The sequence below is a fragment of the Pediococcus inopinatus genome, assembly GCF_002982135.1.
Taxonomy (GTDB): domain Bacteria; phylum Bacillota; class Bacilli; order Lactobacillales; family Lactobacillaceae; genus Pediococcus; species Pediococcus inopinatus.
In genome coordinates, this window is the sequence record NZ_CP019981.1 from 402,731 (window position 1) to 460,401 (window position 57,671).

Here is a 57,671-nt window from a genome sequence, read left to right on the forward strand (position 1 = left end):
ATATAGTAAGGGGTTCCATTGTTATCAGACGCTAAGTATGTTTCTGGTACCCATCCTTGATCAATTCGGAACCAAGTCACACCATTTATTTCTTGCTGCCCTTGAATAGTTATGGCAGTACCATAAGATAAGTATTCTCCAGTCGGCGTAGTACCAGCTGAATCAGTCCAAATAGTGATTGCGGCATCTTTTAAGTTTGCAACTACCGTTTTGGTTGTGGCTGTTGCCGTGGGTGTAACCGTAGTTTCCTGAGCCATTTTTAAATATGTTTCTGGTACCCATTGATTTTCTGCTAATTGATACCAGTTTACTTTGTTAACACTTTTTTTAACATCAAGGGTAACTTTTGAATTAGGAGCTAAATAACTAATTGGCTTACTAGAATAGCTTGGACTACTCCAAACTGTAGTAGCACCGATTTGATAGGAAACTGTAGCTTGAGTTGTAGCTGCCTCAGCTGGTTTTCCTGTGAAAAGTACAATACCAGTTAATGATAGTGCTGTAACTAAAATAGGTGTATTTTTTTTCATTAATTTCAACTTTATGTCCTCCAATTATGCAATATACTTCATTTAAACAATTTAATGTGTAATAAATATGGAGAAATATACAAAAAAGGAGTGCTTGAGATAAGCACTCAAAATTGAATTATTTGATGTCAACTACGCCGATAAATTCAACATCACTTATTGCGGTTAAATAAAAACTATCGGTTGATTCTAACACAGCAACTTGACCGCTTTGAATAGTATATTCCTGATCTGGTGTGGTTAACTTTACCTTTCCTTTCAAAGGAATAAGAACTATATTTCCAGGTACTGGATGAAATTCGCCATTATTTGTCACGGTATTTTTCTTTAATTTACGATGACCAATCCGTCTTGGACCACTTTCATAAAGATGTTCATGAACTTCATTGTCATGACTGCCAGTTAATATTTGCATATAATACCTCCAAGCTAATTGACTTTTTTACGTGGTTTTTCAGTGTTGCTGGAATCTTGTTGGGTATGATTTCCGCAGCCATTCATACTACCAGAATTCCCATGCATCATACCTTTATGCATAAATAGCATCATGAGTGGATGTGCTAAAAGAATAAGAGCTATTAGAATCCATTGTGACATAACTTCACTTCCTTTCGTTTTTGATTCTAGAATAAGTATAAAATAGAAGTGTGTCATTTCTATGTTGCAGTGGGTTTATTCATAATTAAAATCTAGAGCGCAAACCGATATTACTGAACACCGCAAGAGAATAAAAACGAACACGAATTTTATCACCAATATCAGGCATTACGCAAGTATATTTATTCAACATGAGCAGAAGAAGACGATAAACTCGATGCTAAGTAATCATGACAACTAAAGACTGTAAATATAAAATAAATTAATTGTTATTTAAAGCATATTATGTATTCACGGCATTCATTTGGACGCCGTGGTTTTTACTATAAACCAGACTTAATTGTCCAGTTTGAACCTGCTTTTTCTAAAATAAGAGAGTACTGTGAATATTGGGTCATATCGGTTTCACTATCGAGGAACTTGACGGTCGCGTCAACTCGAATGTTGTCGCCTTGACGATGGAAGGTGGGATTGACCAGTTCCGCAAAACGGTAGTCTTTATTTAGTGGTTTTGTCCCTCCATCGACATAATATTTCAGTTCATTGGTGGTGCCGCTAGGATAAAGGGTGAAGAAAGTCGTTAGAAATTTAGTGATGCTACTGGTGGTTTCGGCATCAATTGAACTATCTGTTTGAAGCTGTTTTTCTGTTGCTTTGGCCTTAGACGGAGCTGCCGCAATCGTTGGATTAGTCACAATCACCATGTCACCATCTTTATTTTTCATAACATTCAATGAGTAGGTGGACTCGATTGCTTTTGCGGCGTCTTCTTTTTGACTGTTTTTGATCTGCTGATTAACGGTGAATAAGACTTCATTGACTTGATTCTTTTTAGCCTCAACTTTCCAAATTCGAATATCAGACACAGTGGAAGTTGTCGGAATATCTGAACGCAAAGCATCGGCATTCAGGGTCACCAATCCATTTAACATAAATTTACTAAGATCTTTTTGTCGGTTTTCTAATTTTTCCTGGTTAGGTTCCCATGTGTAATAGACTTTGGCAAAGTCGGTGATGAATGCTTCAATCGCGTTGGTATCAGTCAACTTAACTTTCACTACTTCACGTTCATGGACTGTGTGTTTATTGATGGCAGTGAAATTCTTGTACACGCCAAAACTCACACTAGCGATCAAGATCAACCAACAGAACCAAGTAGTTTTTCGCCGGATGCCAACGCGAGGTTGTTTTAACTTGCGGGTTTTTTTTTCTTTCATCGGTTTTGGTTGGCGCTTTGGTGGTCGTTGTCGTTTGACTTTTTTACGCGGCCGCTTGGGACGGGCTTTCTTATGTGAAGCGATCTGATGCTTGGCTGGACGTTCGTTGTATTCATACTGTAGATCGTGTTCACTTTCTCGATCATAGGATGACCGTGGTTCACGTTGTTGTTCAAAGTCGTGGGGTGGGTAACGCTCATCGCGATAATCATCTGGTGGTCGGCGATAGTTGCGTTCGTCCCGTTCCTGTATTCGCTGCGGTGGTCGATCCTCATAATCTTCATGATACTGTGGTCGCGGGCGTTCCGCATAGCGATGATCACGGGGATCTTCGTAGTCGTCGTACTCATAGTCGTAGTCTTCATAATCTTGACGGGCCATGGATTGTTCCTCCTTGTGGATCAGATTTACCATTTAAGTTTAGTGGCGAGATTAGCTACACTATTTTGTTGCAAGATGGCAAGGTGATTATTTTTTTGATAGTTGTGGTCCAGTTCATAACACTGATAAAATTTGGGATAGTCATTGCGAAAGCGGTCAAATAACTGGCGTAGACGGACTTGGGTGTAGCCGCGATAGTCTAGTTCACTATAAAGATCGTATTTGTCATCGTTGGTGAAAAATTCTTCGGCAAGGTGTAGTTCTCGATCTAAAATGTATTGGCGGTCTTCCTCACGAAACTTAGTATTGCCTAACCACTCTTTGACGTTTTGTTCATGTTCTAAAGCTAAACGGAACTCACGACGTTTACCAAATTCAAATTGCGGCAGTTCGGCGACAAAGTAATCAATCGCTTTGACTAGATCATTAACATTCGGTTCATGTTGTTCAAAAAACTTGATGCGTTCCCATTCGGCTGAAGCGTGATCGAGTTGTTTGTTACGTAATAAGCGATTATCGCCGTAATTCAAATCAATCCGACTTTCAACCAAAGTATGATCAATAGCGTTAGTTAACAGGTCCATCCAGTGGTCGTAGCTATAGCCGTTCTCACTTAAGGTCATGGATAATCACCTCATTTCTTGATGCGACCAGCACCAACAAGGTGTGCTTGCCAGTAGGCGGTATTTAAGTTAGCGTAGCCAAGGGGATCGCCAGCATTATACATGCGCATATTACCGACATAGATGCCAACGTGGGTAATGTAATCTGAAGTTGCGTAAGTGCCTTTGAAAAATACTAAGTCACCGGCCTTGGAGTTTTTGATACTGATATGTTGGGTCACATTATATTGCGCTTGGGCGGTACGCGGGAGCTTAATACCAGCCTTGGCGTAAGCCCAACTGGTTAACCCAGAACAATCAAAACCTGTGGTTGGCGTTGAGCCGCCAAAAACATAGGGCGTGCCTTGGTATTTAAGTGCTTCGGTCATTATGGCTTTGACCGTTTTATCACTGAAGTTAGCCACAGTCGGGCTAAGATATTGGCTGACTAAACTTACATAGAACATATTGCCATAAGCGTAGCGCCAACCTTCATCAGAAACTGGATTGGTGTAAGTGACTTTTTTGCCGCCGGCCTTTTCTTTAGCGAAATCACTGGCTATTTGTAGCGAATATTTCTTACCATGCGTAGCCACATAATTAATAAAAGCGCCACCGAAGTTGTAACTTTGAATAGCTGTATTTAAATCAGTTTTGGTTGTTTTCATGGATTTGATTAAACTAGCAAAGTATTTCACGCCTTGTTTGATCGAAGCATCCGGCGATAAACTACTGGGAGCTTGGCCCAGTGATTCACTAGACTGCATGACATCGCTACCTTTACCGCCAGATTCAACTTGCATAATCGCGAGAATCACGGTTACTTGATCAGGAATACCAAACTCCTTGCAATATTTTTCAACGGTACTTTTGTACTTGAGTACTTCTGCGGAAAGGTTCATCGAATCAACCACTAACTCAGTAGAATCGCTACTATCATCGTCATCAGCTGTCATTGCCACTGAAAAGAACAACAAGCTAATGAGTATGATCGGCAAAACGGCTAGGCCTAACCATTTCTTATTCATCATGTTTTTGCCTTGGCTTGACCAGCAATTTACGGTGCATGGTTGTTTTATTGACAACGAGATTCAGTGGCTTGTCAGTTGTCGGTTTGAATTGCCGTTTCTCACCAGTTTTGGGTGCAGTCGTGAATGATTGTTTGGGCCGTGATGTTGGCTTTTCTATTGGTGTTTTAGTATGTGGTAGTTTAGTGGTACTGGGATCGCGTGGCTTTGGTTGCGTGACTGGAGAAACTGCCGACTTTTTCTTGATCGGATCAGAATTAGACGGTTGCCGTGGATTCTTTGGCGGATCAACCACTAATTTACGCCGTTGCATTTCTTCCCGACGTTTTTTAGCGGCCAGTTCGCGTTCTGATTGATTATCTTGACGCTGATTTTTCAACCCATTTTTGAAATCACCAATACCTTTTTTAGCCGTTTCTTTACCTTGATGTAACCCATATTTTGTATTGGTTGGCAGATCCTTTAACTGTTCTTTGGTGTATTTCGCAGTTGCGGCCATTTTCTTTTTGGTATCTAATGCAGCACCCACTTTTTTACCAGCACGGGTCATCTTGCTAGTGGTGGCATCGCGTTTATTGGGCTGTGGTCGTTTTGAATTAGCATCAGTACCAGTTTCAGTCTGCGGCTGTGGACGTGGTTTTAAACCGCGTGCGAGCATACCACCCATTGCGGCGTTGCCCATGACCTGCCGGATCAAACGGCTACTACTGCGGCGCAAGCGACTAGCACCAGCTTGGGAGTCAGAACTTTTAAGCTGCATCATGCCCATTAAATCGCCGAGCTTCATCCAGATGCCGGCAAAGATGACGATTTGGAGAAAGGCGACCAGAAAGAATGGGGTGGTGGTCGATAGCCCATAGATCATGGTGGAAAGGCAGAACGTCAATGTTAGGACAATAGTGACGCCAGCACGCATCATGATCGTATTGAATAGCCGCAAAACAGCCGTTTTCATTAAGCCGTTAAATCCTGGGATCATGGCTAAGAGACAACTGATCGGTAAGAAAATGGCGTAAATAATAAAGAGGATTTGACTAAATAACATCATCGCTGTGAGAAAGAAGACAAAAATGGTGATTGCGATATCGAAGATACACACAAAGGTGGTCACACCTAAACGTTGAATCGTTTTGACCGCTGATAGATTGTCGTTTTCTTTATCTTCAATTTCAGCCTTGACGATCTCTGTTCGATCTTTACCTTTGTTCTTGAACGGATCAGTTTTGACCAGTTTGTTGACGCGATCCTCGCCAACCTCCTTGAGATTAGAATCGCCAAACTGTAATAACGTCCACGGCTGTTTGACTTGAATGTTGAATAACGTTTCACGAATCGCATCAACCCCGTTTTTTGAGGTGGACTGTTTATTTTGCATGATCATTTTAGAACCAGTGTTTAAAGCTGAGGTACTCATATCGGCGGAAAATTGGTTGATCTTGCCAATATAGTCGGGTGAGTAGGCAATGAAGCTTGCCGACAGAATAAAAATCACGATAAAATTGGCTACCGCTGAGATGGCTTTGGAGGATTCACGTTTGATCAGGCCAGTATAGGCGACATACACGCCAAGCACTAATATCAGCAACAAAAGCATACCGGGATAAAAGCCGTCAGCGCTAAAGCCGTTTTTAGAAACCCCGGCGAGTAGTTGCATGTTTTTACCAATGGCATCGGTGGTATCTTTGATGAAATCTAGTGAGTAAGCTTGTTGAATCAGGTAACCCGTGGCGTAGGAGAGGTAGACGGAGATCAGCCACAGAAAATTGGTGATAGCATAAATAGCGTACATGACCGACTTGCCAATGCCGTCACCCCAGTTCCATGGCAACCAATCCCATGATGAATCGACGAAATAATCTAGTTGATAGTTATTGACTGGATATTTGGAAAATTCGTGTTTATTATTGACGGTTTCATCGACTAGGCCTGCTGCGTGGACACTTTGGAGAGAAGTAGCACTCACTAGCACCACGACTAGCACAAAGCCGATCAGTAATAAAAGTCGTTTTTTACGTACCGACATTTACTCACCTCCAGTTATCTGCGCTGGTGGGCGAGTGTCGAAGGCCTTGTATAGATGTTCAAAGATATAATCAAAGTGTAGGACACCGACGTGGCCCCAAATATCTTGAAATAAGCATTCACCATTATCCAGTGAACGTAGGCGGTGTTGATTACTTTCATCTTCGGCATCAAGCCCAAAGAAAGTGAGGGTGTTTTTGATTTCATTAATATCGGTCGAACGAAAGGCAAATTTCATACCGATATTATTTTTCATCTTTTCGTCTAGAAGATCATTAGCGTTTTGCGTGACTAGATAAACCCCAGCATTCATTGAACGGCCTTCACGGATCAACTTCATAGAAAGAGCTTTACCTTGCGCTACATTCAAAAATGCCCAAGCTTCATCGAGATCGACAATTTTAAATTGCGAACGATCGGCATGGATAAAGTCGATGGCGAAAGTCGAGATGATCATCAACATGGCGACGGATAACATTTCCGCGGTGATGTATTCATCTTGCGTTTTGTCCGCATCAGGCAGGACCAAATCGGCAATTTGAATGATATTGATTTTGCGGTCCAAGGCGATCGAACGGCGAGTGGAGCCATCTGAAAAGAGTAAGGCGGCAAAATCATAATCGGTGAACGATTCAATATGATCAGCGATATTGTTGGCAATCGGGGTCCCTTCGCGGCGCAGTTCAGTGATCACTTTCAATAATCCGGGTTGCGGATCAAGGGTGACGTTGCGAATCGCTTTACGTAAAGTCGGAAACCGTTCGGCATCACGACTAGAGATTCCCGTTAAAAAGGTGAGTGTATCGACCGCCAGACTTTCAGAATCTTTTGGATTACTGAGAATGATATAAGGATCAAGTAAACCGCGATTCGCTTCTTCGCTGGTCAGGTTAACGATGTTAATATCGTCTTGCATGAAGTCTAAATTTTTCGCCCAATCAGTTCGTTCCGATTTTGGATCAAGTATCAAAGCTTGTGCGCCATAGAGTACGGCGTAGTAAACGAGTAAGTTATTAGAAAATGATTTACCACCGCCAAGTGAACCAAGGAAAGCGGCCGAAAGAGCATTGGTCACTGTTCCCTTTAAGCCTTGCGCGGCTAAGTCAGGTTTGATGAAAACATTGCGGCCGGTATCCACGTTGTAGCCCACATAAATTCCTTCGCGTTCTCCTAAAGCTTGAGTAGCACCAAAGCCTAATGAGGCAATGAAATCACTAGTCACGTATTGAATGTAGTCATTCATGTAGCGCTTTGAAGCGGGCATGAACTCGCTGTGTAGCCCCAGCATATCGCCGAACGGGCGAACCAATTTAATATTCAATGAATCATAGAAATCGAGGACTTGATCAGCGCGCTTTTTCATTTCATCGTAGCTTTTTCCACTGACGCGAATGACATAGGAAATTTTGTACATCGCGTCTTTAGTTTGATCAAGCTCAGCCTCCAAGTCGTCAACGGAATCAAGGGCATCGGCGACACCGCGAGTGGTTTCGTTATTAGATTCATAGGCGTGGTTATCTAAATCTTTCAATTCTTTCTTTTTGTTACGCACCTTAGTTAGTGCCTTTTTGTTAGTCACAATTTCCACATTCAGTGAGGTATCAATGGGAAAATCGAATTGTTGTTGCTGGAAGTAGAAAATCTCACTACCGGGAAAATCTAATTCACCAACAATATCGGATAAGGCCATATAGGTGACATAGGATTCGGTGAAACCGTGGGTGATGATCAAGTAACGCTGCTTTTGTTCAATCAACGAACGCGTTGGCTTGATCAAGTCATATTTTTTGATTACCGTATCTTGTTCATTTTTTTGTCGTGGCAGGTGGTATTGGTAGTCTTCATAATCTTGCCCTGACATACCGTAAAGATGTTCTAACAAGTAACCAAAGTCATCTTTAATCAACGGTCGAATTTTAAACCGGCGACTGACTTTATCGGCAAGGAAGCGGGCGACTTTACGAAAACGATCAACTTCGCTGTTGTTCATGACCATGAAGTCACCGGTGTATTTTTCATTGAATTCATGAAGAAAATCCTGAATGCCAAGCATGATATCATGCCAAACGCCTTTAGCGGATAACTCGCGGTCGTTTAACAGCAGTTTAAAACCAATAAAAAAACGATAATCAACTTGATTATCGCCAATATTGTCGATCAACGCGGCGGCTTGACCGTCAATATGCGTATCGGCAATACTTTTTAAATTTCCTTTGACCGTGGCTTTGGAACGGCGCATCGTGTCTTTGATACTGGATTCGGTGGCAAGTTGTAAGAGATGCAGTTTACCGTCACGGTTTTGTGAGATCAACTGACGGAAATTTTCGTGGACTTCCGCTTTTTGATCAGGTGAGAGAAAAGAGTAATTATAGGGGACGAGTTCGTAATAGGCGAAGCATTCGCCATCACGATTAAACACTAAATTGTCTTCGATATATTTTATGGGAAACTTCACTGGTTGAACCTCCTTACGTGGGTGATGTGGTCAAGGGCATGGGCTTTAACGGGTTTGACTGGCCGTCCGGAAAACGTGATCTTCTGGGCGGTAAAATAAGTGATCACCGAGCGAAGAAAACCTAGTGGCCGTTTGTTATCAAAAGTCTTTTGACTCATGAACCAAGTAATGGCTGCTGGAATACCGAGATGTTTTAGGAACGCGCCATCAATAAAACTTAGTGGTGGTACATCGCCCAGCAACATGACCAAAAATAGCGCAACGATGAACCAAGTCATTTGCGTGAACGTGACGGGGAATGGTAGATTAACATCATTGATCGCGTAGAGCACTTTTTCCACTGACCAAATGCTGGTGTAACTACGAATCTTTTTCATAAGTGACCTCCTTTCATTGGGGTAAAGAGGACTGATCCATTTGCTAGACCAGTCCCCGGGAAGAATCTTAGTTTGCGTATTCATAAATAGCGCTGTTGGTAACCAAGTAATTACCTTCAATTTCTATATCGCGACCCAGTGCTTCAAAGTCGAGGTAAGCGATGACTTGATCTGGAAGGTCACCGAAAATTGCACCAGATTCCACAGCATCTTGAGCTAGCTCGGCCATATCTGAAACACCCTTATAGATAACGATATCCTCAGCGTTTTCAGCTAGTTCTTCAATATCACGGAACCATTCGCCAATCAAGGCACTAACGTCAGCACCAAAATCATATTCTTCAAGCCGTTCTAAAGCAGCATACTTACGATTGATCTCGTCTATTGAATCAAAGCGATCAATTTCAAAAGGTGCTTCGTAATCATGGATCGCGTACTCTTCACTGTCATTTTTCAATTCCAGCTGTTCGGCAATGGCATCAGGGTATAACGGTGGGGTGAACCATTTACCTGTGGTCTTGCCTTGATTGTAATAACCTAAGTTGACGATAAAAACGCGTACCGTTTCCATTTAGCTACCTCTTTTCTTGCAGTAATTAGGCACCAACAACACGATTGAATAAGTTCAATAGCACATCTTTAACGCCGGCGGTATTAAATACCAGCCCCACAGCGATCAATGCAATGATCAGAAAGCCGATCAGTTTAGAAAATTCACGTTTAAAGCCTAAGAAAACACCGATCACGGCAATTGCCATCAGCACTAAAGACTGGGCATTGCTGGTGAACCAGTTGAAGAGATTTTGTCCGAAGTTCATTTATTATCAATTCCTTTCTAAATTTACCAAAGTGAGGTTTGTGACGAGTGATGTTGCTTGATCCGAGCTAAAGATTTTTGATAATAATTTGAATCAAGTTCGTAACCAACCTAGTGTCGGTCAGTATTAATACAGGCGATGGCGGTTGTGGCGGAACCCATGCAATTATTTAAAACAACTTGTCCGGGTAACGTGTAGGTGTTGATCAGGTATTCAAACAGTGCTACTGGCTTCTGGTTGGGTGCCAAATATTTTTATCAGCTTTGAACCGTAAAATATCATTCGGATAGTTTTGATTTTCTTGAACATATTGTTCTGGCGCTGCCCATGGGTGTACTTGGTTACCAAAGCCTTTAGTTTGCGCATTAGTGATGGTTTTGTTCATGGGTATCAGGCCTTGTGGGTAATAGAACATGGTATTATCAGAATTAGCCACTGGCGCTTTTGAAAATACAAGCACTTCTTCATACCGTGACATGGGTCGATGATGTGCGTTAATAAAATTAGTGACATTACTTTTGACCCAGCCCCACTTGTAACGAAATAGTTCAGGTTGAGAGTTGTAGAGCTGGAAGCTAAAGCGTTGATTGCCAGTCAGAACAATTGCGTCATTAGGTTTGATCAAACGTAAATAGTGCGGCCAAAGTTGGTCAAATGGAATGATTGAATCCCAAGTATTAGCAGTTGTGCCGTAGGGTAGATCACAAAGAATCATATCAATTGATTCATCAGGTAGGTGGCCCATGCCAATTAGACAGTCCTGGTTGTAAATGATATCGAGTAAAATATTAGTTACACCGCCGGTAAATTATTTCAGTACTTGCTCCTTTTAAATTGCATTATTTTTGTCAGGGTATAACGCGACCATTCAGTAGTAGTTGTTAATCTAAAAACGCTGATTTAATAGGGATAAGCCAGTTTTGGCACTGACACTAAATAAGAAATTCAGATATTCATCGTTGTAACAGGGTTTACCGTAAACGTTAAGCATTGGCGTTGGCCGATGAATTGAAAAACGCCAATCAAAGTAATCGACCGGTGTGGAGAAGTACTGGGTCATTTCGGGAAGTTGTAGATAGTTTGTATCTTCCACCAGACCGATAATTTGACCATGATAGTCATAAGCATTAAAGACCCAATCCTTATGCTCAGTGATCAAGGTTGCTAGGGGACTATTCATGCTGATCTCGATTGTTTGTTTGATATTGACCGTAAAGCGGAATACGATATTGGACGCTAATGGCGGTTATTTTTTTGAGTAAACATTTATCGTTTAACGGTATACCGTGAACATCTAATAAAGGTGACGGCCAATACAAACGAAAACGCCAAGCAATATAATTAGCAGGTTTGACAAATTCGGTGAGCTCAAAGAGTTGTAATAAATTAGTGTGCTCGATCACGCCAACAATATGGTTACGATAGCGATAAACATTTAACACATATTCTTTTTGGTCAGTAGATAGACTGACAAGGGGTAAGTTGGTATTCAATCAGTTTCCTCCTTTGTGAAATAATCACCGATCACGTTATCTTTAGTGACGGTGTGTTGTTCAAGTAGTTTTAGATGTTTCTGCTGGAGTTCAGCACTTTTGATCATGGTCATCGTTTGATTGTTACCTTCATAGCCATCAATTTTTAGCAGTACTTTTAACATTGGAGCGACTTGCTTTTTGATCCAACCGCGGGTTTTGCGTAGGTCGAATGGTTCAGGTTTTAGTGTAAGCCGCAAGGGCTGCCGTCCCTTACCACAAAAGGCCGCCCAAGTTTGATTAGTCGGCCAATTGGAGCGTTCTTCACCTTTACCAGGGTCTACGAAGCGAACATAACGGGTGATAATACCAAAAGCAGTACGTTCAACATTGCGATAACTGAGTAAATCTTCAATCGCAACGGTAGCCCGATCATTTTTCAATCGAATTTCAAAACGATTCTTGATGCTAGTATCTGCGAATTCTTCACCATAGCGAAAAATTTGTTCAGCAGACTTTTCATAAATACAAAAGTAGATATCACTTTTCATGGACCCGATATAGAGCGTGGCGCCTTCACCGTTGATGCCATCATCAGTCATAGCACCGGAGTTCAAGCCTTGAAAGCGGCGCATAACGGAGACACATTCATTGTGTTGACATTTAACAATTAATTCTGGAATATTTAACATGCCAACACGATCATTGACGGCTAAGTCAATTCTTTTAAAGATGGCCTTAGCTTCGTAACATTTGCGGAAGAAATCAAACCACGTTTGGTTATGAGCTAGTAAAATACCTTCAAATTCACGGCAGCCTTGTCCTTTCAATTCGAGTAGAACACCTAACTTGTCGTTTGTCGGGGCAATCATGACCTGAATGTTGGAGAAGGTGTAGTGTGCTTCATAACCGTAGAAACCCCAGTCATCAAAGAGCATGTAATCTTTATTCAAATAAAGAAAATTCTGTAGTACCCAATCTACGTCATGTGTGGGGAAACGAATCCGGACATAGTCGATATTAAGATCCAATTCCGTTTCGTTGATCCAGTTATCAAGGGTCAAATCAATTTCTTCCTGTAGGGAAACACTGGCGTTTTGTTTGCCTGATTCCACGCGTTGTAAATGTTGGCGCGTAATACCAATTTTTTCGGCTAACTGAGCTTGAGTAAGTTCCAGCGCTTTGCGCTTAGCCTTAACGTTATCAGCCCATGTCATTGATCCACTTCCTTTTTTAGGCAAAATAAAAAGCAACTTTTTTAGGTCAAAGTTGCTTTTGCAAGATCGTATTTAATTGTTGATATAATCACGGTTGATACATGTTTTTGCGACGTCGAATTGTCTATTTCTACCCCCCTGTTAGATACTGGGAGTTGAGCGACCGGCTAGCGCCGGCCGCAGCCCGCTCGCGCTTTTTGCGTTGCCGCGCGGCGGGCATAGCCTTTGTAAGTGATTGTTGAAGGCCCTTATAGGTGTATAATAATGGTTAACTATATAATGATTTAATTAGGAGTGATTGAGGTGGCGAAAAGTGTTCAAAATGATGTTAAAACAGAAAAAAGCGAATCATCACATCAAGTATTTAAAATTATTCAGGGTGGCCTTGGAAGACCGTCGACACCAGTAACTTTTGATGGTTTGAAAGAGTATCTTCAACCTAAATTATCAGCAGACATTAATATCAATTTTTTAATAGGTTCTGGTTCTTCGAAACCAGCTATTGATTTAATGAGTACCACTTTTGATAATTATAAGATAGAGAATAAATCAAACGATGAAATAACTGAATTAATTCAGCGCTATGAAAAAGAATGTGGAGAAGATAATAAAAATGACATTGAAAAGTTCTTATCTTGGTTAGGCAGTAGGATACTTGGCTTATCAAAAGATGAGTTAAAAAATGAGAAAGAAGTACAAAAAAATTTAATCGACGCATTAGTCAGCTCAATCACACAAGGATTTAATTCGGCAGTAGATAAAAACAGTGAAAGACTAAAAGAAGAAAATCGCAAGTCTCAGAATCCACAACGGGACGCTTCCGATGTTGTTCAGAACTATGAACAGTTTATCCGAAGAGTTGCAAAGTTACGAGAGAGAAGTAACTCTCAAGTTGATACGGTAAATCTATTCACAACAAATTATGACTTGTTTATTGAATATGCATTAGATCAGTTGGATTATTTGTACACAGATGGATTTCGACCAAAACTCCGGCCAGAGTTTAATATTGCAGAATTCAACCATCGACCGGTGGATATTGCCCATCGTTTTAAGGATCGATGGTCTGTTGTTAAGCCCTTTTTCCGTGTTTACAAGTTACATGGGTCAATTAATTGGGAAAAGGATAACGCTCATATCTTAAAAACAACAAATTGGAACACTAAAACTAGTAGCGGGAAAAAATTGCCAGAAGTCATTGCGCCCACATCTTCCAAATATGCCGACAGTCAGGGAGCACCATATAGCGATTTATTTAGAGAATTGTCTGTCCAATTATTAAATCCAAATTCACTCTTAATTATTAACGGCTTTGGTTTTGGAGATGAGCATATTAATGAATTACTTAAACAGGCTTTGAGTCGATCAGATTTCGAAATGATTGCCTTTGTCAATGATCAAGAGGACAATACACAGAAATTCATGAACTATGTGGGTAGTAATGCTAAGGCAACGTTTGTAACAAATAACGATGGTAATCAATATGGACATTACTTTTCAACTCTAGTTGATTTACTGGCATTCAAGGATCCGTTTGAATTACCAGATGATGAAGATTCAGAGGGTGATAAAGATGACAAATGAATGGCCAGTGGGAACAGTTGAATTTGTTACAAATAACTATATAGAATTCACGGCAACTGGGTCAGATTTGGAGACTAGGCTGACAGATGGTAACTTGCAAAGTATCAGGGGAATTAATGATTTTGTATATTGTAAAGCTAGATGGGACACTATCGTTTTATATCGTATTACTAGGGCAAGAAGGGTCGGTTATGAAAAAAGCGTTGATACAGGATATGCCGATACTAGAGAGTCAGTGATTTTTTCTGCTGAACCAATGGGCGTTTTGCAAAACAGCAAATTTATTGCAGGATCTTCATTTTTTCCAATGATTGATGACACTGTTTTTGAAATGAGCGACAGCTTGTTAAAGATTATTTTTTCAAGTGCAGGCGATCATTTGGTAAGTCTTGGGTCCGTTAGTAATTACAATAACGTTTCACCAAAACTTGATTTATCTGCGCTTTTAACCTCACATATTGCCATACTTGGTAATACAGGTTCAGGTAAATCTACTACGTTAAGAGCATTCATTGATAGACTAAATGGTGTAAGTGAAAGACTGACTTCACTTGCTAAGTTCTTTATTTTTGACGTACATGGTGATTACAGCGAATTGAGTTTTGCTAAACATATCGATGTTAAAGCACACCATTTACCATTAGCAAAACTTAAGACTCAAGATTGGGAGGCTGCATTACTGCCAAGTGAAAAGACTCAACGTCCCATATTAAATCGTGCGCTTCAAGTGGCACGTGTAAATCAAAATGGAAAAAAATTGATATATGCAATTCTAGCGAAAATGGCGGTCGCGGATATTACTCAAGAATCTTTTGTATTTTTAAAAAGATCAGTTTCAAAATGGTTTAATAAAATTATAGATAAAACTGATATAGACTCTCAACAATTGTTAGAGCAGTGGATACAGAAATATTCTGAAATAAAAAATGAAAAACAACTTTTAAATAAATTCGATGAAATACTTGCGAGTGCATCACCTGAAGTCAGATCGATTAATGATGTAATACATTATTATTCAGATAGTAGCACGACATTAGATGATCTAGAAGAGTCATTTGAAATAGTTTTTGGCGAAGAAGAGGTCCAAGGAAACAGGCGATCAAGAATAAATTCCGAAACAATGATGGCACGGTTTAGAAGCCTGAAATCAAGATATGGCGGAACAGACGGGCTGTTAAATATCGATCACGGAGATACATTGACTTTGAAGAAAACACTGTCAAGTAAAAAATCTGACAAGGAAAATGATGAAATTAGCAACTCTAAATTTTTTGTTCTTGATTTAACTGGTTTTGATGATGATGCACTTCGTCTTGTATCTAATTATTTGGCAAGGTCGGTATTTGATTTCAATTTATGCTTTGATAGAACAAAACGAAATGAAATGCCATTTAATTATCTATATCTTGATGAAGCACATAGATACGTGAAACTTAGCGATAACACCGGAGAATCTACTATTTTTGAACAGATTGCCCGTGAAGGAAGAAAGTTTAATATATACTTGTGTGTCATTAGTCAAATACCAAGTGAGCTCTCAAAAATTGTTTTATCACAAACGGGTGCATTTTTTATTCACAGAATACAGAATGCGGCTGACTTAGATTTTATTCGAAAAAACGTTCCATCTGCAACAGATGCACTAGTTAATAGATTACCCAGTCTTCCGGCAGGAACAACATTACTGTCAGGAAATGCATTTAAAATTCCGTTCGAATTAAAAGTAGATGCAGGTGATTACGGCAAGGCATCCTCCTCCTTATCGCCAATCATAAAAGAATAAATATCAATGATCGATTGAACATTTTGCATGGGGGGACCTTCTTTAGCTTTATTATTGTGGGCTAGCTAGGTTGATGCGATGCTTGATAGGCATGACCGATTGCTTCGATAAAGTCGTAATGCTTTGGAACCAATGGTGTGTAAAATTCGCTAATGACACTTAAACCGGTATCAACATAGCCACGGCCCTTGATTGGTTTTAGAAAGAAGTCCTTATTGGTTTGACCATACATCATGGTGTAGCCAATCTCTGACATGCGACCAAGTGCAACACGAAACATAAACTGATCACGAATGCCATCACCAAGGTATTTAGCATCTGGGTGCTGGCAAGCTAAAATCAAAAAGAAACCTGATTGACGGCCAAGCAGGGCAATTTGTTTAAGCTTATTAATGGCAGTCATGGCATCACGACCAATCATATCCATAAAGGCAACGTATTCGTCAAAAATCAAAAAATGGGCAGGTAAACCAAGTGCGGAGTAGTTTTGACCAGTTTGGTAACCGTCCATTTTTTTCATTTCCATGTTGCGTTGGCGCATTTCATCATAGAAGCGGCTCAGTGCAGCCAACATATCATCCGGATCATAATAAACATCAGGAAGCACTTCCTCTAGGTCAGCTAAATCGGCATTTTTAGGATCGAGAATAGTCAGTTTGGCATTGGTTTTACTCAAGGCTTCAATCAAAGTTAGAATGAAATACGTTTTACCACCACCGGTACCGCCAGCAATTAGCATATGTGGTAAAGCATTGTATTCCCAATAGACGCTTTCCATTAATTTGATGGCGCCGTCTTTACAGACAACTTGATCAATTGAAAGCCGATGAGCGATTGTGTCATAGAGTAACGTATATTCAACATAGGAATCATGCAGAATTTTATCGACCATTTCGCAATAAAGTCCAGATTCTAATTTTGGTTCAAGGTGGAGTAACTGTTCCTGGTATGATGACATCATGATTTCAACTTGAACATGAATTAAGCCATCTTTTAAACGATAATAGACGCGGGGAAAGTGAGCAATTCGTTCCTTGGTTTTACCTGTATCTAAATCTTTGAAGAAACCACCTGATTGTTGCGTATTCTTTTCGTACCAGTTGTTAGTCATAAACATCCTGGCGATCTTTTGGCGATGGACTAATTTGCGATAATAATCAGGAAACTTGTACATGACTAAAAACACAACAAGAATTAAGCAAAATAATGTTGCGGCTAAGCTAATGATCAGTCCTTGATACGACCAAGGCAGTTGTCGAATCAGCGGCCATGAAATAGTCTTAATATTAATATGACTGAGCACCGGCCAGTAAAGCAGAATGATCGGTGGAAACCAAAGTAGTAGGGCTGAGCCTAAAATAGTCTGCAAGATTAAGTTTTGATCACGCGGATGAATTTTAGTTCCGCGATATTGAAAGAGTTCGCGCAATTTTTTCACCTACCTTTTGTTGATTGAATCAGGCACCATCAGTCATACCCAGATAGGTCATGATGGCACCTTCATCTGACTGTGCGGTGCTAAAAGTGAATTCCTTTGCGACACCATCTTTGGTCATTTCAGGTAAAGCGGTCAAACCAAAGTTGGAATCGGGACACTCGATAGCAATAGTTCGTGCTGTTTCTAATTTATCTTCGGCGTTGCTAGGTGTGCCGTCCTTAATGACAGCGACAAAGTCATCCATAAAGCCGATTTCGTTAAAGACTGTCAGTACTTTCATAAATAACCTCCGTCCATAATAAAAGGCCAAGACTTTTTGCCTTGACTTAAAGAGTATTGATATTAAGTTTTGTAATTATTAGGCTTACTTATTGACAGTAAAATTCCATTACCTCAAGCAAGGTACTGTTTGGGTATAATTCGTCCTTGACTTCAGTTAAATTTTTGAGTCTACCTGTATCAGGTGAACTTGTCAGATATCGCTTAAGCACATCATTTTTGATGTAGGGTTGAATTTGTTTTGATTTCCAAATATCTAATAAGGTTCGTTCTATAGAATAAACTTGAACCGTGCCACCATTTTCGGTTTGGCCGGTTTTGATACCGAATAAATAGCGCCTTTTTCGATAGATAGCGCGCCTTAATATGGTACTTTTTCAATGATGCAGCGCTTGGATGATATCCTTTGGGAAAGGTCAGATCGTAATGAAGCGGCATTTCATCAGTCAAATTATGAATGATCAAAGCACTGACTAACGAGAAAACACCACGCGAGAACTTCTGACTGATCAAGCTAAATTCATCGAGTAAGTAGCCCGGGAAAATATAGATACCACGATCAATTTTTTCAATGGTACCCTCGATCGATAACTCATGAATTTTATCTTTAGATAGGCCATATTGTTGAGCAGTTTTGTAAATGAATGTTGGGTAGTCATGTTCCAGTTGGGCTAAAGTATCCATTTGTTATTAAGAACCACTTTATATACTATAATTTATTGTATTCATAGTATATAGGTCAGGTAAGTGATTCGCAACTCTCAATATGACTTTACTATATTTCGGCTTGATTTATTAATACCTACCAGTAGTTGGTAGGAGACCGAATTTTCTGTTTCATGAAGTTATTTCTTTTCATTAGTTGGCTTTTCCTGAATTTTGTTGTGGTTGACTGGGATAAGATCGTCAGCTTTAAGATACCATGCAACTGACATGCCAGCACCAAACTCATAAGAAGCAACAGTATCGATCACTGGGTTCACCATTTCAACTAGCTGATTATAATCAAACTTCTTTTCACCAGCCGTTGCCGGAATCGAAACTTGAATCATTTTTCCCTTCTCAAAGCTCTTTAAATCAAAAGTACGTTCAGAAATCTCAGTGGTCTGATTACCTTCATCATCGTTGATAAAACGTTCACGACGCATTGCCGAGAATTTTAAGGCTCCAAATGTTTTGATTGAATCGAGTGCAATACCTTTTGCTAAGCGCATATTAATTCCTACCTTCCCTATTTGGCTAAATCTTTTTTGACGATATCATCGGCGTAGCATTCGTATTTGACGAATGACTGATTTTCCACACGATAGCCAACGGCAATTACGCGCGGATTAACTAAATCAATCGGTGAATCTTGTTTGATACTGGCTTTCACTCCGGCAGCGGCTGGTAGAATGATTTCAATGTTATCAGCCTTTTGGATATCTGAAAAAACGCTAAATCTTCGTGATGCAACGCGGCCATTATTGTTACGAGATGGTTCACGAATTTCTTCGATCATTTTGCCAAATTCAAGCCGACCAAATGTTTCGCGTACTTTGGGGATAATGTAATCTAATTCCATGGGGAATTCCTCGCTTTCGAATTTTGCGTATTTTAAAAGCCAGACTCACTTTTGAGTTCTGACTTATAGTGGTTGTAGTATTCAATTATTTGTTGAAGTAGATATTGATAGAGTTCAGTGGATAGAGGATAAACGACACGTTCTTGAGCAGTTTCAGGAAATTTGAGAAATAGATGCCGAGTACCATGAATCAATTTGACGTTTTTAATGATTACTGCATGATTGAGTACAATGGCACCAGTTATTAAAACATTTGGTTCCTTTGAGAGATACATATTAATAGAAGAAACAAAAATCATTCGTCATCTTCTCCATCATCGTATTCGTACCGATCACGCTTACGCTGACCTGATACACGGCCTAAAATAAAGGCGAGAATGATCAAGATAATTCCACCAGCGATACTTAGCCATTGATTACGTTCTTCACCAGTTTGTGGTAGGTGAATTAGTGACGTATCGACCGCTTCATCTTTCATTTGTGCTTTGACGATTTCACCATCTTTAGTGATCTCAAAATCGACAGGTGTTTCATTGATCTTGTAACCTTTTGGTGCGTCATACTCCACAAATTGGTATTTGCCAGCAGGCAGGTTGGCAAAACTGAAGATACCCTTGTCGTTGGTTCGACCGGATACGACGGTTTTGCCATCTTGATCGAGAACTTTAATACCAGTGTTTGGCAGGACTTTACCATCGCTGACATCAGTCTTGGTTAATTCACCAGTACCTTTGATTAAACTATTTTGTAGTGTAAAACTAATTGATAGCGATTCAGAAGTGGTCTTAGTCTCGGTTGTTGCTTTTTCAACTGCTTGATTTTTATCCTGACTAATTAATTGACCTTTAGCATTGTAGGCAGTGATGCCCGCTTTGGTTGAAACAATTTTAGTTAAGTCCTTAGTCAAAACAAGATTGGTTGCGGAAGGGGTCTTTTCCCGTAAATAGAAGGTGCCAACCGGTACGTTTTTAAAGGCACCAATTGATTTGTTATCAATCGTAGCGGTCTGAATAACTTTCTTGTCCTTATCCAGTAATTCAAACACTGCACCTTTGGCGTTGCCATCAAAAGTGAATTGATAACCTTTATCTTCAACTAACTTGGCGGTTTCATTAATTTTATTAAAGGTAAATTCGTTGAAGTGTAATTTATTTAGAATTGGGGCGTCCTTATCATCATTGATCGTGAAACTTTTAGTAGCTGTGTTGTCAGTTGCCTTAAATTCAAAATCATAAGTTTGGTCATCAAGCTGGTAAGCTTTACTGGCATCCAGTTCTTGTACATAGTAGCTACCTTCAGGCAATTGAATGTCAGCAAAGGTTGCTTTACCATCTTTGACGGTTGCAGTTGCGACTAAGGCTTTTGTTGGAACCTTGATGTCACCATTGGTGTAGCCAGCTTTACTGAACAGGCCGAAAACTTGACCATTAGCGGCCTTGTTTTCAATCGTGGGTTTGTTCTTGTCCCAACTCTTGATTTGTTCAGCTTGCTTGTTAACCACCACGTTTAATTTCTGAAAATCGTTAGTCGCTTTGAGAGAAGTTGAGGTGACTTCAACATTTTGACCATCGTATTTTAATTCAAAATCAATCGGTTTGGTATTAAGAATGAAGCCATTTGGTGCAGCAACTTCTTTAACTGAATATTTACCGAGATAAAGTTGTGGGGTTTTGATTTGTCCGTTAGCGTCAGTCGTAACAGCGGCGACAACGTCACCTTTTTTGGCATGAACAGTACCATCAGCGGTGGTGATATTTTCACGGGCAGTAAATTCAAACTTGGCGCCGGCCAGTGGGGTGTAATCATAGTTAAAACCATATTGTTCACCGTACTTAGTTGACTGTTTAGTCACCTCAACCGGCGTGGCACCAGTCTTATTCAAAGTGACAATACCTTTTTGTGATTTATCCGTGAACTTGACGGTCACAATACCATTACTATCTTTGCCAGTGATCGAAAATTTAGCCGGGTCTTTGGCAAGGACATAGCCTAATGGTGCTTGTGTCTCAATCAATTCATATTGACCGTAGGGAAGGGCTTCAGTTGTGATCAAGTAGCCCTCTTCATTAGTCATAAAAGTATCAGTTGTCCCGTCATGATTGAGATTAGGCATGGAAACATATTTACCAGTTTGTAATGATTTGATTTTAAAACCGGCGTTAGCTCGTGGAATTGTTTTACCAGATTCGACATCAGCTTTGACCACTTTCAAACGTTCTTCTAATACATTATTAACGACTGAATAATGATGGGTCTCGTTTTGTTGATGAATCGTGACTTTGAATGGATCGGCGGTTTTATAGCCTTCTGGTGTTTTTGTTTCCGTCACGGTATAAGTGTCATAAGGAAGATCAGTAAATTTGAGATAACCTTCTTTATCGGTTGTACCCGTTGTGACGACTTTATTCGTTGTGTTACTAGTGACTGTAAACTCAACATTAGCCAGTGGATTAGACTTATTTTCTTTACCAGTTAAATGGCTAGAAAGTGCGGTGTGCCAATCATAGTTACCAATCTTGATTAAGTCGAAGCCACCAGTAATGACTTGTTCTTTAACGGTTGTTGATACGGTGGCTGTTTTCGCATTTTGTCCAGCGTAGGCCAGTTTGAATGCATGTTTTTCTGTATCTTTAATGTAGCCAGTTGGCGCTGTTTTTTCGATCCAGTAGTAGTCGTCCAACTTTAAATTGGCGACACTCGCTTGATTATTTTTAATCGTAACGGTATCAATTAGTTCATCATTTGAAGTTCGATGCAATTCATAAATGGCACCATCAAGTGAAGCCGCGCCTTGGGGTGTTTTACCAGTTTTAGCATCTTCCTTGATCAAAGTGGCTGTGCCGAATTGTTCATCATCGGTCGCTTTAACCGAGGTAGCAGTGACCGCAACATTTTGACCAGCATATTTCAATTCAAATGGTACTTTCTCGTTGTTAAGGATATAACCGGCCGGAGCTTTTTCTTCAACGGCGTAGTAGTTACCGAGTTTTAGATTTTGTAGCGCACCCTTACCAGTACTATCGGTAGTGATCGTTCCAACTTTTTTACCATCGATTGAATAGATGCCATACATGGCGCCATTTAATGAATAGTATTTGTTAAACATATTGGTGCCAAATTGGCGGCCAATCTTAGTCAGGTTGACGTTACCGAGCTGCTCCTTATTACCGAGAACAACTTCGATTGTTTGATTAGGTGCGATCGTAGCGGTTTTGATTTCACCTTTATTGACGTAACCATTGGGTGCCGTTACTTCAGAGACTTTGACTTGTGTACCGGCCTTGATGTCGTTTAAAGCGGCGTAACCATCAGCGCCAGTAGTGACTTCTTTGATTTGTCCGCCGTACTCAAATTTAAGTTTTGCTCCGGGTAAGGCTTTATTGGTATCTGCGTCCACTTTCTTAGCTTTCAAATTACCATTGAGATTGACTTTAACGTTTAGATCAAAGTTATTTCCATTTGGCAGTTTAAAATAAGCAATTTTCTGTTGATTACCTTTACCATAAAGCAGGGAAGTACCAATATTAGCTGCTTTGGCCTTAGCAAAGGAAACCTTACCGGATTCTTTGGAGTTAGCTGTGGCAGTCAAAGTCAATTTATTGCCAGATTTTGTGATGTTCAAATTAGCGGTATTAGCAGTTTGTTCAATATATGAAGCCAAAGTACCGTTAGTGTCGGTTAAAGTGATTGAATCACCAACGTTTAAGGTAATATTTTGACCATTGAACGATGGCTTGGTATTGAACGCTGCAACTTTTGTCATCACAGTTGCTTTTTTATTTTGATAATCTGGATAGTCGGTAGTTAACAGTTCATTACCTAAGGCTTCCCAGATCATAATTTGTGCTAGACCATAATTGGCGTCAGTTGGGTTTTGTTGATAAGCAAAATAGGCAATTTCGGCTAGTTTGTCTTTCTCGGCCGCCGAATAATCAGTTGGTGTCCAACCAGAACCGGAGTTTTCAATATCGATCCCATGCTCGACACAGAAAGTGATTTGTCCATCAACGACTTTTTTATAAATACCGGTGTCGGTCCAATGGAGACCATTCAGTAGACTGAGATGCCAAGTTGATACCCAGTCACCAACTTTGATATTGGTCATGTCAGCAGCAAAAGCACTTGTGATTGGGGCCATAAAAATTGAAGTGAACAAGGTCAGCAAAGTTAACCAGACAGAAACTTTACGGGTTGCTGTTTGCAAGTAGATTACCTCCATCTTGATCAAATGGATTGCCAGTAGTGAAAAATATAGAACTAAAAATGGGTGCAAAAAAGGTAGACCAATATATAAATCGGACTACCCGTAACTGTGGTTTTGAAGTTTAGATTTCTCAATACTGCTGGCACTAAAATGGCACATCGCATTTGATTTTTTAGTTTTTTATTGCTATTAGTTGTTTGGAAAAACGCCTAAAACACGCTGATTCATCCTGATGCTGTTAAGGTGAAGTATAGAGTGGGAATAAAACCTATTTAAATATATTTGTAAATTTTAAAACGCCTTGCAAGAAAAATTGCAAAGCGTTTTTTATTTTGTTATTAAAATTATTTGTTTTACTCAACATGCAAATTCAATAAAATTGATCCAGCTACAATTAAAATTATGCCAAGGACAATAGTTAAATTAATTTGTTCATGCCAAATCAGTACAGAAAGTACCGTCGTGGCGACAATCCCGACACCTGCCCATAAGGCATAAGCGATGCTTAGATTAATTGTTTTCATCGCAATTGATAGAAAGTAAAAACACAATGCATAGGCAACTAGAGAGCCAATCGAAAAGCCAATTCTTGTAAATCCATTTGAAGCTTTCAATAAATTGGTACCTAAAAGTTCACCGGCAACCACAATGCTTAAATATAAATATCCCATTATTAATCCTCCAGTTTAAAATTATCACTAAATAAATTTACTGATTAACCTGGATTTTCCACTTAGTTTCCCATGCGCATGCATAGCGTAATATATCGTCTTTTCTCATAATTTCATTGTAGTATCTCAAAAATAAAAAAGTCAATCTAATTGGAACCAGATTATTGACTAGCGATTATTAGATAGACGTGAATTTAATTTGCGGAATATTTGATAGTGAAAATTAGGAAGAGGATGCTGGAGCGCGTAAAATGAAGTTGTTGAAGGAGGCCACAGCATGAAACAAGTGAATTTTAAAGGTGTTAACTTGCCAGCGATCGGCATTGGAACCTGGCACATGGGGGATAATCTCAAAACCTATGCGCAAGAAAAAGCAACAATTCTGTATGGGTTAAATCATGGCGCCACCGTTATCGATACTGCCGAAATGTATGGTGAAGGAAATGCCGAAACCTTAGTCGGCGATGTGTTGCAAGAATTTGATCGACAAAAGGTTTTTCTGATTAGTAAATTTTATCCACAAAATGCGACTAAAGAGCGTATGAAACAAGCGTTAAACAATAGTCTAAAGCGGCTAAAGACTGACTATCTTGACTTATATTTACTTCATTGGCGAGGTTCAGTGCCTTTGTCAGAAACTGTTGCTGGGGTGATTGACCTGCAAAAAGAAGGAAAGATTCGTCACTGGGGTGTTTCCAATTTTGATACAGCGGATTTGGAAGAGCTTTATGGCTTACCACAAGGAGATCAAGTTTTTGCTAATGAGGATCTATATAATCTTGCCAATCGGGGGATTGAATATGATTTATTGCCATGGCAGCGTAGTCGTCAATTGCCACTAATTGCTTATGCGCCAATTGATCAAGGCGATTCTCGTGGGCAAAAGCTTACCCAAAATTCTGTTGTTCAAAAAATTGCAGATGTTCATCAGGTCACACCAATGCAGATTTTATTAGCATGGACAATTCAATCTGAGGATGTCATGGCTATTCCACAGACGAGTAGTATTGAACACATGAAACAAAATATTGAGGCTGGAGAAATTATATTATCTGATTCAGAAATGCAACAAATTGATTTACAATTTCCGGGCCCAGATTCCAAACAACCTCTGCAAATGATCTGATTTTTTAGGATATCAAGGCCTAAATTGAAAAGTTGATAAGCCTTTATTGAATAAAGCATTTCATCACAATTGGGTAAAAATCTAATTATGATGAAATTTTTTTTGTCCTTATTGGGATGTAAAAATGTTCCATTAACGGCAATGAAAACGTTTTACTGGCTATCCTGCAAAAACGATCTATACTTTAAATCAAAATGGATATTGTTGATTGTTGGGGTAAAGGAGGAGATTTAAATGTTTGATTGGGAAGTTAGGGAACAAGCAGAATATAGTCGCAACTCTCAGATTAGTTTTGTGAAATTAACGAAACGAAGTTATTTGACGGCAAGTGGTACCGCGCTAAAACGAACAGAAGATCCAATTTTTTTAGCAAAGGCTGATGCGGTAGTTAAATTAGCAAAATTTATTAGTGAGGGGGCTACCGCTGGAATTATGATTCCGGGTTTTAAAGAGTATCGACCTTATCCAGTTCAGGCAGTTTGGCGCGGAGATGAATTCAAGATTTGGCTCAAGCAACCGTTATTTATTGATGAAAGTATCTATAAGAAGGCTGTGAGTCAAGTTGAATTGGCCGAAGCAGTTAATTTTGAGCAATTAGCGGAAGGCGTTGAAATTCAAACTATCACGACTGGTTTTGTCACCCAAAAAGTAATCGATCAATTACAACAAGCTGTCACGAAGGCAGGGTATCAGGTGACGGATTCAACCAGTCACCGCGAATTATATTTGGATGGGTTGCCAGTGAGTGACGATAAACAAATTTTGGTGAGAATGGCGATAACTACCACTGGAAAACAGCCGTCATTTGCTGCTGTGAATTAAAAGTCCTGAAAACAAAAATGAGGTGATCGTCATGAAAATGTCAGTTGTCGTACCCACATACAATTTAGGCTCATACGTAAAGGGACTATTAGCAAATTTGGCAAAACAAACAGTGGATTTTGAACTATGGTTGGTTGATGATGGATCAACTGATGAAACAGTAATACGGCTTAATAGGTTTGTTGAAGGAAATCCCAATTTTCATGTTGTCCAGTTAGAACATCAGGGAGTTTCAGTGGCCAGAAATTATGGTTTGCGGCATGCTACGGGGGATGGTATTGTCTTTATTGACGGCGACGATTTGATCGCGTCTAATTTCGTTGAGATCCTAGAACAGGGATTAGATCAAGGTGCAGTTATGGCCGTCGTTGGTTACGAGTGGTATCGCCGTCCCGCTGTCCAAACTGATTCTTTTGTTGAACTGGATCAAAAATCAATGTTTGATCAGGTTTCCCATCATGGGACAGAAGTTGGCGGTTATGTTTGGAACAAGGCATTTCGAACATCTGCGATTAAGGCTGCAAATTTAACTTTCGATGAGTCTTTGCATTTGGCGGAAGATTATTTGTTCACAGCGACTTTTGTGGCTCACACGCCTGGAAAGTATGTCTATTTGTCACGGGTGTTGTACACAAAACGCAATCGCCCCGATAGTACGCTTCACAAGGCTAATCGGCAAGATAGAAATGAAGAGAATCACGTGTTCGATCAAATTTATAGTCTCCAAAAATTTATTGAATGACAAGTAAATATTTAAAAAGATCTGCCGATTAAAGGCAGATCTTTTTTGCTATCACAGAATATCTAAACAAATCATTCAACTGTAAGAAGGAATATTTTTGAAAATATAATCAAGCGGTATCTGAAACGATTGCTAATCATTGAAGTTTTGAATGAAAAATCTGAATTTACCTTAAATTATTCTTAAATCAAACTATCTTGTTTTCTGATCAGGGATAAATTTTAAAATATCACCTGGCTGACACTCGAGAACTTCACAAATTTTTTCCAAAGTAGAAAAGCGAATTGCCCTGGCCTTGCCAGTTTTTAATATTGAAATATTAGCCATTGTGATACCAATATCATTGGCTAATTGCGTTAGGGTGATTTTTTTTTGTGCCATGACGACATCTAATTCGATTTGAATTGCCATTTTGGGGCCTCCTTAGACCGTTAAATCATGGTCAGTTTGCAAATTGAGGGCACTTTCGAACAATTCTTCAATAATTTGTGAAAAAATATAGATCGCAAATGGTACACAGATTATTGCGAATCCCAGCAAGATAACCCCAGGAGCATCATCGGAATTGGCAATGGTGACAAAAAATGGCATAGAGAAGAGAAAACTAATACTGACGAAGCCAATATTGCGACGCACCTTTCGAATAAGGGTCACAGAGGCTTGCGAAAAGGACTGATAGTTAACAATTAAATGTAAGATTTGGTGGAGAAAATACATGATCTGGGTGCCAAAAATAACCGTTCCAAAAACTGCAATTCCTAGCAGGCTAATGACCATTGGGTGTTCAAGTTGTTTGGACGAAAAGAGTTGCACAAGATATAAAAAGCCCACTAACCATAAAAAGCCAGTAATAAATAATAGTGCTAAGTTTAAGAATACGCGTCGAAATTTCAAGATGCTCACCTCGTTATTTGATAAACTAAGAATATCACTTGTATTTATCGATAAACGATAAATAATTATTGCTTAATAAAATTTTAATTACTAAGTTAATGCATTAAGCAATTTGGCGGGTTTAACCATCAATACGATAGATTTTCTCGATTACATCATCGTTGGTTACGATATAGAGTCCGTTTTCTTCAGACCATTCTACATAAACCAATTCGCTGATATTTTTAAAACCGTGTTGTTGCAGACTAGCTTTGAGCCACGATGTGCTTAGTTGATGCGTTTTTAAAACCTCTTCTTGCAGATGTCCTTGATCAATGAGCATGACTGATAATACTTTGTCTTCTTCTGATTGAACGGCTAAACTAATTTGTCCCGCATTTTCCAAAACAATATGTTTAGCGTTTTGAAGCGAAAAACATTGGTTTTGTCGGGCAAGCTGACGTAACTGTTCCATTTCGATTTTATTACGGTTAATTTCTTTTAAATTTAAAACACCGTCCTTAATGAGAACGGAGGGTTCACCTTTTAGCCAACGATTAATTTTTTCGTTTTTCTGAACAACTTTTTCGATAAAATAAATCAAGCTACCCCATAGGATAATTCCCACCAATAAGTGGCCAATATTTATCTTTGGGTCGTAAATTGATTCTTCTAAAATGCCGCCCAAGACCAAGGTATAGATGAGGTCAAACGGAGTGATATCCGAGAGTGATTTTTTCCTAAGAGACGGACAACTAGTAATAATCCGATTAAGCCAAAAATTAATTTAAGTGCAATTAGTCCTATCATTTTGGTTATCTCCTTTGGGTGGATTTGATACAAGCATGTATTGTAAGCGAGTTATAGATACTATAGTTTCAGTATAAAGGAGATTGACGTAAGTAAGCAACCATAATGAAGATGTAGATCAAAATGAATTTAGCGGTAAAAAAGAGCATTGATTTTCACCAATGCCCAGAATAGAAACTCTAATTTTTTGTGTGAATTACTTTTCTTCATACATATATTCACGTGTCATTGGTAATCCTTCGCCACTTGGAGACTTCGTCAATAAGAACTGCATGACGTCAATATTGCCGGATTCAAACGAAGCGGCAGCCGCTTGGAGATAAAGATCCCACATGCGACAGAAACGTTCGTCAAACATTTCCCGGACCTGATCACGAACGTCATTAAAATTATGATCCCAAATTTCAAGCGTTTTTTGATAGTGGCGGCGGAGTGGTTCCAAATCTTCAATCTGTAAATTAGCTTCAATCATGTAATCAAGATTTTTAGAAACGCTCGGGATGTAGCCACCTGGGAAAATGTATTTGGTTAACCAGGGTTCAACACCGGGGCCATTATGCTGCCCAGTAATTCCGTGAATTAGCGCATGAGCATTCGGTTTGAGCAGTTCGTTAACTTTTTTAAAGTAGCCAGGTAAGTTGTCTTTACCAACGTGTTCAAACATCCCTACACTGGTAATGTAATCGTACTGAACTTTAATCTTGCGATAGTCTTCTAATTGAACATCGACTAAATCTTCAAGACCTCGTTTTTTAATCTGATCTTTTGTGTAATCGTATTGTTCCTGGCTCAATGTGACACCAGTGGCATGGAGGCCATATTCCTCAGCAGCAATGTAGAGCAGAGTACCCCAACCAGAACCGATATCAAGCAAGGTCTTACCACGGTTTGGTTTTAGTTTATTCAAAATATGATGAATCTTGTTTAGCTGGGCCTGTTCCAAGGTATCATCATCGTGTTCAAAATAGGCACATGAGTAAGTCAACGTTGGATCGAGCCACAGTTTATAAAAATCGTTACCAATATCGTAGTGGCTTTGGATATCTTTGGTATTCTCTTTTTCAGAGTGGCCTTGTTTAGGCACAAACTTCAAGAAACTCTTATCATGCATGAAACTAGTTGTTGAACGGTAAGCTGACGCCACAACCTGTTGGATCGAGCCTTTGATATCGATGTCGCCATCCATGTAAGCTTCACCAAGAGTCAAAGTTGCGTGTTTGGCAATTTCCGTCATGGAAAGCTCCTTGTTGATATCGATTTCCGCTTTAGGGGTGCCTTCACCATAGGTCTCAGACTTACCATCCCAATATTTAACTGTTACAGGAAAATCAAACGCATGACTTAATAATTTTTTGTAATTGGGCAAAATAGTCAGTAGATTTAATTAATCTTTCGTTTTGGATTCAAAATACCCATTGGATCAAAGAGATGTTTAACCGCATGTTGGATTTCATCGACATCAAAACCCAATTCGGCGTTGGTCCACTGATTTTTCAGCATTCCCACGGCATGTTCACCTGAAATTGTGCCTCCAAGTGCTAATGTTTTTTTCAATAACAAACGGGTGGCTTCGATTATTTTGGCAGGTGGATTGGGTTCATCTTTAGACCATAACAAACTAGGGTGGATATTTCCGTCACCAGCATATCCCGCGGTATAAATGTTAACGTCTAAATCGTCGCCAACTTTGGAAATGTAATCTATCATTTCAGCGAGTTTGGACAATGGAACGGCCATATCTTCCATGATATGGTTACTGTTAATAAAAATGGCCGGCAACATATCTTGGCGCAACTTTAATAATTCTGCTGATTTTTGTGGATCAGTTGTAACTTCAATGTTGGTCGCGTTGTCGTTTAACAGGACTCTTTTAGCAATATCCAAACTTTGCTGTCCGCCAGCATCTAATTTGAAGATCAACATGGCAGAAGTGCCATTGGTGTAATGCTTATTTTCAAACTTATCCAGGGCAACAACGGTTTTGCTATCTAAAGCTTCAAGCATAACAGGGGCAATTCCTGACATGCGTAAATCCCTAACGGCCACGGAGAGTTCAACCATATTTTTGAAAAACGCAATGCCCGTAACGGGTTCACCAACTGGGATGGGCAATAAACGGACTGTGATTTCGGTCACAATTCCCAAAGTGCCTTCAGAGCCAACAAACAGTTGGGTTAAATCGTAGCCAAACGCCTGTTTATAGGTTTGACCACCAAGGGTTAATTCACGACCATCGGCTAAAATTACTTTTAGGCCTAATACTGAATCTTTAGTAGCGACATATTTCACAGTGCTCATCCCACCAGCATTTGTGGCGACATTACCACCAATCGTTGAAATTGGGCGGGAAGCTGGGTCCGGCGCATAAAACAGACCTTGTTTCCGAGCAGCTCTATCCAAATCACCATTTATAACACCCGGTTCAACGACTGCAATGCCGTCATCGGGGCTGATTTTCTTAATGTGATTTAATTTTGCGGTTGATAAGATGATCCCACCATCGATGCCATCCGATCCAATTACAGTGGATGTGTCACCACTTTGGGGAATCACAGGGAGATGAAATTTGCGGGCAGTTTTTAAAACACCTTTGATATCGTCAGTGTCGCTTACTGCAACGTAGGCTAATAATTGGCCTTCCATCGTATTAGTGGCGCGACCGTTAGCTGCATGTTGCTGACTAACTGCGTCTTGGACATGAATTTCGGCATGTGGGGCTTGGCTTTTTAAAAAATCTAACATTTCTTCTTTGGTATATTCATAGAATACTAACATATTGACACTCCTTCAAAAACTGATTTTGTGCTTGATTGTCAATCACATGATCAGTTTACCTCTTTTTTTAAGTATCAGTTAACCGTCCACTGGCCGATAACCAGACAACAATGGATATTTCTTGACTTGAAGTATACTTCAAGGAGTAGAATTACTGTAAAAGAACGGAGGCTATTAAATGGCAAAAATTATGATTATTGGTGCTTATGGTAAAATGGCGCAGTTACTGACAGAAAAGCTTTTAAATGAGACAAATGATGAACTAATTTTATTTTTACGAAATGCACAGCGGTTAAATAAATATGCAGACAATCCACGTGTTGAATTGGTGGATGGCGATGTATTAGATACCGATCAATTAGCTGATGCGATGCAAGAGGCTGAGATTATTTACTCAAACCTGGGCGGAGTTGATTTGGCTGATCAGATTCAAAGCGTGCTTAACGCTATGAAACTAGCGCAAAAAGAACGTTTTGTTTATATTAGCTCGCTGGGTGCTCATCATGAAGTGCCAGGAAAATATGGCGAATGGAATGAACAAGCCATTGGGGCGTATTTACCCGGTTTTCGAAAAGCGGCGCAGTTAGTGAGTGAGTCAGGCCTTAAATATACTGAAATTCGGCCTGCTTGGTTGACGGATAAAGACGAAGTAGCTTATGAAACAACTCAAGTGGATGAGCCTTTTAAAGGGACGGAAGTTTCACGAAAAAGTGTGGCTGATTTTGCCTTTCAAGTAGTTACCCAACCACAAACACATGTTAATGAAAGTGTCGGCTTAAATAAACCTGATACGGATGGGGATAAACCTAGTTGGATCTGAAATTTAGATAGGAGATTTTAAAATGCCAAATAAAGATATGCAATATACTAAATTAGGAAATACGGATATTGAGGTGTCTAAGATTTGTATTGGCGCGATGAGCTTCGGCAAACCGGGCACGATGCACGACTGGTCACTCGATTATGAGGACAGTGAAAAGGTCATTAAACATGCTTTGAGTCTGGGGATTAACTTTTTTGATACTGCTAATACTTATTCAAAAGGGACAAGTGAAGAATACTTAGGCCGCGCTTTAAAGTCTGATAACGTGCCCCGCGACCAAGTTGTTTTAGCGTCCAAGGTCTATTTTAATCCGGGTCGGCTTTCTAAAGAGGCCATTAATCGTGAAATTGAGGGTTCTTTAAAACGGCTGGGCACAGATTATCTAGATTTATACATTATTCATCGTTTTGACTATGACACACCAATCGAAGAAACAATGTCGGCTCTAAATGAGTTGGTTAAATCCGGTAAAGTGCGGGCAATTGGAGCTTCAGCAATGTATGGATATCAATTTCATAATATGCAACAGGTTGCTAAAGACCATGGTTGGGCACAATTTCAAACCATGGAAAATCACTACAATCTTTTGTATCGTGAAGATGAACGGGAATTAATTCCAATTTGCAAACAAATGGGCGTTTCATTAATGCCGTACAGTCCATTGGCAGCCGGACATTTGAGTCATCGACAGTGGCAAGTAAATACATTACGTAGTCAAACTGATCGCGTAGCCATGGGCAAATATGACCGAGCTGAATCAGAAGATTTGGGAATTGTTGAGCGAGTTGATGAACTAGCTAAGAAGTATAATGTTTCAATGAGCCAAATCGCTCTAGCCTGGCAGTGGGCAAAAGGTGTCATGGCACCAATCGTGGGTTCAACCAAGGTTAGTCATTTGGATGAGGCTGTTGAAGCGTTGAGTGTGAAACTCACAGATGAAGATGTGCATTACCTGGAAGAATTGTATGTGCCACATGAAATTGTGGGGGCGATTAGTCATAACCCAGCTCAGGGAACAGTATTAATTGATGAGAAGAAATAAAGTAAAGATTAATCTTAAACAGATAATATAGTTTCCCAAAGGCTTTCTTAATTGAAAAGCCTTTTTTTGTAGAAATGAAGGCGAAATTTTGACGCCGGAGAGAAACTAGTTAAGATTTGAATTTGATTAAAGAGAGATTATATTTTACTATATAAATATTGTTCTAATGAGCAGCTTATTCAAAAACTTGATTTCTGGGAGATAAACAGATGAAACAGAAGACAAAACAAGCGCCAGAACTACAACGGTCCATGACAGCTGGTCAAATGGAAATGATCTCCTTAGGAGGCGCAATCGGGGTTGGACTGTTTATGGGCTCAGCTTCAACCATTAAATGGACTGGTCCGTCTGTACTTTTGGCTTACATGTTTGTAGGCCTAATTTTGTATATTGTCATGCGGGCCCTGGGCGAAATGATTTATATTAATCCTGGAACGGGCTCATTTGCCGATTATGCGACAGAATACGTTCATCCAATTGCCGGATATCTTGCTAAATGGGCCAATGTTTTTGAATACATAGTGGTTGGGATGTCGGAAGTTGTGGCAGCAACTGAGTATCTCAAATATTGGTGGCCTCATATCAATCCCTTTTTGGCCGGGATATTCATTATTTTATTCTTGGTTTTGGCTAATTTAGCCAGTGCCAAAGCTTACGGATCACTGGAATTTTGGTTTGCGATGATCAAAGTAATTACCATTATTATGATGATTCTTTTAGGATTCATGATCATTTTCTTTGGATTCGGTAATGGTGGGCATCCAATTGGATTTAGTAATCTGTGGAGTCATGGTGGTTTCTTCACTGGCGGTTTCAAAGGCTTCTTCTTCTCAATGTCAATTATTGTAGGCTCTTATCAAGGTATTGAATTGCTGGGGATTTCGGCAGGGGAGGTTGCTAATCCACAAGTAGCAATTGTGAAATCAGTCAAATCAGTACTATGGCGAATTCTAATTTTTTACGTCGGCGCAATTTTTGTGATCGTGACGATTTATCCGTGGAACGAGCTTAGTTCTGTTGGTTCCCCGTTTGTTTCGACATTTGCCAAGGTGGGGATCACTTCGGCCGCGTCAGTTATAAATTTTGTTGTTTTAACGGCGGCTTTATCAGGAGCTAATTCTGGAATTTATTCGTCTAGTCGGATGCTCTTTAAACTGGCTCATGAAGGGGATGCACCAGGATTTTTCGGAAAATTATCTAAGCAAATTGTTCCCAACATGGCCATTCTGGGGATTTCGGGTGGAATTTTAATTGGGTTTATCATCGACACGGTGGCTTCAATTTATAGTAAGTCGACTTCAAATCTCTTTGTGGTCGTCTTTAGTTCTTCTGTGCTACCGGGAATGGTACCTTGGTTCGTGATTCTTTTAGCAGAACTTCGCTTTCGAAAAAACAATTCTAAATTAATGACCACACATCCGTTTAAATTACCTTTCTATCCGTATTCAAATTACTTCGCATTGGTGATGCTGGCGGTCATTGTGGCTTTCATGTTCGTTAACCCAGATACACGGGTTTCAGTAATCGTGGGGGCACTTGTCTTGATTGTGGCCACGTTGGTTTATTTGATTCGTCATTGGCATCAAAGCGATATTTTAGATAGTTAAAACGGCCCCGCTTGTGTCAAACTGGGCAAAAAATCTCCGTAATCAGAAACTTGTGAGCCAACTTCGTGATTATTCTTGGCAACTAGCCTAATATACAGGTAAATATGTAGATTACGGAAGGTGAAGACGTGGCCAAAATTTTATCGGTAAACTTAGGTAGTTCGACACTTAAATGGCGTTTGTTTGAAATGCCTGAAGAACAACAAATTGCTTCTGGACTGGTCGATTTTTTGGATAATACCAAGGCTAAAATTACGGTTAAATTTGGTGATCAGAAAAAAACGCGTAATTTTGACGAAAAGTTGGATCTCAAACAGGCCATTAGAGTTTTAATGGAAGAATTAAAATCCTTGAAATTAGTTACGCAATTACATGAAATCGTCGGTGTTGGGCATCGTGTGGTTGCCGGTGGTGAAGTGTACAAAGAGTCTGTCGTGATTACCAAGGACGTTTTACAACAGATTGATGATTTAGATATCTTCGCGCCGTTACATAATCATCTGGAAGTAGGCGGGATTGAGCTTTTTCGCCAGTTGATGCCTTGGACTACACAGGTGGCGGTGTTTGATACCGCGTTTCATCATACGATGCCAGCTGAAAATTATTTGTATGGCATCCCCTACGATTACTACAAAAAGTACGGCGCCAGAAAGTATGGCGCTCATGGGACCAGTGTCCGATACGTCTCGAAGCGGGCAGCTAAACTTTTGAATAAACCGTTAACTGATTTACGTTTGATTGTGATGCATTTGGGAGCTGGTTCGAGTGTGACGGCAGTTAATAAGGGGAAATCACTCGATACTTCGATGGGATTTACGCCACTGGATGGCCTGATGATGAATACGCGCAGTGGGCAAATTGACGCATCGTTAGTACCATATCTGACTAAAAAATTAGGTCTTAAGGATTCAGCAGAAATGATCACTATTTTAAATAGTAAATCCGGATTGTTAGGTGTTTCTGGGATTTCCGATGATCAACGTGAATTAAAAAAGGTGGCAAAGACCCAGCCGCGAGCACAGTTGGCTTTGGACATGTTTGCAAATCGCGTCATTAAGTTTGTTGGAAGCTATATTGCCTTGATGGATGGAGTTGACGCGTTGATTTTTACCGGCGGTGTCGGTGAAAACAGTTTTGAAATGCGAAGCCAAATTATGACCTCTTTTGATTATGTAGGAGCCACAATTGATGCCACTAAAAATAAAGTAGCTGGCAAAGAAATTGATATTAGCGAGGCAGATGCAAAAGTTAAGACATTAGTGATTCCGACTAACGAAGAATTGATGATCGCCCGTGATGTGTATGCCCGATTGTAGATTAATAGCCTCCAGAACCGATAAAACTTGGTTCTGGAGGCTATTTTGTGTTTTACACAGGCCAAATTTGTTGAATCTGGCTAATGATGGGCTCAACCCGCTGCTTTTGTTTTTTTAAATAGTTAAAATAAATTTTCATATGGGCATTCTGGTCACTTATCGGAATGCGGATTCGATTATCGTCATTGTCAAATTGTTCAAAAAAGGTGGCATCTGTTCTGGAGAGTTTTGTACTGAAATAAGGAAAATCCGAATACTTTGTGATTTCAGCAAACGCATCCCGCTGAGCTTGATAAAGAAACTTTGCGTCAGGGATCTCTTGTTGGATAATTTGTCGCCAAGGACCAATGTCGTCTAATACAATAAAGCTCAAACCTTTTAGTTCTGAAAAACTAACGGAAGATTGATTGGCATGATACATAAATTTATCTAAATTAACCGCCAGGATTTCGGTTCCTAAGTATTGAGAGCCAATATCAGAGGTTGAAAGTGCTTTGTTGGAAATTATGCCAGTGTAAGTATTTGTTGAAAGTAACGATTCTGTGTGTGCCGGGGAAGTAAGGGTAGTCGCAATTTGAAAATTTTGGGCTGGTTGTTTTAAAGAATTTCTAAGTAAAATCAGTGGTCCCGGAAGGACAGAACCAATTTGAATGGTACGTTGACTTTGGTCAAAGTTTTGAACCTTGTCAATTAACTGTTGGTTGGCCAGCATTAAGGCGACTGCTTCTTGAGCCGCAAGCTTGCCGGTTTCAGTTAAGGCGATTCGATTAGGTTGGCGATCAAATAACTGTACACCAAATTCGTCTTCCAATTTTTGCATACCCCGGGTCACAGTGGGTTGGGTGACATTCAGCTGTTCTGCCGTTTTAGCAAGCGTGCCCGCCTTAGAAAAAACGGCTAATTCTTCTAATAAATAGATTTCAATCACAATATTCACCTCTTAGTATACGTTATCTGTATGCTAGCATGATTAACTAGTAATTTTCAAGTCACAGGATTGCGGTTATCATAAGGATGTTGAATAAAGTTAGGTTTGAAAATAGAAAGGATGTTTTAAAATGACAAAAGTACCAACAATTAAATTAAATAACGGTGTCGAGATGCCCCAATTAGGGTTTGGTGTTTTCCAAGTACCAGATTTAAGCCAAGCGGAAGATGCCGTCACAAATGCATTGGAATCTGGGTACCGATTAATTGATACTGCCACTGCTTATCAAAATGAAGAGGCAGTTGGCCGAGCCATCAAAAAAAGTGACGTTAAACGAGAAGATATCTTTGTTACTTCTAAATTATGGGTTTCTGATTTCACCTACGATCGGGCAAAAAAGGGTATTGATGCTTCATTACAAAAATTAGGTCTGGATTATATGGATTTGTATCTGCTTCACCAACCATATGGTGATGTGATGGGTGCTTGGCGAGCAATGGAAGAAGCTTATAAGGCTGGAAAAATCCGTGCTATCGGCGTTTCTAATTTCTATGCCGATCAATTAAAAAACTTGGAATTAACCATGCCTGTTAAACCCGTGGTTAACCAAATTGAAGTTAATCCATGGTATCAACAGACCAATGAAGTTAAGTTTGCCCAAAGTGAAGATATTCGTGTGGAAGCATGGGCACCATTTGCAGAAGGTAAGCATGACATTTTCACAAATGAAACTATCGCTAAGATTGCGCAAAAGTACGGAAAAGCAAATGGTCAGGTGATCTTGCGGTGGCTCTTACAACGTGGTATTACCGTCATTCCAAAATCTGTGCATCGTAACCGCATGGAAGAAAACTTGAATGTGTTTGATTTCGAATTAACTGACGCAGAGATGCAGACGATGGCTTCTCTTGATAAGAATGAAAGTCAATTCTTTGATCATCGTGATCCAGTGACAATTGAACAAATCTTTGGCTCTAGCTTGAAACAATTACAGTAAGCTCACGTAGAAGGGTGAATGATAACATGACAGCACCAAAAATTAAGTTAAATGATGGAAACAAAATCCCAGCAATTGGATTTGGAACGTTTCAAATCCCCAGTGATGGGTCGACGTATAAAGCGGTTAGTGAGGCTTTGAAGGTTGGCTATCGTCATATTGATACTGCTGTAGCTTACTTTAATGAAGCCGAAGTTGGCAAAGCAGTAAAAGATAGTGGCATTGCCCGGGACCAAATCTGGGTTACCAGCAAACTTTGGTTACAAGACTTTGGCTATGAACCAGCGAAAAAGGCCATTGATCACTCATTGAAGAAACTCGGACTTGATTACATTGATTTGTATCTAATTCATCAACCATATGGGGATGTTCTTGGCGCTTGGCAAGCAATGGAAGAAGCCAAACGGGATGGAAAAATCAAATCCATTGGCGTTTCTAACATGAGTCCAAAAATTTGGAATCAGGTTGTGCCCCAGTTTGCCACTTTACCTTCTGTAAACCAGGTAGAGTTTAACCCATATTTCCAACAAAAAGAATTGCGAAAAATTTTGGATGTTGCCAATGTGAAAATTGAAGCTTGGGCGCCACTGGGTCAAGGAAATCATGATCTATTGAACGAACCAGTTATTACTAAGTTAGCCGAAAAATATGGCAAAAATGCAGGTCAAATAATTCTTCGTTTTGAAAATCAAGAAGGAATTATTGTCTTTCCTAAATCAGTCCATGTTGAACGAATCAAGAGTAACCTGGATATTTTTGATTTCGAATTAACGGATGCCGAATTGGCAGAGATTCGAGGATTAGATAAAGGTAAAGGCAATCACGATCCAGACGCACCTGGTCTGGGGGAACGCTTGTTATCAGCATTTGACGTGCATGCTAACGGTTAAAATGAATCTATCACAAAAACTGTCTTCTTCTGTGTGAAAGCGGAGACAGTTTTTTTGTGCTATAATTTTATCGGGTATTATATAGCCAAATGAAGAGGAGGATGAATGATCTAACCACGTGGAGAGCGCGATCATTCAAATGGAAATGAAAAAAATATGGTGGAGTATGCTAGTGGGTGTTTTGTTACTAGGTGGATGTTCGACAAATGCAAACAAGCCCACAAGTAAGGCGACTTCTAAAGAATCGCAATCGTCGTCAGTAACTAAGAAGACTAGCAAAACGACCTCACAGCTTAGTCAAAGTAGTCATGAAAAGAAAACAGTTGCCCAATCTAGGCCTGTTGCAGCAACACTTTGGAATAAAACAAAAGAACAAAAGTTAGCGAAGTTTATGCAGACCTGGCAATCTGAGATGGGACAAACCTATAAAGGAACCTATAACGGCGATAAGCCTGATCATATGGGCTTTGTTTTCCCAGATGTTATCAAAGATGGCAAATTAAACGGCAAGGTGAAGTGGGGAAATCGAAAGATTAATTTAACTTGGTCCAATAATGGTGAGAATGGCAATGAATTTCAAATTGTCGAGGTAGCGACTGGGGGTAAATCAGGAACAGGTTTCCCGACAACCTATCTATTCTGTCTTCATAATAATCGGCCGGTTGTTTTCATGACCCAAACAACTAACGGTGGTATTTTGTATCTTCAAGATACGCAAAATGCGGAACTACAGGCGGGTTTTGCTGAAATCGTTACGGGAACGAACCCGGCAATTTTGACAGATGCATCATTAAACACGGATGTTAAGAGTTCGGTGAAAGCTTCTCCACAACGCTGGCCTAGTGCGTATCAGGGGACTTGGTATTCTTATAGTCCTTATGATAAAAAGATTAGCAGTATCCGGGAAGAAAAGATTAGTGATGTTGAACTTGCGTATATTACAATCCAGAAAATTAGGTGGTTTAATATTCGTGGAAAGAATCAAACTTCTGGCGATGGTGCTTTTGAATATGTACGTTATCGTTATTACGATGGTCAACAAATTCCGGTAATGATGCTAGCTAGTGGTGCAGGCGCATGGTCTGATGGCAATGCTTATCAGAGCAAGGCGATTGCTGCCCAAATGCAGGACTTTAAATTCGGGGATGAATCAAAGACTCAAGATGATGACTAAAAGTCGATATATTAGAATTTATGAAAAAAAGCACTAAAATAAAGTTTGTGAAAAGAATAATTTAAAGAGGGGTATTTGTATGTCTGCAAAGTATAAATTTTTAGAACCTTATACATTTAAAAATGGGGTCAAGATTAAGAATCGGGTTGTGATTCCGCCAATGACTGAGGCTTCTGCTTTTGAAGAAGGATCCGTTACTCGTGATGAACTTCGTTACTTTAGTTTACACAGCGGTGGGGTCGGCATGTTTATTTCTCCTGTTGCCAATGTATCCGAAGATGGCAAAGGTTTTGAGGGTGAACTTTCTGTTGACGACGATCGCTTCTTACCAGGATTGAAGAAAATGGCACTCGCAATGAAACAAAACGGGACTAAGGCCATTTTACAAATTTTCGATGCTGGGCGAATGTCTAATTCTAAAATCTTACGTGGAACCAAACCGGTTAGTGCCAGTGCGGTAGCAGCCTTAAGACCAGGAGCTGAGACCCCTCGCGAGTTAACTGATGCTGAAATCAACCAAATCATCACTGATTTTGGTGAGGCAACTCGGCGCGCAATCCAAGCTGGGTTTGATGGGATTGAATTACACGGTGCTAATACGTATCTTTTACAACAATTCTTCTCTCCCCATTCTAATCGGCGAACTGATAAATGGGGTGGCAGTGTTGATAAGCGCATGACATTTGCTTTGGAAGTTATCAAGAGCGTGCAAGTAGCCGTTGAAAAATATGCTGATCGGCCATTTATTGTCGGTTATCGAATTTCTCCAGAAGAGATTGAAAATCCAGGAATTCGCATGGCAGATACTTTGCACTTTATCGATGTCCTAGCTGATCAACCAATTGATTATCTACATGTTTCGATGGGCTACGCTTGGCGCACGTCTTTAAATGATAAAGCGGATAAGGAACCTTTGATTTTAAAGATTCAAAAACAGGTTAATGGGCGGTTACCATTAATTTCGGTTGGTTCTGTTGAAAAACCAGAAGATGCTGAAAAAGTCATGGATGCAGGAATTGATTTTGTGGCTTTGGGTCGTGAAAGCTTACGGGAACCAAAGTGGGTTCAAAAAGTTGAAACTGATGATGAAGAAAGTATTCGTTACACAATTTCGACGCGTGACGTAGATGAATTAGGAATTACACCGTCGATGTGGAATTTCGTCACTGTTAGATTGAAATCTGCGATGCATATTTCTAATCAACCTGATTATGATAAAGATCAATTTGACAATAAGTTAGCGCCACACGAAGGGGCTTAATTGATTTAAAATACGAAAAGGCGAGAATCTTCAGGGTTCTCGTTTTTTCTGACGCTTAAATGAAGTGGATAGGCTTCCATAGTTTCTTAGCCAAACGGGGAGAAATAAGTAAAAAATTTTCGAACGGCCGTCAATATAGGATTTTTCCAATAAAAGTCGTATAATGGCATTATTCTAAAAAAATAGGGAGAATACGATGACAGAATTCAAACGTTTCTATGAGACATTTCAACCAACCCACTATGATGTCTATTTAGATATCAATCGGGAATCAAAGCGATTTAATGGTAAAACAACTATTACTGGTGAGGCCAAGGCACAAGAAATTGCCATTCATCAAAAAGGTTTAGTTGTTGCTACGGTTCAAGCTGATGGTGCTGACGTGCCATTTACTACGGACAATGATGCTGATGCAATTCGCGTTGACCTAGGAAAAACTGGCAACACAACGGTTACAATTACTTATACCGCCAAACTTACGGACAGCATGATGGGGATTTACCCTTCATACTACGAAGTTGAAGGTGTAAAAAAACAAATTATTGGGACCCAGTTTGAAACTAATTTTGCCCGTCAGGCATTTCCTTGTGTGGATGAACCAGAAGCAAAAGCCACATTTGATTTAGCACTTAAATTTGACGAACAACCTGGTGAAACAATTATTAGTAACATGCCAGAGGTTCGTACTGAAAATGGCGTGCACTACTTTGATACAACTGTTCGGATGTCCACATACTTAATCGCGTTTGCATTCGGTGATTTACAAAGCAAACAAACAACGACTAAGAGTGGCGTTAAAGTTGGTGTCTTCGCAACCAAAGCTCACAAAGCTAATGAACTCGACTTTGCACTTGATATTGCCAAACGCTCAATTGAATTTTACGAAGACTTTTTCCAAACACCATATCCATTGCCACATTCATGGCAGTTAGCTTTGCCTGATTTTTCGGCCGGCGCAATGGAAAACTGGGGCTTGGTTACCTATCGAGAAGCTTATTTAGTCCTTGACCCTGATAATACGGCGCTTGAAATGAAACAACTTGTGGCTACAGTAGTTGCTCATGAGTTGGCTCATCAATGGTTCGGTGATTTGGTCACAATGAAGTGGTGGGACGATCTCTGGTTAAACGAAAGTTTTGCCAACATGATGGAATATGTCGCAATTGATGCTATTGAACCTGACTGGCATATCTGGGAAATGTTCCAAACATCTGAAGCTTCATCAGCCTTACAACGGGATGCCATCGATGGTGTTCAATCTGTTCATGTGCAAGTAGAAAACCCAGCAGAAATTGATGCCTTGTTTGATGGCGCAATTGTGTATGCGAAGGGTTCACGGATGTTGGTGATGGTCCGTGCTTTGCTTGGCGACGATGCATTGCGTGCTGGCTTGAAGAAGTACTTTGCGACCCATAAATATGACAATGCAACCGGGGCTGATTTATGGGCTGCGTTAGGCACAGCTTCTGATCTTGATGTTGGAGCAATCATGAACTCATGGTTGGAACAACCCGGATATCCAGTTGTGTCCGTATCTGTAGTGGATGGCAAGTTAACCTTGTCACAACAACAATTCTTTAGCGGTCAAGGTAAGGATATCGGCCGTCAATGGCAGATTCCTTTGAATAGTAATTATGAGGTTGCCCCAACCATCATGTCCGAAAAGAGTCTTACTCTTGGTGATTATGATGAATTACGTAAAGCTAATGGCAAACCATTCCGTTTAAATGTCGGCAACGACTCTCACTTTATTGTTAAATATGATAGTGCATTGTTACAAGATATTTTAGACAATGTAAATTCATTAGACGCTATTTCACAATTACAAGTGCTACAAGACTTGCGTTTATTAGCAGAAGGCCGCCAAATTTCGTATGCTGAAATTGTGCCATTGTTGAAAGACTTTGCAGACAGCAAATCAAACGTGGTCAATGCCGCTTTGTACGTGGTTGCAAACAACTTAAAGAAATTTGTGACACCAGATTCTGAAGAAGAAAAACAATTACAGACTTTATATGATCAATTAAGTAAAAACCAAGTTGCTCGTTTGGTCTGGACACCAAAAGCTGGTGAATCAAATGACGACCAACTGACTCGTCCTTATGTTTTGAGCGCAACATTGTACGCTAAGGATGCGGATGCAATCGCAGCGGCTCACGAAATTTTTACAGCTAATGCCGATAAACTTGAGACCTTGCCCGCTGATACCCGTTTCTACATTTTAAAGAATGAAGTTAAAAACTTTGGGAGTGCCGAGTTGTTTGATAAATTGTTGGCTGCTCATCGTCAAACTGCTGATGGAAGTTACAAAGAAGACATCGCTGCAGCTTTGACAAGCACCCCTGATGCTGGCTTAATCGGCCGTTTGATTGAGAAGTTCGAAGATGCGGACACAATCAAGCCACAAGATTTACGGGCTTGGTTCCGAGGTGTTTTGGCCAATGACGAAGGTCAACAAGCAGCTTGGGATTGGATCCGCAATGATTGGCAATGGCTAGAAGATACGGTTGGTGGTGATATGGAATTTACCACATATATCACAGTGATCGCCGGCATCTTCCGGACTCCAGAACGATTAGCAGAGTTCAAAGCGTTCTTTGAACCTAAACTAAACACTCCTGGGTTAACACGTGAAATCACCATGGATACAAAAGTAATTGAAGACCGTGTGAGCTTGATCGAAGCTGACAAAGCTAGTGTGAATGACGCCATCGCAAAGGTGATTGGATAAAAAGCAAAAATTGAAAATGAGCTTTTAAGGTTGACCATTTGGTAACTTTGAGAGCTCTTTTTTTTATTTTTAAAAATAGTTAGTTTTACGTTGACTTTAACTAACTAACGTTTTATAATCATTTTTGTTAGTTAAATGAATTCAAAACTAACTAACTAAAAATAAAAAAGAGGAATTTAATTATGGCTAATAATACAGAAGAACTCATGAATCAATTTGGAAAGTTATTTCAGCAGAAATCATTTGTTTTTGCGACAATCAAAAGCACGCAGAATACGGATAATCCCCGAAGTAATGTTCGAGGTCAACAACGCGTACTTCAGTTGTTGTTTGATAAAGAGTCATTGACCAATTCGCAAATTGTTGAAGAATTAGATATTCGTCCCAGTTCAGCGAGCGTTCTGGTTGGTAAGCTTGAAGAAAATGGGTTAGTTAAAAAAACTGAATCATCTGATGATAAGAGGGTAACGTTCATTTCCTTGACGGAAGAAGGACGGCAATCAATTAAAAAGGTTCACAAATTTACAGACGACCTATCAGATTCGCTGTTGGCTGTTTTATCTGATGATGAAAAAAAGCAACTCAAAGATATTTTAACTAAGCTTAATGCAGATTTAGATAAAAAAGCCCCTGAATGGGATCAACAACAAAATTGGAAGGCACCTTTCAACGGCAGAGGATTTAGGCCCTCAAGCTTTGGTGGCTTTCCTGAGGGTTTCAATTTTCGCAAATAAGTAACTAATAATAATTGGAGATAAAGAAACATGCAAAATAGACAAAACGAACCAAACACACAAGCATTTAAACGCCAAAAATTTAGTTTTAAAGATTTCGCAAGCTTAATTACAAAAGTCAAACCACACTTTTGGTTGCTTCTCGAGGGTTTGTTGCTAGGAATTATTTCTACGGGGATGAATTTAGTTGTACCAAAGGTTGCAGCGAAGTTGGTCAATCAATTGGGACATACCGTCGATACCAGTCTGGTTGTTTTGGTTATTGTGTTATTTGTTTTTGGGGCGATCATTAATGCGGCATCGGGATCCGCATTGGGATTTTTCGGAGAAGATGTTGTAAATAAGTTACGAAAGTTTCTTTGGGATAAAATCTTGAAGTTACCGGTTAGTTATTTTGATGACACCAAATCAGGTGAAATTACTTCAAGACTAGTTAACGATACTTCGCAAGTGAAAGATTTGCTTGCCAATTCGATGCCTTCGATGGTCACTTCAATTCTCCAGTTGGTCGGTGCTTTGGTACTGATGCTGACGATGGATTGGAAAATGACCTTGCTGATGTTTATCAGTGTGCCGCTAGTGACTTTGTGCATTATTCCGATAACCTCACTTTCACGCAAAATTGCCCACACTCGGCAAGACGCGCTTGCGACTTTTAACGGGGAAGTTAGTGAAACTCTAAGTGAGATTCGGTTGGTAAAATCGTCAACGGCCGAAGAGGCTGAACGGACTTCTGGAGATAAGGACATTAACAAACTGTACCGAATTGGTCTCAAAGAGGCCGTTTATGATTCTGTGGCCGGCCCCGTTATGCAAATGGTGATGATGGGGATGATGATCGGCATGTTAATTTATGGTGCGAGTCGGGTCGCAAACGGTTCGATGACATTTGGGACTTTGATTTCATTTTTGATGTATCTTGTTCAGATGATCGGACCGTTTACGATGCTTGGCCAATTCTTTACCGCAATGGCTAAAGCAAGTGGCTCAACGGCCAGAATTCAAGAGCTACTAGCAGTTGATGAAGAAGTTCAAAATCAGGGAAAAACGGTTGTTGCACAAGGGCAGACCTTGGGTGTTAAACATGTTGATTTTGCTTACGAAGATGGGAAATCGATTTTAAAAGATGTTTCATTTACTGCTAAACCAAATACGGTCATTGCGTTTGTGGGACCTTCTGGTGGTGGAAAAACAACCATTTTTAGCTTGCTGGAGCGCTACTATAAGCCAACGGGTGGCAAAATTACGATTGGCAACACAAATATCGAAGACATCAATTTAAATAATTGGCGTCAACAAATTGGCATTGTTGGGCAGGATGCTCCCGTTATGAGTGGTTCAATTCGTTACAATTTAACGTATGGTTTGAAGAAAAGATATACTGACGAGCAGCTTTGGCATGTGCTTGAAATGGCTTATGCAAAGGAATTTGTCGAAAAGATGGATGATAGATTGGATACAACAGTCGGCGAGCGAGGAGTTAAACTCTCTGGTGGACAGCGACAACGAATTGCAATTGCCCGCGCATTTCTCCGTGATCCGAAGATTTTAATTCTCGATGAAGCAACAGCCAGTTTGGACTCGGAATCAGAAAAAATGGTTCAAAAAGCGTTAGAAAAATTGATGCACAACCGAACGACACTCGTTAGTGCTCATCGTTTAAGCACCATTGTCAATGCAAACCAAATTTACTTTATTGAGGACGGAAAAGTAAGTGGCCACGGGACGCATCATGAATTAATTGATAAGCTACCGATCTATCATGACTATGTGGAAAACCAGTTTGCCGGTTAGGCAGCATTAAATAGATTAGATCGTAAAAAAAATCGCCATTCAATAGAATGAGCGATTTTTTAGTAGGCACAATTTATCATTGAAAGAAGGCGACCACAAATACGAGCAAGGCGCCCAAAAATTGCATGATATCAAACAAAAAATGGGTTAGGATATTCTGCCAAATATTGTGAGAGAAATAGTAAATGAGTGCGTACCAAGCACCGACTAACATATAAGGGATCATGGCAATGACGTTTCCGTCAAAATTATTCCAGTGTCCAAGACCAAATAAAATGGCTGAAACAATGAACATTAACCAGGTTAACAGACCACGGTTTTTCCATTGATAGAATAGCGCGTGGCGGAAAATAATTTCTTCAGTAAAAGGTGCCATTAGAACGGTCAGACTACCAACCAGTCCAAGCGTAGCGCTCTGGATACTTAATAAGTTAGTCGTGCCTGCACCATCAGCTAGGCCAACCGATTTAAGTAACAGTCTGGCACCAATCAAAATAAGATAGGACACCACAACACCACCAATGGCGAGCAGAAATTTGAAGAACCAGCGATGTTTAAACTGTTTCCAATCGGTACTTAAGACGTCATGATACAGCCAGATGGCAGCAATAAAGCCAATGAAGAAAACGAGATCCATAATGGCAGCTTTGGCAATTTGACCACTGACCAATTTGATTGCCATTGGTCCAATCCAAAGTTCCAAAGGTGGAATCAAAATGGCAATAATGGTTTTAATGGGACTGATTTTGAACTGTTTATTTGAATTTAACATAAGAAATTCCCCCAACGTGCTTATATTGTGCATCATACCATGTTAGCGGTTAAGTAACAAAGCGATAGTGTTCTGAAAACATAGATAATGAAAGTACGAATTATATCCTTTAAAATGAAAGGGAACGAAACAGTCAAAAGGAGGATGCAGTTATGCGGCAAGTTCAATTTTATGGGGCCATTTCGTTAGACGGCTATTTGGCAACCAAGAAACACGATTTGCAGTGGTTATTTGATACTGCCGGTGGGGAAGAGGCCAATACTGATCAATTTTTACAACAAGTTGATACGACCGTTATGGGCCGCAAAACTTATGATGTGACTAAAAAGACAATGGGGAACGAACTTTTATTTCCTGATAAAACTAATTTTGTACTTTCAAGAACTCGTCAGGGACAGGAAGTAGACGCCGTTTACACGAAACATTCCCCGGTAGAGCTAGTCCGCCAATTGCAAGCAAAGCCCGGAGGTAACATTTGGATTGTGGGTGGTGGTCAAATTGTCGCTGATTTATTGGCAGAAGATTTGATTGACGAATGGTGGATTCAAATTGCACCGGTTCTGCTAGGCGAAGGGATTCGTCTTTTTCCAAACGGAAACTATGCTACCTGTTTAAATTTGGAGGAAGTGGTTCAATATAATCAATTAGCAGAGTTACACCTGAAAAAAAGAAACTAAGACCAAAAGTAAATTTTGATTTTAGTTTCTTTATTTTGTTTAACTATTTGTTTTTGAACGCTCAAATAACGGAACTGCCTTCAATAAATTTGGTAGAACTGCTACTGATTTTTGCCGAATTTGGGGCTCAGGTTGGATCCAATCGGGGATTAGAACAACATCTAGGCCAGCATTAGCTGCGGATAAAATGCCACTGGTTGCATCTTCAAAAACGACAGTTTCAGTTGTGGTGGCGTGAGCTTTTTCTAGGGCATGTAAGTAAATATCTGGAGCTGGTTCATTGTGGGAAACTTCATCGCCACTAATGAAGTCAGTAAAGTAATCAGCAATTCCAGTAATTTCGGCGGTTTGGATAATCGTTTTCTTAGCAGCAGAGGAGGTCACATAACATTTTTTGTGTGCCCGTTTTAAAAAGTTTAGTAATTCAACGGCTCCTGTTTTAATTTGAACGTCACCATTTTTTAGACGTTGCCGATAAAGTACCATGGCTTCGTCGAATACTTGCTGGCCCAAAGTTGCGCTCCCGACTAATTGAGTTAATTTTTGAATTGTTACTGGGAAACCCTTAGCGATATAGTCGATATGGTCTTCTTTTGTAAAAGTAAAACCATATTTAGCTAAAATGTCGCGACGTGTTTCAAAATAAAGTTTTTCTGTATCCAGCAATAAGCCATCCATATCGAAAAAAACCACTTTTTTATTGCTTAACAATTTTGTCACTACTTTCATTTGCGCAATCAGTACTTAGGCATCCAGTTTCTCTTTTAAAGCGTTGGTCAGGGTAGCAGAGAAGTTAATTTTATTTGCTTTTCCTAAGTCATTTAGGTATTTGGGGATTGTTAACGTCTTTTTTACAACCTGATTTTGTTCACGTTCACGTGCCAAGCTAGTGTCGACTTCAATCGGAACCAAAAGTTCTCCCTTCTTAACAACTAAATTTTCATAAGAAGTTGGAATGGGGAGTGTTTCTTTAAAATCTTCCGCTGTAAGTAAATAGCCCTCCAAAGCATCGTGAGCCATATGCAGTGCATCAGGTAAGTCATTTCCAAAGGTTGCGGCATTAGGAGCGAGATCAGGAAAAGAGACTTCCATTTTCTTCTTGTCTTCTGTCGTGTTGAGTACCGCAAAATATAAATACTTCATATCTAAGGTTCTCCTTCCAAAATAAAAGTAAGTTTATTTAAGGCCTGCTTGTTTCCAAATATTGTCTAGGGTTCCCTTAGGAATGACTTTTCGAGGGTGTGGAACAGTAACAATTCCCGATTTGTGCGCATTTTTAAAATGCCAATGATCGCCAGTTATTCGTACTTTGTACCAACCATCCCTTCGCAAAATTTTTAAGACTTTTCTAGAGTTCACGGTTTCGTACCTCCGGGCCCATTATTATAATAGCACGTATTATGCACGTGTTTAACAGAAACGCTTTGATTATTTATATCAACTGTTTTTCAACACAGAAAGTAACAACTGCTTATTAAATAAATACGCCCAAAGTTTCTTGAAAATTTTTGAGTAAAAAAATACGTCACAAGCTATAAAAATAGTTTGTGACGCATTAGGCTGTATTAAAAAACTTTTTATCAAGATGTCGTTTGGTGAGAGGTTAAGCCTCAATTTTTGCTCTTAGGGCATCTGCCAAGGTTGCAGAAAAATTAATCCCTTGTTTTTGTGCTTTTTCTGCAAGGTCGGCAGGGATGGTGACATTTTTGTGAACGGTTGGTTCCTTTATTTGTGATTTAATAATATTTAAATCAACGGAAACGATCACAATCATTTGAGCATCATCCTTCTTTATGTTTTCAATGTCCGTTGCCTTTGGTAATGTTTTACGCCCGTACAATGCTAATCCCAAAGCATCCTGACCGTGAATAACAGCCTCGTTGATTGAATTTCCAAACGAAAATGCTTCTGGAACGTCCACAAATTCAATATCATAAGTATGATTTTCATCAGCGGTAATTAATGCGGGATAAGTAACGATATTGGCTTTTCTCATAATAGAGTCCTCCTATTAGTTAAGCTAAAAATATAGTTCTAAGTTTTATTCCAGACCGGCTTGTTTCATCATTTTGCTCAAGAGCCCTTTAGGCATTTCTCCGGCGTGAATTGGAACCACCAGTTGTTTACGTGTATCAGAATTGTAATAGGTTCGAGGTGAACCTGATTGTCGGATTGCTTCAAACCCATTTTTTTGCAATATTTTCTCAAACTCTCTGGTTTTCATGGGCATAGTAACTCGCTGCCTTATATTATAATACATTGTTGTGCATTTACAATTAATACACATAATGCGCATAAAATGCTTTTTTATGATTTTTCCTTTAATTAATATGCGTATAAATAACCAAATAATTTTATTTTTTTCAATTTTTATCACAATTACAAGACTAAAAAACCACTCTAAGCAATTATTCTTATAGAGTGGTTGTTATTTTTAATTTTCTAAAAGTTTATATTTCACTAAGGAATCAACAGTAGCTAAAACAGTTTCTTCGTTATTACTTAAAGGCTGCCAATCTAAAATCTGTTTAGCTTTTTGATTACTAACATTGCGGTTGATATCAATGAGCAGTTTGCCTTCTTGGGCTTGCTTACTAAATAATGAACCAACACGCAAAATCCAATTTGGCATAACTTTTGTTGGGATTTGGGGACTGAGTTGCGGACGCTGGTTTCTAATTAAAGTGGCAATTTCAGGTAATGTAATTTGGCCGTCTTCACTGGCGATGAATCGTTGGCCATCTGCCTTGGGATTTGTCATGGCCCGAATGTGTAAGTCAACAACATCACGAACGTCGATAACGTTCAACGGAATATTAGGAATTCGCTTAAGAGAGCCATCTATGACACTTCCGCCCAATCCTCGTCACTTGTCAGATCCGCCTCCACAAAACTTAAATTTCCTAGATTACTAGCGTGATTGGCTTTGAGTGACTTAAGCACGCTTGATTTCTTATGCAGTGACCGCAAAGTTGTCCGGACAAAATAGCCCTGTTTTAAAAGTTCCAAAATAAGCTGCATACTCAAAAATCCATTGCCCCCAGTTACTAAAATTGTATTTTTCATAGTTACCCCCACATAGTTGCTTGTTTGTTAGTTAACGTTTATGATAATGAGCATAAACCTTCGACAGCACTCTAGGGCAAGCACTAATTTAGAAAAGAGATAAAATATGACTTATACAATCAAGGAAGTTGCGCAAAAGACCGGATTGTCGATTTACACGCTCCGTTTTTATGACAAACAGGGGTTATTGCCATTTGTTATGAGAAACGAGGCGGGTTATCGGACATTCACAGAATCAGATCTCAGCATTATCCACACAATCTGTTGTCTGAAAAATACGGATATGAAAATTAGTGATATTCGCAAATACATTGAATATGTGATGGCGGGATCTGTTACTATTGATAAAAGGGCAAAGTTGCTTTCGGCGCAACGACAGAAAGTTTTAGATAAACAAAAGCAGTTAGCTGAAAGCCTCCAAGAAATTGATTATAAATTGGGAATTTACGAATCTCCCGAAGGTCCAGAAATGATTAATCAGGCAAGAGCCTATGTTAAAAACGAAAAACAACTGAGTGAAAAATAATGATCTATTAAAAAAGGAAGTAAATAAATTCTCATGAAACAAGCAAACATTCGAAACTTTTCCATCATTGCGCATATTGATCATGGTAAGTCCACGTTAGCCGATCGGATTATGGAGCAGACCCACACAGTTAGTGAACGGGATACCAAAGCACAATTATTAGATGACATGGCTGTTGAGCAGGCACATGGTATTACCGTTAAATCAAGAACTGTTCGGAATCACTATGAGGCCGATGACGGGCAAACGTATGAATATAATTTTATTGATACACCAGGTCATGTGGACTTCTCATATGAGGTTTCTAAAAGTTTAGCAGCCAGTGATGGCGCGATCTTGTTGGTCGATGCCACGCAAGGTGTTCAGGCGCAAACGGTGGCTAACTTACGCCTGGCGCAACAAAATCATTTAGTAATTATTCCGGTAATTAACAAAGTCGATAGTGACGCGGCTGATGTCCCGAGAACCGAAGCGCAGATTCAAAAGTTAGATCCAGCATTTGAAAATTTAGAGATGTTAAAAATTTCTGCTAAAACCGGGATGGGTGTTCATGAAGTTTTGGAAGCCATTCGAACAACCATTCCAGCGCCTACCGGGGATAAAACTGCACCATTAAAAGCGTTGGTGTTTGATTATATGTATGATGCCTTTAAAGGAATCATTGCATACGTGCGGTTGATCGACGGCTCAATTAAGGCCGATGATGCGCTACTACTGATGGCCGAACAAACGAAAGTTTCCGCTAATTCACTGGGGTACTTTGCCCCCAATATGACGCCAATCGGTGAATTAAATGCGGGTGACGTTGGCTACGTTATAACCGGCTTGAAGGATCCGCAATTAGTGCGGGTCGGCGATACCATGACCGCTGTTGCCAATCCAACGACTGAACCGTTAGCGGGATATGAACCCGCCAAATCCATGGTCTTTGCAGGCTTTTATCCGAAAGACAACAATTATAATGAATTAAAATTAGCAATTGAAAAGTTATCATTAAACGATTCTTCGTTTCATTACAGTCTTGAAAACTCAGAGGCACTGGGAGCTGGATTCCGCTGTGGTTTCCTAGGGATGTTACATCTACAGATTATTCGGGAACGACTACAAGACGAATATGGTCTAGAAGTCCTCACGACAGCTCCCAATGTTACGTACCATGTGCATTTGAATGGCCAAACGGAACCCATGATTGTGAATAATCCGATCAATTTTCCAGAATTTTCAAAAATTGAGTATGTGGAAGAACCCTTTGTTAAGGCTGAAATCACCACACCGAACGAGTTGTTAAGTGATGTTATGAAACTCGCCGAAAAGCATAAAAGTACGTTGCTCGATATGGATAATCAGGCAGACTTAATTGTCTTAACGTACAAAATGCCGACTTCTGAAGTTGCCTACGAGTTTTTTAATCAGCTAAAATCAGTTTCACATGGTTATGCGACCCTCGATACGACAGCTTTGGACTATGAAGTTGCTGATTTAGTTAAGGTCGAAGTGGATATTAACTATGCGACCGTGGATGCGCTATCCTTTGTCGTTCATCGTCAAGATGCTGATAAACTAACACAAGAACTTGTTAAGAAACTAAAAGTTGCGGTACCGCGACGACTTTATCCCACCCCAGTCCAAGCTGTTGTGGAAGGTAAGGCAGTAGCACGAGTGGACATTCCACCACTAAGAAAAAATGCGGCCGTTTCTGGCGGTAAGAAGAGTATTTCAAAAAAGCAGGCACTTCTTCGTCGTCAAGGAGTTAATAAACGCCAGTCTGCTAAAAATAGTATTGATTTACCACAAGCCGTATTTAATGCTGTTTTGGAATTAGATCTATAGAAAAATGCGATGTCAGCTATTTTTAACTGACACCGCATTTTTTGGTTAAATTTTTCGGAAGTAACTATGCTGAACACTTGGAAATGTGTAAATAAATCGTTGGACTTGTTCGTGAGTGAGGCGCAATTCAATAATGTCTAGTAACCCATTAATTGCATCGACCGCTTCGTTGCTGTATTCAACAGCCCCAACTAAAATATGATTTTGGTCAAACACTAAGGTTAAGCCACCATCAATTTCGTTTTGAACCTGTTTGAACCAATCGTCTGCGTACTCGAAATGTTCAATAGTGTATTTATCGGGTGATTTGACCGCCACATCTGGATTAATCCCAACTTGAGAAATCCGCGGTGAAGAAAAGACTGTGGTGGCGATTGTCGGATAATTAATCGCATCAGTTGTTTCTCCCGTAAACAGTTGAGCCAAATACTGGGACTCAAAAATTGCGGTGGGGGTAATCTTCGGTTGGATTTTGTCCACCACGTCGCCCGTTGCATAAATGCCAGGCACGTTGGTCTGCATATGATCATCAACTTCGATGCCGTTTTTATTGGTCGTAATGCCAACTTCTTCCAGTCCAGTATTTGTCAAACTAGGAATGCGACCGCTGGCATCGACAATGTAGTCGCTGGTTAATTCAAACTGATTAGGTCCGTGAAGTTTAAAGCCACTTTCCGTTTTGACGACTTTTGTCAGTTCTTGATCATAGAAGAACTTAACACCGCGGCCCCGTAAATTTTCAACTAACCGCTGAACGTAAGGTTGGTAAAATCCTCGCAAAGGGGTGTGACTATTTAAAATGACATTCACAGACGCACCAACGGCATTAGCGATGGAGGCGAATTCCATTCCGACATAGCCAGCACCAATAATTGTGAGCTGTTTTGGCATTTGTGAAATGGATAAGAAGTCCGTACTGTCATGCAAGTATTCTTTGCCAGGAATATCTAAACGATGGGGATGTTGTCCCAAAACCAGCACAATTTTTTTAGCTTGATAATTTTTGTCACCAACTTGAACCGTCTTAGCATCTACCAAAGTACCGCGGCCAACAATGACTTTTACGCCAGCATCAATTAATTTTTGTTTATTACTTTCAGCTAATTTGCCAATGACTTCATGTTTGTGCGCCATTAGATCAGGCCAATTAATTTTCGGCACACTGTCAAAACCGCGTCCTTGTAACTGTTCAATGGTCCGAACTAACTCAACCGGTTTATCTAACGTAATTTTGGCGTTACAGCCCCGGTTACTACAAACACCGCCAAAAAGGCCTTCTTCGACGACAGCGACTTTTAATCCAGCTTTGCTCATGGGAATCGCGCCGTTCCAAGCGCCTTGTCCACTACCAATAAATAATACATCAAACATATATCCCAGCTCCTCTTCGGTTTTATGGTAGATCCAAAATTTAACTTAACACTAGCACGACCACTAAGATTGTGCAAAGGAAAGGCTTGCGATCGTTTGAGACTAGGTAAATACCAGGGAAACTGGCAAAATGATTGAGAAAGTGAGTCAGAAAACGCTCGTTAGAATTGGGGAGGGATCTTTTCAAATTTATTCGAAACTATCGTCAAATCCGTCGACCACTGACTTACCAGGTGGGGGTGTTAAAGATATTTAAAAACTTGATGGTCAGGATGGTAAACAAATTGCTGATAGCATGACTTCACTCAGCAATAAATTCTATACAATTGCACTTGTAAATAATATTAATCGGTTAACAGAGATGGCTATTCAATAAAATATTCAGGTTAAAAGAGCCACAATTAGCGGTGGAAAAATAACGATTAAAGACGACTAATTTCAAGCTTTGTCAGTCATTTAATATCAATTTTGTAATCAAATAGTGATAACCAAAGCTATTTGGAATTTTTGAATAGCTGTCATTGACAGACTGGAAGCAGCTTCTTTGCTTCCAATTTTTGGCTGTGTCATAATCCCCTTACAAGCTAAAATGATTATAACTTGTATAAGAAAAATGGAATGATAAAATCTGACCGTATAATTTTAGGAGGTTAATTTAATGACAAAAATGGTGTTTGTTAATTTGCCTGTGACTGATATGCAGCGTTCAATTAAATTTTATGAAGCGCTTGGATTTAAAAAGAATCCTGATTATTCTGACGACGATGGCACTGGAATGATGTGGGATGACAATATTTGGGTAATGTTGTTAACCCATGATTTTTATCAACAATTTTTAAGAGGACAACTAGTGGCTGACACACAAGAAGTCAGTGGTTCCATGACTGCATTTAGTATGGACAGCATTGCAGAGGTAAAGAAATTTGCCCAAACTGCAAAAGAGCATGGTGGTGATTTCTACCACGTTGAATTGGGAATGTCTGAAGAACAGATGTATGAACTTGAAGTGAAGGATCCAGATGGAAATATTTTATCGGTAGCTTGGATGGCAATGTAAAGACTTAGTCAACTCTAACTTTGGAGTTGGCTTTTTATTATGGAATAACTAAAAAATCCGGTATACTGAGATCAAAATAGTTTAGGGAGGAAAACCATGGATACTTTTGGAGATTTTATCGGCACCATCCAGGATTCTACTCATCAAGCCCGTGTGAAAGAAGTGCTGAATTGGGTGAGCCAAACTTTTCCCCAATTAAAGCCACGAATTGCCTGGAATCAACCGATGTTTACAGATCACGGGACGTTTATCATTGGATTTAGTGTTTCTCAAAAGCATATGGCATTTACGCCGGAAGAAGCTGGTATAAGTCAATTTGAAGACGAACTTCAAGCAGCGGGCATTGACCATACTAAAGGAATTGTCAGAATGCCATGGAATCAGCCATTTAATTATGCATTATTGAAGCAAATGATTGAATTTAACATCCAAGATAAGGCTGATATTGATAAATTTTGGCGCCCTCTAAAACGTGGGTGAGCTAAAATAAATTTAATTTTAGTTTTGAAGAACATAAGCGCGATCATTAAAAAGATAGTAAGACGGTATTAATGACTTCTGGCTTTTAAAATACTTATATGGAAGTGTTTAGAATCGCTTTTGTCCTTTCAATCATTAGGAATTAAACGTGTAGGCAGCCTTTTTTTATAAGTGCGAGAACAAATGGTGGCATTTTTTATTTAGGATCGTTATACTTACTAATAGTAAATAAAAAGCGAGGTATTTTTTTATGTCAACAACAGTTGGATTAATTGTAGGAAGTTTACGTAAAGGTTCATTTACAAAGGCAGTTGCCGAACAAACAGCAGCCCTATTACCAGAAGGTTATGTAGTTAAACAAATTAATATTGGTGATCTTGATCTTTATAATCAGGATTTGGATGATGAAAATCGCGCACCTGAAAGCTGGAAGAAATTCCGTGCGGATGTGCAGAGCGTGGATGCTGTGATTTTTGCAACCCCAGAGTATAACCGTTCCGTTCCTGGTGTTTTGAAGAACGCAATCGATGTTGGCTCACGTCCTTACGGGGCTAGTGTTTGGGACAAGAAACCAGCTATTATCTTAAGTGTCTCACCTGGTGCCATTAGTGGCTTTGGAGCAAACCATCACTTGCGTCAGTCGTTAGTATTCTTGAATATGCCAGTTGTCCAACAACCAGAAGTCTACTTGGGTAATGTCACAAATATTCTGGATGACAATTTGAAGATTACAAGCGAAGGAACCCTTAAATTCTTGCAAAGCGCGATGGATGCATTTGTAGATTTAATCCAACGTTTTAAAGACTAAAAACTTACAAAAGGTTGAAACAAAACTGATTTTTGGCACTTACCAGAAGCTAGTTTTGCTTTCAATCTTTTTTATTTTGGGGTGAATCGCGTTGGACTTCTTAAGGCGGATTGTTTTACAATTATATTTATACTTTAACAAGGTGGTAGAACTCAATGAAAACTAGTGAAACGCGCTATGAAGCCAAATTTGTGGTGACCAAAAAGGATTTAAACTATTTAGGTATTTTATTTGGTGGAAAAACGATTGCGGAGATGGATCTTGATTTTGCCAATTCAATTCGGAAGTTAACGGACGAAAATGCCGTGACGGGAAGTGTTGATAAAGTTAGATTTATTCGTCCCGGTCGATTAGGAGACACAATTACAGTTGTTTCCACGGTTTCAGGAACCGATGAGCG

At 39.7% G+C, this 57,671-nt stretch carries 61 protein-coding genes and 1 pseudogene (2 of these 62 running past the window's edge); 23 read left to right on the forward strand and 39 right to left on the reverse strand.

Annotation, left to right across the window (positions count from 1 at the left end; genetic code table 11):
• The 16 genes from PI20285_RS01985 to PI20285_RS02050 all read right to left on the reverse strand — a co-directional run.
• Positions 1–530, reverse strand: partial view of a C40 family peptidase gene (locus tag PI20285_RS01985; RefSeq protein WP_236698810.1) — the start only. Its footprint begins 598 nt before the window's first position; only the first 530 of its 1,128 coding nucleotides appear in the window; it begins with the start codon at positions 528–530; the stop codon falls past the left edge of the window.
• Between the two features lie 118 nt (positions 531–648).
• Positions 649–945, reverse strand: coding sequence for a hypothetical protein (locus tag PI20285_RS01990; RefSeq protein WP_041094402.1), 297 nt, complete (start codon positions 943–945; stop codon positions 649–651).
• Positions 946–959: 14 nt separating this feature from the next.
• The gene (locus PI20285_RS11690) at positions 960–1,127 is read right to left on the reverse strand and encodes a DUF2933 domain-containing protein (protein ID WP_162182092.1); all 168 of its coding nucleotides are present in this window, start codon (positions 1,125–1,127) and stop codon (positions 960–962) included.
• A gap of 323 nt (positions 1,128–1,450) precedes the next feature.
• On the reverse strand, positions 1,451–2,725 hold the full coding sequence (locus tag PI20285_RS01995) for a conjugal transfer protein (RefSeq protein WP_010581394.1): 1,275 nt from the start codon (positions 2,723–2,725) through the stop codon (positions 1,451–1,453).
• A gap of 26 nt (positions 2,726–2,751) precedes the next feature.
• Positions 2,752–3,348, reverse strand: a complete 597-nt coding sequence (locus tag PI20285_RS02000) for a hypothetical protein (protein WP_010581393.1) — start codon at positions 3,346–3,348, stop codon at positions 2,752–2,754.
• Positions 3,349–3,359: 11 nt separating this feature from the next.
• Positions 3,360–4,355, reverse strand: a complete 996-nt coding sequence (locus tag PI20285_RS02005) for a bifunctional lytic transglycosylase/C40 family peptidase (protein ID WP_010581392.1) — start codon at positions 4,353–4,355, stop codon at positions 3,360–3,362.
• On the reverse strand, positions 4,348–6,378 hold the full coding sequence (locus tag PI20285_RS02010; protein ID WP_057771700.1) for a CD3337/EF1877 family mobilome membrane protein: 2,031 nt from the start codon (positions 6,376–6,378) through the stop codon (positions 4,348–4,350). Before PI20285_RS02010 ends, PI20285_RS02005 begins: the two co-directional genes overlap by 8 nt.
• On the reverse strand, positions 6,379–8,832 hold the full coding sequence (gene tcpF / locus PI20285_RS02015) for a conjugal transfer ATPase TcpF (protein ID WP_010581390.1): 2,454 nt from the start codon (positions 8,830–8,832) through the stop codon (positions 6,379–6,381).
• Positions 8,829–9,209: a conjugal transfer protein gene (locus tag PI20285_RS02020; RefSeq protein ID WP_010581389.1), complete on the reverse strand. Its 381-nt coding sequence runs from the start codon at positions 9,207–9,209 to the stop codon at positions 8,829–8,831. The genes tcpF and PI20285_RS02020 overlap by 4 nt, the downstream gene beginning before the upstream one ends.
• Before the next feature lie 67 nt (positions 9,210–9,276).
• On the reverse strand, positions 9,277–9,780 hold the full coding sequence (locus PI20285_RS02025) for an antirestriction protein ArdA (protein WP_010581070.1): 504 nt from the start codon (positions 9,778–9,780) through the stop codon (positions 9,277–9,279).
• A 25-nt stretch (positions 9,781–9,805) separates the two neighbouring features.
• Positions 9,806–10,027 (reverse strand): hypothetical protein, encoded by a 222-nt coding sequence (locus PI20285_RS02030; RefSeq protein ID WP_003678268.1) that lies wholly within the window; start codon positions 10,025–10,027, stop codon positions 9,806–9,808.
• Positions 10,028–10,137: 110 nt separating this feature from the next.
• Positions 10,138–10,275: a DNA methyltransferase gene (locus PI20285_RS11815; protein ID WP_236698805.1), complete on the reverse strand. Its 138-nt coding sequence runs from the start codon at positions 10,273–10,275 to the stop codon at positions 10,138–10,140.
• A complete protein-coding gene (locus PI20285_RS02035) occupies positions 10,251–10,772 on the reverse strand; it encodes a site-specific DNA-methyltransferase (protein WP_236698806.1) in 522 nt (173 codons plus the stop codon). The genes PI20285_RS11815 and PI20285_RS02035 overlap by 25 nt, the downstream gene beginning before the upstream one ends.
• Positions 10,773–10,913: 141 nt before the next feature.
• A complete protein-coding gene (locus PI20285_RS02040) occupies positions 10,914–11,207 on the reverse strand; it encodes a hypothetical protein (RefSeq protein ID WP_057771702.1) in 294 nt (97 codons plus the stop codon).
• Positions 11,200–11,520: a hypothetical protein gene (locus tag PI20285_RS02045; RefSeq protein WP_057771703.1), complete on the reverse strand. Its 321-nt coding sequence runs from the start codon at positions 11,518–11,520 to the stop codon at positions 11,200–11,202. Before PI20285_RS02045 ends, PI20285_RS02040 begins: the two co-directional genes overlap by 8 nt.
• Positions 11,517–12,716 (reverse strand): replication initiation factor domain-containing protein, encoded by a 1,200-nt coding sequence (locus PI20285_RS02050; protein WP_057771704.1) that lies wholly within the window; start codon positions 12,714–12,716, stop codon positions 11,517–11,519. Before PI20285_RS02050 ends, PI20285_RS02045 begins: the two co-directional genes overlap by 4 nt.
• Before the next feature lie 303 nt (positions 12,717–13,019).
• Between PI20285_RS02050 and PI20285_RS02055 the strand changes: the two genes are divergently transcribed.
• On the forward strand, positions 13,020–14,300 hold the full coding sequence (locus PI20285_RS02055; protein ID WP_057771705.1) for an SIR2 family protein: 1,281 nt from the start codon (positions 13,020–13,022) through the stop codon (positions 14,298–14,300).
• Positions 14,290–16,083: an ATP-binding protein gene (locus tag PI20285_RS02060; protein WP_057771706.1), complete on the forward strand. Its 1,794-nt coding sequence runs from the start codon at positions 14,290–14,292 to the stop codon at positions 16,081–16,083. Before PI20285_RS02055 ends, PI20285_RS02060 begins: the two co-directional genes overlap by 11 nt.
• A gap of 61 nt (positions 16,084–16,144) precedes the next feature.
• Here the strand turns inward: PI20285_RS02060 and PI20285_RS02065 are convergent, their stop codons facing one another.
• The 8 genes from PI20285_RS02065 to PI20285_RS02100 form a co-directional block, all read right to left on the reverse strand.
• Positions 16,145–17,512 (reverse strand): FtsK/SpoIIIE domain-containing protein, encoded by a 1,368-nt coding sequence (locus PI20285_RS02065; RefSeq protein WP_057771708.1) that lies wholly within the window; start codon positions 17,510–17,512, stop codon positions 16,145–16,147.
• 28 nt (positions 17,513–17,540) lie between these two features.
• On the reverse strand, positions 17,541–17,801 hold the full coding sequence (locus PI20285_RS02070) for a hypothetical protein (protein ID WP_057771710.1): 261 nt from the start codon (positions 17,799–17,801) through the stop codon (positions 17,541–17,543).
• Between the two features lie 212 nt (positions 17,802–18,013).
• The gene (locus PI20285_RS02075) at positions 18,014–18,484 is read right to left on the reverse strand and encodes a type IV toxin-antitoxin system AbiEi family antitoxin domain-containing protein (RefSeq protein ID WP_236698807.1); all 471 of its coding nucleotides are present in this window, start codon (positions 18,482–18,484) and stop codon (positions 18,014–18,016) included.
• Positions 18,485–18,645: 161 nt separating this feature from the next.
• Positions 18,646–19,014, reverse strand: a complete 369-nt coding sequence (locus PI20285_RS02080; RefSeq protein WP_057771713.1) for a YdcP family protein — start codon at positions 19,012–19,014, stop codon at positions 18,646–18,648.
• A gap of 17 nt (positions 19,015–19,031) precedes the next feature.
• On the reverse strand, positions 19,032–19,364 hold the full coding sequence (locus tag PI20285_RS02085; RefSeq protein ID WP_057771715.1) for a DUF961 family protein: 333 nt from the start codon (positions 19,362–19,364) through the stop codon (positions 19,032–19,034).
• A 32-nt stretch (positions 19,365–19,396) separates the two neighbouring features.
• On the reverse strand, positions 19,397–19,639 hold the full coding sequence (locus tag PI20285_RS02090; RefSeq protein WP_236698808.1) for a hypothetical protein: 243 nt from the start codon (positions 19,637–19,639) through the stop codon (positions 19,397–19,399).
• 20 nt (positions 19,640–19,659) lie between these two features.
• Positions 19,660–23,568, reverse strand: coding sequence for a SpaA isopeptide-forming pilin-related protein (locus PI20285_RS02095; protein WP_082623202.1), 3,909 nt, complete (start codon positions 23,566–23,568; stop codon positions 19,660–19,662).
• Positions 23,569–23,921: 353 nt separating this feature from the next.
• Entirely contained in the window at positions 23,922–24,239 is a 318-nt protein-coding gene (locus PI20285_RS02100; RefSeq protein ID WP_057771718.1) for a DMT family transporter, read from the reverse strand.
• Positions 24,240–24,516: 277 nt separating this feature from the next.
• On the opposite strand from PI20285_RS02100, the gene PI20285_RS02105 reads away from it, so the two are divergent.
• The 3 genes from PI20285_RS02105 to PI20285_RS02115 all read left to right on the forward strand — a co-directional run bounded on the left by PI20285_RS02105 (position 24,517) and on the right by PI20285_RS02115 (position 26,929).
• A complete protein-coding gene (locus PI20285_RS02105; RefSeq protein ID WP_057771720.1) occupies positions 24,517–25,365 on the forward strand; it encodes an aldo/keto reductase in 849 nt (282 codons plus the stop codon).
• Positions 25,366–25,599: 234 nt separating this feature from the next.
• Positions 25,600–26,187: a hypothetical protein gene (locus tag PI20285_RS02110; protein ID WP_057771722.1), complete on the forward strand. Its 588-nt coding sequence runs from the start codon at positions 25,600–25,602 to the stop codon at positions 26,185–26,187.
• Between the two features lie 31 nt (positions 26,188–26,218).
• The gene (locus PI20285_RS02115) at positions 26,219–26,929 is read left to right on the forward strand and encodes a glycosyltransferase family 2 protein (protein WP_082623203.1); all 711 of its coding nucleotides are present in this window, start codon (positions 26,219–26,221) and stop codon (positions 26,927–26,929) included.
• Between the two features lie 192 nt (positions 26,930–27,121).
• On the opposite strand, the gene PI20285_RS02120 is transcribed toward PI20285_RS02115, so the two are convergent.
• From PI20285_RS02120 to PI20285_RS02140, 5 genes and pseudogenes are all read right to left on the reverse strand, one after another.
• A complete protein-coding gene (locus PI20285_RS02120) occupies positions 27,122–27,340 on the reverse strand; it encodes a helix-turn-helix domain-containing protein (RefSeq protein WP_057771726.1) in 219 nt (72 codons plus the stop codon).
• Positions 27,341–27,352: 12 nt separating this feature from the next.
• Positions 27,353–27,823, reverse strand: a complete 471-nt coding sequence (locus PI20285_RS02125) for a DUF2975 domain-containing protein (RefSeq protein ID WP_057771727.1) — start codon at positions 27,821–27,823, stop codon at positions 27,353–27,355.
• 121 nt (positions 27,824–27,944) lie between these two features.
• Positions 27,945–28,612: pseudogene (locus tag PI20285_RS02130) on the reverse strand (DUF421 domain-containing protein).
• A gap of 196 nt (positions 28,613–28,808) precedes the next feature.
• The gene (locus PI20285_RS02135; RefSeq protein ID WP_236698809.1) at positions 28,809–29,978 is read right to left on the reverse strand and encodes an SAM-dependent methyltransferase; all 1,170 of its coding nucleotides are present in this window, start codon (positions 29,976–29,978) and stop codon (positions 28,809–28,811) included.
• Positions 29,979–29,992: 14 nt separating this feature from the next.
• Entirely contained in the window at positions 29,993–31,387 is a 1,395-nt protein-coding gene (locus PI20285_RS02140) for an FAD-binding oxidoreductase (RefSeq protein ID WP_057771733.1), read from the reverse strand.
• A gap of 178 nt (positions 31,388–31,565) precedes the next feature.
• On the opposite strand from PI20285_RS02140, the gene PI20285_RS02145 reads away from it, so the two are divergent.
• The 4 genes from PI20285_RS02145 to PI20285_RS02160 all read left to right on the forward strand — a co-directional run bounded on the left by PI20285_RS02145 (position 31,566) and on the right by PI20285_RS02160 (position 36,175).
• A complete protein-coding gene (locus tag PI20285_RS02145) occupies positions 31,566–32,207 on the forward strand; it encodes an NAD(P)H-binding protein (protein WP_057771735.1) in 642 nt (213 codons plus the stop codon).
• 37 nt (positions 32,208–32,244) lie between these two features.
• Complete coding sequence (locus PI20285_RS02150; RefSeq protein ID WP_057771967.1) at positions 32,245–33,252, forward strand: aldo/keto reductase; 1,008 nt, start codon at positions 32,245–32,247, stop codon at positions 33,250–33,252.
• 209 nt (positions 33,253–33,461) lie between these two features.
• Positions 33,462–34,859 (forward strand): amino acid permease, encoded by a 1,398-nt coding sequence (locus PI20285_RS02155; RefSeq protein WP_057771737.1) that lies wholly within the window; start codon positions 33,462–33,464, stop codon positions 34,857–34,859.
• A 128-nt stretch (positions 34,860–34,987) separates the two neighbouring features.
• Positions 34,988–36,175 carry an acetate/propionate family kinase gene (locus PI20285_RS02160; protein ID WP_057771740.1) on the forward strand — a complete coding sequence of 396 codons (1,188 nt, stop codon included), beginning with the start codon at positions 34,988–34,990 and terminating at the stop codon, positions 36,173–36,175.
• A 52-nt stretch (positions 36,176–36,227) separates the two neighbouring features.
• Here PI20285_RS02160 and PI20285_RS02165 read toward each other — a convergent pair whose 3' ends face one another.
• The gene (locus tag PI20285_RS02165) at positions 36,228–37,103 is read right to left on the reverse strand and encodes a LysR family transcriptional regulator (RefSeq protein WP_057771742.1); all 876 of its coding nucleotides are present in this window, start codon (positions 37,101–37,103) and stop codon (positions 36,228–36,230) included.
• Positions 37,104–37,233: 130 nt separating this feature from the next.
• Here PI20285_RS02165 and PI20285_RS02170 point away from each other — a divergent pair, with 130 nt between their 5' ends.
• The 7 genes from PI20285_RS02170 (at position 37,234) to PI20285_RS02200 (ending at position 46,684) form a co-directional block, all read left to right on the forward strand.
• The gene (locus PI20285_RS02170; RefSeq protein WP_057771744.1) at positions 37,234–38,100 is read left to right on the forward strand and encodes an aldo/keto reductase; all 867 of its coding nucleotides are present in this window, start codon (positions 37,234–37,236) and stop codon (positions 38,098–38,100) included.
• 26 nt (positions 38,101–38,126) lie between these two features.
• Positions 38,127–38,990 (forward strand): aldo/keto reductase, encoded by an 864-nt coding sequence (locus tag PI20285_RS02175; RefSeq protein ID WP_057771746.1) that lies wholly within the window; start codon positions 38,127–38,129, stop codon positions 38,988–38,990.
• Positions 38,991–39,135: 145 nt separating this feature from the next.
• On the forward strand, positions 39,136–40,164 hold the full coding sequence (locus tag PI20285_RS02180; protein WP_057771969.1) for a DUF4767 domain-containing protein: 1,029 nt from the start codon (positions 39,136–39,138) through the stop codon (positions 40,162–40,164).
• A gap of 79 nt (positions 40,165–40,243) precedes the next feature.
• Complete coding sequence (locus PI20285_RS02185) at positions 40,244–41,425, forward strand: NADH-dependent flavin oxidoreductase (RefSeq protein ID WP_057771748.1); 1,182 nt, start codon at positions 40,244–40,246, stop codon at positions 41,423–41,425.
• A 196-nt stretch (positions 41,426–41,621) separates the two neighbouring features.
• Positions 41,622–44,156 carry a M1 family metallopeptidase gene (locus tag PI20285_RS02190; RefSeq protein ID WP_057771749.1) on the forward strand — a complete coding sequence of 845 codons (2,535 nt, stop codon included), beginning with the start codon at positions 41,622–41,624 and terminating at the stop codon, positions 44,154–44,156.
• A gap of 182 nt (positions 44,157–44,338) precedes the next feature.
• Positions 44,339–44,890 carry a MarR family winged helix-turn-helix transcriptional regulator gene (locus tag PI20285_RS02195; RefSeq protein WP_057771751.1) on the forward strand — a complete coding sequence of 184 codons (552 nt, stop codon included), beginning with the start codon at positions 44,339–44,341 and terminating at the stop codon, positions 44,888–44,890.
• A 30-nt stretch (positions 44,891–44,920) separates the two neighbouring features.
• Complete coding sequence (locus PI20285_RS02200) at positions 44,921–46,684, forward strand: ABC transporter ATP-binding protein (protein WP_057771753.1); 1,764 nt, start codon at positions 44,921–44,923, stop codon at positions 46,682–46,684.
• A 76-nt stretch (positions 46,685–46,760) separates the two neighbouring features.
• On the opposite strand, the gene PI20285_RS02205 is transcribed toward PI20285_RS02200, so the two are convergent.
• A complete protein-coding gene (locus PI20285_RS02205) occupies positions 46,761–47,456 on the reverse strand; it encodes a CPBP family intramembrane glutamic endopeptidase (RefSeq protein ID WP_057771755.1) in 696 nt (231 codons plus the stop codon).
• A 152-nt stretch (positions 47,457–47,608) separates the two neighbouring features.
• Here PI20285_RS02205 and PI20285_RS02210 point away from each other — a divergent pair, with 152 nt between their 5' ends.
• Positions 47,609–48,133: a dihydrofolate reductase family protein gene (locus tag PI20285_RS02210; RefSeq protein ID WP_057771757.1), complete on the forward strand. Its 525-nt coding sequence runs from the start codon at positions 47,609–47,611 to the stop codon at positions 48,131–48,133.
• A gap of 39 nt (positions 48,134–48,172) precedes the next feature.
• On the opposite strand, the gene PI20285_RS02215 is transcribed toward PI20285_RS02210, so the two are convergent.
• The 7 genes from PI20285_RS02215 to PI20285_RS12040 all read right to left on the reverse strand — a co-directional run bounded on the left by PI20285_RS02215 (position 48,173) and on the right by PI20285_RS12040 (position 51,199).
• Entirely contained in the window at positions 48,173–48,862 is a 690-nt protein-coding gene (locus tag PI20285_RS02215; RefSeq protein WP_057771759.1) for an HAD family hydrolase, read from the reverse strand.
• 15 nt (positions 48,863–48,877) lie between these two features.
• Positions 48,878–49,276 (reverse strand): type II toxin-antitoxin system HicB family antitoxin, encoded by a 399-nt coding sequence (locus PI20285_RS02220; RefSeq protein ID WP_057771761.1) that lies wholly within the window; start codon positions 49,274–49,276, stop codon positions 48,878–48,880.
• 33 nt (positions 49,277–49,309) lie between these two features.
• On the reverse strand, positions 49,310–49,492 hold the full coding sequence (locus tag PI20285_RS02225; RefSeq protein ID WP_057771763.1) for a type II toxin-antitoxin system HicA family toxin: 183 nt from the start codon (positions 49,490–49,492) through the stop codon (positions 49,310–49,312).
• Positions 49,493–49,736: 244 nt separating this feature from the next.
• Positions 49,737–50,129 (reverse strand): type II toxin-antitoxin system HicB family antitoxin, encoded by a 393-nt coding sequence (locus PI20285_RS02230; RefSeq protein ID WP_057771765.1) that lies wholly within the window; start codon positions 50,127–50,129, stop codon positions 49,737–49,739.
• A gap of 45 nt (positions 50,130–50,174) precedes the next feature.
• Positions 50,175–50,357 (reverse strand): type II toxin-antitoxin system HicA family toxin, encoded by a 183-nt coding sequence (locus PI20285_RS02235; protein ID WP_201782624.1) that lies wholly within the window; start codon positions 50,355–50,357, stop codon positions 50,175–50,177.
• Between the two features lie 210 nt (positions 50,358–50,567).
• Positions 50,568–50,993: a Rossmann-fold NAD(P)-binding domain-containing protein gene (locus PI20285_RS02240; protein ID WP_057771769.1), complete on the reverse strand. Its 426-nt coding sequence runs from the start codon at positions 50,991–50,993 to the stop codon at positions 50,568–50,570.
• The gene (locus PI20285_RS12040; RefSeq protein ID WP_057771771.1) at positions 50,975–51,199 is read right to left on the reverse strand and encodes an NAD-dependent epimerase/dehydratase family protein; all 225 of its coding nucleotides are present in this window, start codon (positions 51,197–51,199) and stop codon (positions 50,975–50,977) included. The genes PI20285_RS02240 and PI20285_RS12040 overlap by 19 nt, the downstream gene beginning before the upstream one ends.
• A 106-nt stretch (positions 51,200–51,305) precedes the next feature.
• Here PI20285_RS12040 and PI20285_RS02245 point away from each other — a divergent pair, with 106 nt between their 5' ends.
• Together PI20285_RS02245 and lepA are read left to right on the forward strand one after the other, a co-directional pair.
• A complete protein-coding gene (locus PI20285_RS02245; RefSeq protein ID WP_057771773.1) occupies positions 51,306–51,725 on the forward strand; it encodes a MerR family transcriptional regulator in 420 nt (139 codons plus the stop codon).
• Positions 51,726–51,758: 33 nt separating this feature from the next.
• On the forward strand, positions 51,759–53,555 hold the full coding sequence (gene lepA / locus PI20285_RS02250; protein ID WP_057771775.1) for a translation elongation factor 4: 1,797 nt from the start codon (positions 51,759–51,761) through the stop codon (positions 53,553–53,555).
• A gap of 45 nt (positions 53,556–53,600) precedes the next feature.
• Here lepA and PI20285_RS02255 read toward each other — a convergent pair whose 3' ends face one another.
• Positions 53,601–54,926, reverse strand: a complete 1,326-nt coding sequence (locus tag PI20285_RS02255; protein WP_057771777.1) for a dihydrolipoyl dehydrogenase family protein — start codon at positions 54,924–54,926, stop codon at positions 53,601–53,603.
• Between the two features lie 658 nt (positions 54,927–55,584).
• Here PI20285_RS02255 and PI20285_RS02260 point away from each other — a divergent pair.
• The 4 genes from PI20285_RS02260 to PI20285_RS02275 form a co-directional block, all read left to right on the forward strand.
• Positions 55,585–55,983 (forward strand): VOC family protein, encoded by a 399-nt coding sequence (locus PI20285_RS02260; RefSeq protein ID WP_057771779.1) that lies wholly within the window; start codon positions 55,585–55,587, stop codon positions 55,981–55,983.
• A gap of 96 nt (positions 55,984–56,079) precedes the next feature.
• On the forward strand, positions 56,080–56,463 hold the full coding sequence (locus tag PI20285_RS02265; protein ID WP_057771782.1) for an iron chaperone: 384 nt from the start codon (positions 56,080–56,082) through the stop codon (positions 56,461–56,463).
• A 250-nt stretch (positions 56,464–56,713) separates the two neighbouring features.
• A complete protein-coding gene (locus PI20285_RS02270; protein WP_057771784.1) occupies positions 56,714–57,271 on the forward strand; it encodes an NADPH-dependent FMN reductase in 558 nt (185 codons plus the stop codon).
• A 155-nt stretch (positions 57,272–57,426) separates the two neighbouring features.
• Positions 57,427–57,671 carry the 5' portion of an acyl-CoA thioesterase gene (locus tag PI20285_RS02275; protein WP_057771785.1) on the forward strand. 211 nt of this gene lie beyond the right edge of the window, so the window shows 245 of its 456 coding nt (coding positions 1–245); it begins with the start codon at positions 57,427–57,429; its stop codon lies off the right edge, out of view.

Coding starts and splice junctions, on each gene's coding strand:
- PI20285_RS02035 (WP_236698806.1), bottom strand. CDS start 10,772: ATGGGCCACCTACCTGATGAATCAATTGATATGATTCTTTGTGATCTA.
- PI20285_RS11690 (WP_162182092.1), bottom strand. CDS start 1,127: ATGTCACAATGGATTCTAATAGCTCTTATTCTTTTAGCACATCCACTC.
- PI20285_RS02190 (WP_057771749.1), top strand. CDS start 41,622: ATGACAGAATTCAAACGTTTCTATGAGACATTTCAACCAACCCACTAT.
- PI20285_RS01995 (WP_010581394.1), bottom strand. CDS start 2,725: ATGGCCCGTCAAGATTATGAAGACTACGACTATGAGTACGACGACTAC.
- PI20285_RS02105 (WP_057771720.1), top strand. CDS start 24,517: ATGAAACAAGTGAATTTTAAAGGTGTTAACTTGCCAGCGATCGGCATT.
- PI20285_RS02040 (WP_057771702.1), bottom strand. CDS start 11,207: ATGAATAGTCCCCTAGCAACCTTGATCACTGAGCATAAGGATTGGGTC.
- PI20285_RS02120 (WP_057771726.1), bottom strand. CDS start 27,340: ATGGCAATTCAAATCGAATTAGATGTCGTCATGGCACAAAAAAAAATC.
- PI20285_RS02205 (WP_057771755.1), bottom strand. CDS start 47,456: ATGTTAAATTCAAATAAACAGTTCAAAATCAGTCCCATTAAAACCATT.
- PI20285_RS02175 (WP_057771746.1), top strand. CDS start 38,127: ATGACAGCACCAAAAATTAAGTTAAATGATGGAAACAAAATCCCAGCA.
- PI20285_RS02020 (WP_010581389.1), bottom strand. CDS start 9,209: ATGAAAAAGATTCGTAGTTACACCAGCATTTGGTCAGTGGAAAAAGTG.
- PI20285_RS02215 (WP_057771759.1), bottom strand. CDS start 48,862: ATGAAAGTAGTGACAAAATTGTTAAGCAATAAAAAAGTGGTTTTTTTC.
- PI20285_RS02220 (WP_057771761.1), bottom strand. CDS start 49,276: ATGAAGTATTTATATTTTGCGGTACTCAACACGACAGAAGACAAGAAG.
- PI20285_RS02270 (WP_057771784.1), top strand. CDS start 56,714: ATGTCAACAACAGTTGGATTAATTGTAGGAAGTTTACGTAAAGGTTCA.
- PI20285_RS02140 (WP_057771733.1), bottom strand. CDS start 31,387: ATGTTAGTATTCTATGAATATACCAAAGAAGAAATGTTAGATTTTTTA.
- PI20285_RS02255 (WP_057771777.1), bottom strand. CDS start 54,926: ATGTTTGATGTATTATTTATTGGTAGTGGACAAGGCGCTTGGAACGGC.
- lepA (WP_057771775.1), top strand. CDS start 51,759: ATGAAACAAGCAAACATTCGAAACTTTTCCATCATTGCGCATATTGAT.
- PI20285_RS02235 (WP_201782624.1), bottom strand. CDS start 50,357: ATGAAAACCAGAGAGTTTGAGAAAATATTGCAAAAAAATGGGTTTGAA.
- PI20285_RS02060 (WP_057771706.1), top strand. CDS start 14,290: ATGACAAATGAATGGCCAGTGGGAACAGTTGAATTTGTTACAAATAAC.
- PI20285_RS02115 (WP_082623203.1), top strand. CDS start 26,219: ATGAAAATGTCAGTTGTCGTACCCACATACAATTTAGGCTCATACGTA.
- PI20285_RS02260 (WP_057771779.1), top strand. CDS start 55,585: ATGACAAAAATGGTGTTTGTTAATTTGCCTGTGACTGATATGCAGCGT.
- PI20285_RS02080 (WP_057771713.1), bottom strand. CDS start 19,014: ATGCGCTTAGCAAAAGGTATTGCACTCGATTCAATCAAAACATTTGGA.
- PI20285_RS12040 (WP_057771771.1), bottom strand. CDS start 51,199: ATGAAAAATACAATTTTAGTAACTGGGGGCAATGGATTTTTGAGTATG.
- PI20285_RS02150 (WP_057771967.1), top strand. CDS start 32,245: ATGCAATATACTAAATTAGGAAATACGGATATTGAGGTGTCTAAGATT.
- PI20285_RS02100 (WP_057771718.1), bottom strand. CDS start 24,239: ATGGGATATTTATATTTAAGCATTGTGGTTGCCGGTGAACTTTTAGGT.
- PI20285_RS02265 (WP_057771782.1), top strand. CDS start 56,080: ATGGATACTTTTGGAGATTTTATCGGCACCATCCAGGATTCTACTCAT.
- PI20285_RS02180 (WP_057771969.1), top strand. CDS start 39,136: ATGAAAAAAATATGGTGGAGTATGCTAGTGGGTGTTTTGTTACTAGGT.
- PI20285_RS02195 (WP_057771751.1), top strand. CDS start 44,339: ATGGCTAATAATACAGAAGAACTCATGAATCAATTTGGAAAGTTATTT.
- PI20285_RS02155 (WP_057771737.1), top strand. CDS start 33,462: ATGAAACAGAAGACAAAACAAGCGCCAGAACTACAACGGTCCATGACA.
- PI20285_RS02025 (WP_010581070.1), bottom strand. CDS start 9,780: ATGGAAACGGTACGCGTTTTTATCGTCAACTTAGGTTATTACAATCAA.
- PI20285_RS02000 (WP_010581393.1), bottom strand. CDS start 3,348: ATGACCTTAAGTGAGAACGGCTATAGCTACGACCACTGGATGGACCTG.
- PI20285_RS02245 (WP_057771773.1), top strand. CDS start 51,306: ATGACTTATACAATCAAGGAAGTTGCGCAAAAGACCGGATTGTCGATT.
- PI20285_RS02050 (WP_057771704.1), bottom strand. CDS start 12,716: ATGACATGGGCTGATAACGTTAAGGCTAAGCGCAAAGCGCTGGAACTT.
- PI20285_RS01990 (WP_041094402.1), bottom strand. CDS start 945: ATGCAAATATTAACTGGCAGTCATGACAATGAAGTTCATGAACATCTT.
- PI20285_RS02085 (WP_057771715.1), bottom strand. CDS start 19,364: ATGGAATTAGATTACATTATCCCCAAAGTACGCGAAACATTTGGTCGG.
- PI20285_RS02185 (WP_057771748.1), top strand. CDS start 40,244: ATGTCTGCAAAGTATAAATTTTTAGAACCTTATACATTTAAAAATGGG.
- PI20285_RS02005 (WP_010581392.1), bottom strand. CDS start 4,355: ATGAATAAGAAATGGTTAGGCCTAGCCGTTTTGCCGATCATACTCATT.
- PI20285_RS02230 (WP_057771765.1), bottom strand. CDS start 50,129: ATGAGAAAAGCCAATATCGTTACTTATCCCGCATTAATTACCGCTGAT.
- PI20285_RS02110 (WP_057771722.1), top strand. CDS start 25,600: ATGTTTGATTGGGAAGTTAGGGAACAAGCAGAATATAGTCGCAACTCT.
- PI20285_RS02090 (WP_236698808.1), bottom strand. CDS start 19,639: ATGTATCTCTCAAAGGAACCAAATGTTTTAATAACTGGTGCCATTGTA.
- PI20285_RS02170 (WP_057771744.1), top strand. CDS start 37,234: ATGACAAAAGTACCAACAATTAAATTAAATAACGGTGTCGAGATGCCC.
- PI20285_RS02010 (WP_057771700.1), bottom strand. CDS start 6,378: ATGTCGGTACGTAAAAAACGACTTTTATTACTGATCGGCTTTGTGCTA.
- PI20285_RS02030 (WP_003678268.1), bottom strand. CDS start 10,027: ATGAACTTCGGACAAAATCTCTTCAACTGGTTCACCAGCAATGCCCAG.
- PI20285_RS02145 (WP_057771735.1), top strand. CDS start 31,566: ATGGCAAAAATTATGATTATTGGTGCTTATGGTAAAATGGCGCAGTTA.
- PI20285_RS02200 (WP_057771753.1), top strand. CDS start 44,921: ATGCAAAATAGACAAAACGAACCAAACACACAAGCATTTAAACGCCAA.
- PI20285_RS02075 (WP_236698807.1), bottom strand. CDS start 18,484: ATGGATACTTTAGCCCAACTGGAACATGACTACCCAACATTCATTTAC.
- PI20285_RS02210 (WP_057771757.1), top strand. CDS start 47,609: ATGCGGCAAGTTCAATTTTATGGGGCCATTTCGTTAGACGGCTATTTG.
- PI20285_RS02070 (WP_057771710.1), bottom strand. CDS start 17,801: ATGAAAGTACTGACAGTCTTTAACGAAATCGGCTTTATGGATGACTTT.